Origin of the sequence: Sphaerothrix gracilis Ecp01, assembly GCF_030405905.1 — a bacterium.
Taxonomy (GTDB): Bacteria; Cyanobacteriota; Cyanobacteriia; order Phormidesmidales; family Phormidesmidaceae; genus Sphaerothrix; species Sphaerothrix gracilis.
In genome coordinates this window covers 57504-114793 of sequence record NZ_JASATW010000003.1, presented here as the reverse complement: position 1 = coordinate 114793, position 57290 = coordinate 57504, and the positions used below count along the sequence as shown (strand labels likewise).

Genomic DNA, 57290 nt, shown 5'->3' with positions numbered 1-57290 from the left:
ATGATTGCCGGAGCACTGGTGAATCAGCGGGACATTCACAAGGGCGTTTTTACCCCGGATGTGACTTTCCCAGACGTCAGCCTCAGCCCCGACGAACATGTTTTCTTTAGCAAGCTGCCTCAAGCCCTTTCTACCGAAGCGGAGATGATGACCCGCTACGACGCCAATTCTGTCCTAGACGGCGAGAACGCCTGCCTGCAGCGGATTCACGTCACCGGCGGCACTAACGGCATTTTGGTGGACAGCCTGCGCCGCTTTCAGCCGTTTACTCCCGGTTTCATCGGTCGGGCCGAGGATCAGGCTTATCTGCTCTCAACTCTGACCCAGCCGGAACGTTTGGGCTATGCCCACGCCTCGGGGCTGATTATGCGTCACGACAAGGAGGGCTTTGCTCAAGAGGCGATCGCAATGGCCAAGGTGGGCAAGCAGATTGGCGACTACCTGCGAATCTTAATGTTCTCAGCTTATGCGGAGGCGCTGCCCCTAAGCGTGGATGAAATCAAAGCAATTACTAATCCCTTTACGGGCTGCTTCATCTCTCACCTGCCAATGACGGTGGCGCTGCTGCGGTTCTCGCTGAAGGTGGCGACGCTGTTTGACCAGGGCAAGACGGCAGAAGCGGCTGAGTTTATGCGGGTGGGAATTCCTCAAATTCAGGAATGTCTAGATTTCACCCAGGGCGAACCCAGCCCACTGCAGCAAGCCTATGAGCGGGAACAGCAGGGCTGGCAGCTTTTCTATCAGGGGCTGAACGGAGTGGAGAAGGCGCTGCAGGCGGATGAAGACTGGGCGATCGCGGTGCAAAAAGCGGCGCAGCAAATCGTTAATAACTGCTGGGTAAACGCGCCGGAAGCCTGAACTTATGAGCAAGATCAAAATCCTTCTCCGCTAGTACAGCGGTTGATTCAGATTAGGGCAATACGACAGACAGCAAGCTCTGCTGATGAATCCCCTCATAATTGCTGCTTGACCCGCATGGGTTAGCGAAGCGTAACCCACCTACTGGACTGACACAGCTAAAATAGGGAGTTAAGTAGGGTGCCGTTAGCGAAGCGTAACGCACCAGATTCAATGGTTTCAGTCTGTTAGCAATTTGCACTATTTTAGGTGTGTCGCGCCACTACAAATGCATAAGGCGATCTACTTACCTATCGCAAACTTTCTCCTATCTCAATGCGGCTACCGTTAACAAAGTCCCAGCCTGACTGCGATCGCTTGCCGCTTGGTTTCACTTCAGCTAGCAGCAGCAGCCCCTCTCCAGTCGCCACGACTGGGCCGTAACCTTTGACCAAGCTGACAATTTCACCCGGCTGAGCGGCTACCAGGGAGGCTCGATCTAAGGCTTGGCTGGCGGCGGCCAAATCTGGCATCGCGGCAGACCATTGCGGGCGGTAGGGCGAATCGAGGGGGACGGTGGCGGTAATTTTGATCGGGTCGTTGCGGAACTGGCTGAGGCAGTTGGGATAGAAACCGCGCACCTGATTGTGCAAGGCGATCGCCGCTTTCGACCAGTCCAGGACGTAATCTTCTTTTTGAATCAGAGGAGCATAGGTCGCCTGCTCGTCAGCCTGCGGTTCAGGCGTCAGCATTCCCTGGTCGAGCTGAGTCAGCGTTTGAGGCAGGGCATCGGCGCTGAGAGCCGCCAGGGTTTTCGCTAAATCCAGGGCATTGTCCAACAGGCCAATCGGGACAGCCGCCTTGAGCAGCATTGGTCCTGTATCCATCCCCGCCTCCATCAGCATCGTCGTCACCCCCGTCTCGGCCTCGCCATGATAGAGGCTCCACTGAATCGGCGCGGCCCCTCGGTAGGCAGGCAGCAGGGAGCCGTGGGCGTTGATGCAGCCCAACCGGGGAATATCCAGAATTTCCTGAGACAAAATCTGGCCGTAAGCAATCACCACGAAGGCGTCGGCGGCCAAGTTGCGGAGCTGCTCAATCGTTTGCGGCGATCGCTTAATGCGAGCTGGCTGCAGGACCGGGCAGTTAGCCTGCGTGGCGATCGCTTTGACTGGCGACGGCATCACCTGCTTACCGCGTCCGCGCCGTTTGTCGGGCTGGGTGACGACAGCGGCCACTTCAAAATCAGGATGGTGCAGCAGCCTTTCTAAGCTGGGGACTGCAAACTGGGGAGTACCAAAAAATACAATACGCATGTCTAAACCAGAGCCGCTCATACAGCAGTGTCAGCCTAAACGGGCGGTAAAGCAAGGTAGTCACGGGGCCAGCGCCTCATCTGGAGTGCTGGGCTGGCGCGTTTTGAGGTTAAACCGATAGCCGTGGGGCAAAATGTGCAGCTTGACGCCAAAGACCGCCATTGCCTCATCCTTCAAAAGCTGCGAGAGATTGTTGTGGCTGGTTGCCGACTCATCTACCACCGTCACTGCCCCCTCCCCAATTACCTCTAGCTCATCCCCCTGCACAATCACCGCCGTATTTTCGTCAATCCCCAAACCCAACACGCTCGGCTCCAGCAGCAGCCCTGACAGCAGCCGCCCCAAGCGACCCCGCTGGGCAAAGTGCTGATCCACCAAAACCTGGGTCAAAAAACCCATGCCTCGGCTCATTTCCACCGCGTCTAAATAGGGATGGCTGGTAGAATCTCCATCAGCAATCATCGCCTCTGACATAATGGCCGCGCCAGCACTGGTGCCGCTAATCACCGCGCCTTCCCGGTGACGCTTGTGCAGTAGGTCTTCTAGCAGCGAGTCCTGCACCATACGAATCACCCTAGACTGGTCACCGCCGGTAAAAAAGACCCCCGTCGCATCGGCCACAATTTCTAAAAGCTGAGGCTTGTTAGCATCGTCCGGTGCCTCAGTATGGACAATATCAACAGCTGCTGCGCCGAGCCGTGTAAACACCCGGTCGTACTCGGCGCCGGCTTCGTGGGGATAAGCTGTCGCTGCGGTTAAAACGGCAATATGAGCATCCGTGCCCCCCGCCAGTCTGACAAATTCTCGCAGGATAGTGCAGTTGTCGTGCTTATCTTCTGCCCCCCCAATAATCACCAGGGGGCCTTTAGCTTCAGTCGAGGACGGCATATTATTCATGGGCAAATAAGCTTTCAGCGCGGGCAGACTTAGCCTTCATATTCAGTAGCAATCTCAATCTCGGTCGTTTCTTCATTGATCGAAATATAGAGAATATTAGGGCGGCAGCAGACCTGACAGTCTTCTACATAGGACTGGGTGCTGCCGGCACTGATGTCAATAAAAGTAACGTTGGGTTCGCCGCAGTAAGCACAATAGAACTCAGCCGTGTTTTGCATAGAGCTTTGGCATAGGGGTGTAAAAGGGACAGGCGGCCAGCGATCGCTTCTGAGCCGATAATCCCTATCTCAGGGAGGACTCTCAGATTTGGATAAACCAGCTAGCCTTTAGCTAATAAAGGCTTACAGGGGAAGGTCTGCATGAAGGTTGGCGCACAGTATTTGGGCGATCGCCGCTGTCAGTTTACCGTTTGGGCACCGTTTGCGAAAGATGTGACCGTGGTGTTTCCAGAGCAAGGCCGGGAAGCGACCTTGGAGCAAGAGGGCGAGTACTGGCACGGCATCGTAGCAGAGGTAGCCCCCGATACGCTTTATCGCTTATGCCTCGATCAGGGGGACGCCTATCCCGATCCGGCCTCTCACCACCAGCCCAAAGACGTACATGGCCCCTCAGCCGTGGTCGATCACGGTTTTGACTGGCAGTGTACTGACTGGTCCGGCTTGCCGCTGGAATCGCTGATTATCTACGAGCTACATGTGGGCACCTTCACGCCAGAAGGCACTTTTACGGCGATAATTCCGCGTCTGCCAGAGCTGGCCGAGCTGGGCATCAATGCCATTGAAATTATGCCCGTGGCCCAGTTTCCGGGCGATCGCAACTGGGGCTATGACGGCGTGTATCCCTATGCGGTACAGCACTCCTACGGCGGGCCGGCAGGGCTAAAGCAGCTGGTTGATGCCTGTCACCAGCAGGGGATGGCGGTGATTCTAGATGTGGTCTATAACCACTTCGGCCCAGAAGGCAACTACACCAGCAAATTTGGCCCTTACTTTACCGAAAAGTACCGCACCCCCTGGGGCAGTGCCATCAACTTTGATGATGCCCATAGCGAAGGCGTCCGCAATTACGTCACCGAAAATGTTCTCTACTGGCTGCGGGACTACCGCATCGACGCCCTGCGCCTAGATGCGGTTCATGCCATCTATGATTTTGGCGCTAAGCATATTCTGCAGGATCTAGCCGAGGCGGTGACTGAGTTTAGGCAGCAGCATTCGCGTCAGTGCTACCTAATTGCCGAAAGCGATCTCAACGATCCCCGCATTCTGCGGCCTCAGGCGCAGGGCGGCTACGGCGTCGATGCCCAGTGGAGCGATGATTTTCACCACGCCCTGCACACGCTGCTGACCCAGGAAAATCAGGGCTACTATCAGGACTTCGGCACCTGTGAGCAGTTTGCTAAGGTGCTGCAAAAAAGCTATGTCTACACCTGGGACTACTCTGCTTTTCGGCAGCGACGCCACGGCAACGATCCCAGCGATCGCCCCCCGCATGAGTTTGTTGTCTGCAGTCAGAACCACGACCAGATTGGCAACCGCATGTTGGGAGAGCGGCTGACCCAGATGGTGTCCTTTGGCGGGCTAAAGCTGGCCGCAGGGGCCGTGCTGCTGTCGCCCTATATTCCGATGCTGTTTATGGGAGAGGAGTATGGAGAGAAATCGCCCTTTGTCTATTTTGTCAGCCACTCTGATCCCGACCTGCTCGAAGCTATTCGGAAAGGCCGGGCTGAGGAGTTTAAAGACTTTCACGCCACGGGGGCACCGCCAGAGGCCGCTGACATTGAAACCTTCAAGTCTTGCCAGCTCAACTGGGCTGAACGGCAGCAGGGGCAACATGGCGCGCTGCTAAATTTTTATCAAGAGCTGATCCGGCTACGGCGACAGCTTCCGGCTTTGCAGACTAGCGATCGCCGTGACTTTACCGCTTTTTATCAAGAGCGCGATCGCCTGGTCGGACTGCACCGCTGGCGGGACGAACAGGGGGCATTGTGCCTGTTTAACTTTGGCAATGCCACCCTCGCGTATCAGGTAGAACAGCCAGGAGATTGGCAAAAGCGATTAGATTCTAGTGATGAGCAATGGCAAGGGCCGGGCGCGATCGCTGCCGCCAAAGTCAGCACGGGGGAAACCGTTTCTTTGCCGCCGCAGAGCCTCGTTTTATATGAAAAACTAGCCTAAACTTCTCTTCTATGCGTATTCCTACAGCGACCTATCGCCTCCAGTTTTGCCCGGACTTCACTTTCGCGGATGCGCAAGGCATTGTGCCCTATCTCAAGGAACTGGGCATTTCAGATATCTATGCCTCGCCGATTTTTAAGGCCCGCGCGGGCAGCCCCCACGGCTACGACGTGGTTGATCCGACGCGGCTCAACCCTGATCTGGGCGCAGAAACGGATTTTGAGGCCCTGATTGAGGCGCTACATGAGCAGCAGATGGGCTGGGTGCAGGACATTGTGCCTAACCACATGGCCTACGACAGCCAAAACCACTTTCTCATGGACGTGCTAGAGCACGGTTCTCAGTCAGAATATTTCCGCTACTTTGATATTGACTGGGAGCATCCCTACGAAGATATTCGCGGCAAAGTGCTGGCTCCGCTGCTGGGTGATTTTTATGGCCGCTGCCTAGAAGCCGGACAAATTCAGCTGGCTTACGAAGAGAGCGGCCTCACCGTTAACTACTATGACCTGAAGCTGCCGCTGAATATCGAGTCCTATGCTTTTTTCCTGAAGCAGGATATAGGACAGCTAGCGCGTGATTTAGGCCGTCGTCACCCCGACTTTATCAAGCTGCTGGGGCTGCTCTATATGATCAAGGGCATTGCTGCTGAAACAACCGGCCAGCAGCGCCGCGATCAGGCCCAATTTGTCAAAGAAATTCTCTGGGAACTTTACACCGACAATCCTGAAATTAAGGATTTCATCGATCGCAATATCAAAATTTTTAACGGTCAGCCCAACCATTCCGAGAGCTTTGACCGCCTAGATCAGCTTTTGGGTGAGCAGTTTTATCGCCTCTCTTTTTGGAAGGTGGGCGCTGAAGAACTTAACTATCGCCGCTTTTTCACCGTCAACGAGCTAATTTCGGTGCGGGTGGAAGACCCAGAGGTCTTTAGGAAAACCCATGACCTGATTAGTCGTCTGGTTAAGGCGGGGCAGATTGAAGGGCTGCGAGTGGATCACGTAGACGGTCTCTATGATCCTAGCCGCTACCTGCAGCGCCTGCGGGAGACGATGGGAGATACCTACCTCACCGTAGAAAAGATCTTAGAGTCAGATGAAAAGCTGCCTTCTCGCTGGCCGATTCAAGGCACTTCCGGCTACGACTTTTTGAACCAGGTTAACGGGCTATTTTGCGATCGCAATCATCAGCAAGCCTTTAGCCAAATTTACGCTCAGGTTGTCGGTCAGGTGCCCAGCTATGCCACCCTCTTCTTTGAGAAAAAGCGCCTAATCGCGGGTACTACGCTGGTGGGCGATATCAACAACTTGGCCCATCTGCTGAAGCAAATTGCCGGACAGTACCGCTATGGCCGCGACTTTACCCTGAACGGGCTGCGCAAGGCAATTCAGGAAGTCTTGGTCCAGTTTCCGATTTACTGCACTTATATCAACAGTACGATGGTGGGCGCCCGCGATCGCGCCTATATTCAGCTAGCCGTCCAGCGAGCACGCCAGAGCCTGCCCCGCTTGCTGAATGAGCTAAACCTGATTGAAAAAATTCTGCTGCTAGATGAACAGGAAACCATCTCAGAAGCCGAGCGAGCTTCCTGGCTGCACTTTGTCATGCGCTTCCAGCAGTTTTCTGGGCCGCTGATGGCCAAGGGGATTGAAGACACGCTGTTCTATGTCTACAACCGCTTTTTATCCCTCAACGAGGTAGGGGGCGATCCCAACCACTTCGGCCTGTCTCTAGAAGCCTTTCACCGGGCCAACCAGCAGCGGCTGACGAATTGGCCCCACAGCATGAATGCCACCTCTACTCACGATACTAAGCGCAGCGAAGACGTGCGATCGCGGCTTAACGTGCTTTCCGAAATTCCTCGCTTTTGGAAGCAGCAGCTCGATACCTGGCGAGAGCTAAACCGCGACAAGAAGCAAATCACTGAAGACCGCACCATCCCCGACGACAACGACGAATATTTTCTCTATCAAACCCTCATCGGCGCTTTCCCCTTTTCAGGGGAAGTTTCGCCTGAGTTCACCCAGCGGATCAAAGACTACGTTATCAAAGCTGTCCGAGAGGCCAAGGAGCACACAGCCTGGCTGCGCCCAGATAGCGAATACGAAGATGGTTTTGTTACCTTTGTAGAGAAACTGCTACAGCCAGGGTCAAACAACGAGTTTTTGCAGGTTTTTGTACCGTTTCAGCAAAAAATCGCTGCCTACGGCCTGTTCAACTCTCTATCGCAGACCCTGCTTAAAATTACGTCTCCCGGTGTGCCCGATTTTTACCAGGGCACTGATCTATGGGACTTGAGCCTAGTTGATCCTGACAATCGCCGCCCGGTTGACTACCAGGAGCGACTATCTTTCGTCCAGGAAATTAAGCGCCGCTGTCAGACCGGCATGATGAGCCTGCTGAGCGACTTAGAAGCCAGTCGTCAGGATGGACGGCAAAAGCTGTTTTTAATTATGCGGGCTTTGGCAGCCCGGCATCAGTATTTGCCTGCTTTTCAAAAGGGTGACTACATTCCCCTCAAGGTCGGCGGTACTCACGCCCGTCACGTTATTGCCTTTGCCCGCCACCATCAGGAAACTACTCTAATTGCGATCGCGCCTCGCTTTTTGACCGGGCTAATTCAGCCGAACATTCAGCCTTTAGGTCAGTCAGTTTGGCAAGATACTTACCTAGAAATTCCGGCTGAACTGCGGGCGAGTTGGCTAGACACAATCACGGATGCCAAAGTAGCAGGTGCGGCCCAGCTGCTGGTCGGGGATGTTCTGCAGCATTTTCCCGTTGCCCTGCTGGTGAGTCAGCCCGTGCCCTAATCTGCGTAGAACAGTACATCAGTCGGCTGAAGTCATAACTGATTCAGACTTCTGCAAAACACAGCCTAGGTTCAGGTTTCTCTCAGCTAACTCTGACACAGTGAGGTCGTGGAGTCATGTAGGTGTATAAACCCGGGTGACTCTGCTGCAGCCCTTCGGAGAGAAAAATGATGGAAGCTACTAAATTTGGCGGTCGCATTCCCCTAGTGCTATTGCTGCTGCGCCTCAGCGTTTTCTGGGTCATGCTCATGTGGGCGCTCGACAAATTTTTCAACCCTGCCCATGCCAGTCAAGTATTTGCTGCTTTTTATGGCCTCCAAGGGATAGGAACGGCAGTTGTTTACGGAATTGGCGTCATTCAGCTACTGATTATTATTGGGTTTCTGCTTGGAGTACAGAAAAAATGGACTTACGGAGCTGTACTGGTGATGCATGGACTTTCAACCCTGATTTCATTTCCTCGCTATCTGGATCCTTTCGCCAGTCCCAATCTGCTATTTTTCGCGGCGTGGCCCATGTTAGCAGCCTGCTTTGCCCTATTTTACCTGCGGGATCATGACAGGCTATGGACGGTAGGCCACTAGGCTAAAAGCGCCACCAGTTGCTTTTACAGTCGTGCCGGAGCTAGGGCCATAGCATTATTTTTTCCGTTCTGTACTACGGTTTTCACTTAAACTTTTCTAAAAACGACGAAACTTTGGTAAAGTTGCCGCCGTCTCAGACAAAATAGGGACAGATCGTACAGGCTGTCCCTATTTTGTTTATCAATGAGGTGCACTCATGCTCAATCCGCATCTACTCAAGCGAACCACGCTTGTGTTCCTAAGCAGTGTTTTGGTACCCGTTGTCACCCCTGAGGTCGTACAAGCAGCCAGCTTGGTTCAGCCGTTTGAGGTTTTTATTGACTCCGGCAGCCTATCAGGTCAGACCTTTGCCGGGACGGCAACCTATGACAGTGATGAGTTACTAGGCGGGGCCACTGTGGTTTCAGCGGCAGAGGGCTTAGCCGTCAAGTTTGACTTTGCGGGGATTGCTTATGACGAAACAGATGATTTGAGCTTCCCTAGCTTTCCAACCCTCAACTTCAGCCCAGGAGGAACACTGCAAGGGTTGACCTACTCCGTCAGCCAGGGCGGCGTTACTTTTGACCTGTTAGGGGAGGCGTTTCAGTACGAATTCAGCGGTTCAACAGCGCCGGGAGAGACGGCTTTTGGTCAGGGTACTGTCACCTATGGCTCAACTACCACAGCGCCCGTGCCTGAGCCTTTGACCTTGCTGGGCTCAGTTGCTGCTGTAGGACTGGGCTACGCCGCTAAGCGGAGAATGGCAGCTAGCTAAATCGGCTAAGGGTTTCCGTTCCTTTTAAACGCCTGCGTCAGTCACCTTACGGACTGCGTAGCGCGTTTTTTGTCTTATTGGGCCTTGCCCGGTGCCGCGATCGCACTTTGTGCAGTTGACATTTCTTCATAAAAACGGCACAACAGAAGTAATTCCAGCTTTCACGCAGCGATCGCTCCGCTACAGGTCTTGGCTTTGACACATGAATATAATTTTATTGGGCTTTTTAGGTAGCCTTCTCGCCGGTTTAGGCACCGGGGTGGGGGCGCTGCCGATTTTGCTGCCCATCAATCTGACAGAGCGGACTCAAGGGGTGCTGCTGGGTCTGGGCGGTGGGGTGATGCTAGCCGCGACTTCCTTTTCCCTGATTGTGCCGGGCAGCGAGTTTGCCGTTGAGCAGGGCGCTTCGCCTGCCACTGCGGCGCTGATCATGGGGGTGGGTATTCTGCTAGGCAGCGCTGTCCTTTGGTGGGCTAACAGAAATTTTCCCCACGAACACATTTTTAAGGGGCGAGAGGGGCCGCAAGTTAAGTACCTCAAGCGCGTTTGGCTGTTTGTGATTGCCATCACCCTGCACAACTTTCCCGAAGGGCTAGCGGTCGGCGTTGGATTCGGAGGGGGAGAAATTGCTAGCGCCACCACTTTGGCAGTTGGCATTGGTTTACAGAACGTGCCAGAAGGACTGGTCGTGGCCTTGGCGCTGCGAAATCTAGACTATTCTGCCTTTTACGCCCTGTCAGTCGCCACTCTGACCGGACTAGTTGAACCCGTGGGCGGGCTGCTGGGCGTGAGTATTGTCAGCATTGCGCAGCCGCTTCTACCCTGGGGCATGGCTTTTGCTGCCGGGGCAATGCTGTTTGTCATTGTGGATGAAATTATTCCTGAGGTTGATCAAAAGTCTTTAGGCCAAAGCGGCACATTCGGGCTGATTGCCGGATTTGTCGTCATGATGTTTCTAGACATTGCTTTGGGCTGATTTTTATCTCATCAGGGTTCAGCCCCGTGCAGCAAAATTTAAATTAGCTCTATTAGTCACTGTTGCCCATTACAGTCGGTCACAGCGTCAATTCCCTGTAGCTGGCAGGGAATTTTTGTTGATTATGTTTAGTACAAATGTACTAAAAACAGGTTATGATTTAGGCGTGACAGCGGTGATGGCTGCAGCCCATTTTGACCAAGGGTCTTAGGCGATCGCCTCAAATTTTGCGTAGGCATGAGGAAAGATTTGATGACTCAGCAATCAGCGACCACTGCCTCGACTCGAGGACTGCGTTATTGGCTAGCGGCTAGCACCCTGCTGGCCCTAGTGGGGGTTTTAGCCGATTTTCGTCCTCGGCTGCACCCAGCAACACAGCCCGCTGTTGATACGGAAATTTGTCAGGAAGTGATTCGCTCTGAGTCGCGGCTGTCACGCGATCGCCTCAGCCAGCTACTCTCTGTACCTGAGCGCTCTAGCCGCGCAGCCGTACAGCAGCTAATCGATGCTCCCTTTTGCACGCTGCCGCAGCTTGCCGTCAGAGCTGGCGTCATGGCGGAGCGAGAAGCCTATCCGCTCGAATTTGACCCTGGCACCTGGTTTATCGTGCTCTACGAAGAAGACGAATACGTCGGCTATGACTTTAGTTTTCGGCACTAGCGACTAGTCAAACCGATTGAACCAGGAGGAAAGTTATGGGGTCAAGAAAGCGAGCAACGGGGCTGGGCCTTTTGACGACACTCTGCGGTCTGGCAGCGCCAGCAGCTGCGCGGGCAGATTTGCTAGACTTTTCGGTTGAACCAATGCCAGCAGGCTCGCCAACAGCCTCTAGGTCGCCAGTTGCTGCCAAAACTGCACCAGCCTTGCTCTCCCAGTCGGCCAGACCCACGCCGGTTGAAGTCTCTAAACCTGCAGTCCCGCCATCCGCCATGCCCGCTGCCGCCCCAGTCGCCGCAGACACGGTGCCCCAGCCAGCCTCCTCCAGTGGCGCTGTCACCCTAAATTTCTCACCGCCGCCAGCGGCATCCCCTGTCAGCCAAGCGCCTGTCTTAGCAAGTGACCGTCAAGGCCGGTCAGGCAGCGATCGCCTGCTTTTACCTGTCCCCACTTCGCCACCTGTGCCAGAACCAGCAACTGAGGCCACCTTGCCGCCCCCGCCTGAGGCGGCTATGACCAGTACCGATGAAAGCTCAGCTTCTGAACCGCTGTTTGCCGGTGGCCCCCATTCTTTAGTGGCCAAGGCCATTGGCAGCGCTGAAGGGACGCGCACCCCAACCGGGCAGCGCACCCCCGCCTACTACGGACATGTCGATCCGGGCAACGGGGTATGGAACCTGGGCAGCTTTTCCTATCAGCACGGAGCCAGTTCGCCAGAAGAAGCAGATATGAAGCAGCTGGCGCGGCTGCAGCAGCAGGCCAAAGAACTTAAACGGCAGGCGGCTGAGCAAGCGCTGACCCTGTCGCTGGCGGAAGAACTCAACGGCCTCGACCTGGCAAATCAGGCACCTTTGGCGGCCCTCGATCGCGGCTACATTGTTTGGCTACAGCAGGCTAGAGAACTGCACCTGCCGGAAACCGAGGCGGTTCTCTGGGCTAGAACGCGCTCGTTTCTAGATCCCGACACGGGGGCTTGGAACGCTCCCGGCCTGGGGAACAACGTGCAGGACATTAGCCGCGATCAGGCTAGACGTCAGCAGGCCATTGCTAAAGCGATCGCCGCTCATTATCCGCTCAGTTCACCCCTGATTCAGCCTGAGCCTGAGCCAGCAGTCGGCCCAGCAAAATCGAACCCAAAAGCAGCTCGCTCTCTGACAGCAACAGAAGAGTCTGAACTGGTCGATCAGTTTTTGCAGCAGGATTATTTGATAGAGCCAGGACTGACTCCAGGCGACTGACGCAGATAGTCAGAGAAAGTGTCTTGAGGCGGGACAGCCCAAAAACTGCTACAGCCAGTTCACAGGCTGCGAACTTGAAACGTCACCATAGCAATTGAAGCCGCTTCTATTGCTTCATCGTTTCCCCCACGACTCTATGATTGCCATGCGCCGCCTCACTCTTTTAACCGCCCTTACCACGGCTCTTTTCGGCAGCTTTTCTGCGCCTGCCCTGGCCCAGCAGATGAACAGCCTGCCGCCCGTGCCGGTTGTGCCGAGCGCAACTAGCCGGGCTGCGGCCAGCCCGACGCACTATCAGGTGTTAATCCCTGTTAATGCCACAACTTTGCAGCAGCGAGTGCGACAGGTTGAGCCGAGCGCTTTTCAGACCACGGTTGGCGGAGAAGTCATGATTCAAGCGGGACTGTTTCAAGAGCAGCGCTGGGCAATGGCGCTGCAGCAGCGTTTAGCGGCTGCTAGCCTGACGGCTGAGGTACGGCAGCTGCCAGCAGCGGGTGGCCTTACCTACCAGGTTGTTGTGCCAGTTCGAGCCGATGTCATACAGGCCCAGGTGCGGACCATTGAGCCGGGTGCCTTCCCAACGGTGGTCAACGGCCAGACCATGATTCAGGCAGGCGTTTTCCAGGAACAGCGCTGGGCAACAGCACTGCAGCAAAAATTGGCTACCGCCAGTTTAACCAGCCAAATCGTCACAGTAGCGGCTCCCCTCGTCACTGTGCCTGTGGTCGATCGCCCCCAGACCCCCGTTGCCCAAGTAACAATCATGCTTGATCCAGGGCATGGAGGCCGCGATCCGGGCGCAGTTGGAATTGGGGGGTTACAGGAAAAGTCAGTCAATTTGGCGATCGCTGAGCGGGTACAGCAGGTATTGCAGCAGCAGGGGATGCAGGCGGTCATGACCCGAGCAGACGATCGCGAGATCGATTTGGAACCCCGCGTTGCTCAGGCCGAACGTTTAGAGGCCGATCTGTTTGTCAGCATCCATTCCAACGCCATTAGCCTCAGCCGCCCCGATATTAACGGCCTGGAAACTTACTACTACCAGACTGGACGAGGGCTAGCCGAGTCTATTCATAACAGCGTCTTGCAGCGGAGCGATATTCGCGATCGCGGCGTACGGCAGGCCCGTTTTTACGTTTTACGCAACAGCTCTATGCCCGCTGTACTGGTAGAAACAGGCTTCGTCACCGGGCGAGAAGATGCAGCTCGGTTTCGGGACGCAGCCGCCCGCAATCAGATAGCCGAGGCGATCGCCCAGGGCATCATCAGCTACGTAGAGCTAACCCGCCTAGGCCAGCCAGTTTAGTTTTCCAGTGCCTTGCCCGTTTCACCTACCGCGCCGGGTTTACGAACGGGCTTATCACGATTGGCAGCCCACTTCTCTGCCTGAGCCGTTGCAATCGGAATTGCTCTCGATTCGTCATAGCCTTCATCTAACAGGGCATTGGCGATATCAATCGCCTTGTGCCGCGTCTCAGTGGCGAGATTTTTCATAGAGGTGGGATAGTCACTGTAGGTCCAAGGCATTAATCTTCATCCACAACTGCCTCTACAGTAGCTGCTGTGTCTGCCTCAGGCGTAACTGCCCCAGGGCTGAGCTTTTGCCGTACCAGTTGCTCAACCTTTGCCGCAAGTTCTGGATCCTCTTGCATACGCTGGATGGTGTTGTCGCGGCCCTGACCGATGTTGTCCCCCTCGTAGCTATACCAGGCCCCTTTGCGCACAATAATGCCGGCGGTTTCGGCCATGTCCAGCAGACAGCCCAACCCAGAAATGCCCTGACCAAAGAGAACGTCAAATTCAGCAATGCGGAAAGGTGGCGCTACCTTGTTCTTTGCCACCTTGACCTTAGCCCGGATCCCGTACTCATCGCTGCCTTTCTTCAGGGTTTGAATGCGGCGAATATCCAGACGCACTGAGGCATAAAACTTCAGCGCATTACCGCCAGTTGTGGTTTCTGGATTGCCGTAAACAATTCCGATTTTCTGCCGGAGCTGGTTCAGGAAAATGACCGTACACTGCGACTTGCCAATATTTCCCGTAATCTTGCGCAGGGCTTGACTCATCAGTCGGGCCTGCAGGCCCATGTGGGAGTCGCCCATTTCACCCTCAATTTCAGCCCTAGGCGTCAGCGCTGCCACCGAGTCAACCACAACCAAATCGATTGCAGCAGAACGCACTAGCTGATCGACAATTTCCAAGGCCATTTCTCCCGTGTCTGGCTGAGAAACTAGCAGGTCTTCGATATTGACGCCCAAAGCTTCAGCATAGATAGGATCTAGAGCATGTTCCGCATCGACAAAAGCGGCCACGCCTCCCGTTTTCTGGACCTCAGCGATCGCATGTAGGGCTAAAGTGGTTTTGCCAGAGCTTTCCGGACCATAAATCTCAATAACTCGGCCCCTGGGCAGCCCCCCTCCCAACGCCACGTCCAGGGTAAGCGCCCCTGTGGGAATCATGGCTACCTGCATCCGGCTGGCCTCTCCCAAGCGCATAATGGAGCCTTTACCAAAGTTGCGCTCAATCTGGGTTAAGACAGTGCCCAGAGCCTTTTGCTTTTCAGAAACTTCGCTTTTCGTTGCCATTACCGCCTCAGAGCAAATTCACGTTGAAGCAGGTCTAAAAATTAGAGCCTGCATATAGAGCCAAGATTTTTATGCAATAGAGCTAGTTTAGTACCTTTGAACTAATTCAGGCATAAGCAAACCATAAAATTTTGGCCTTGACTGCAAAAAGCTGCCTGCAGCCCCTCCGAAATAGAGCGTGAACAACTACCCCTAACTCAGGACCTGTTGCGGCTACAGCCACAACAGGTAAAGCACGAGTAAAGTTTTTTCGGAGAAAAAGTAATTTATCTTAAATAATCCGTAAATAGAGATTAAGAAGGGTTTAAGAATTACTCCTTATTTCCTAAGCTCCATAAGTGTTTGCAAGCCTAAAGCGTGCTTTTTAAGACATTGTTGCGCTAAATCCTGGATTCATAGAATTTTGATGATTTATCCAGTGCAAAATGAGGTTTTTGAGAAAAACCGGGCTTTATGGTTACAGCGTTAATTCCTTCTGCACTCAGTTATCAGTTATAGGTTCCTTCAATATTTTGAGTATGGCAAAGTCTAAGAAAACTGTCTTAGTGACAGGCGGTGCAGGCTATATCGGCTCTCATACTGTTCAAAGGCTACAGCAGTCAGGCTATCAGGTTATTGTCCTTGATAATTTAATCTACGGTCACCGAGAGTTCGTTGAGGAAGTCCTGCAGGTGCCTTTAATTGTCGGGGATATTGCTGATACGGGCTTGCTGCAGGATATTTTTGCTACTTACCCGATTGAGGCCGTCATTCACTTCGCTGCCTACGCCTATGTCGGAGAATCAGTTCAAAATCCGACCAAGTACTATCGCAACAATGTAGCTGGAACGCTAGCGCTGCTAGAGGCAATGGTGAAGGCCAACGTCAATAATTTGGTCTTCTCTTCAACCTGCGCTACTTATGGCGTTCCCCAGCAGATTCCAATCCCCGAAAGCCATCCCCAAGTCCCTATCAATCCCTATGGCCGCAGCAAGCTGATGGTTGAGCAAATGCTGGCAGATTTCGGTCGCGCCTACGATTTGAAATCAGTTTGCTTTCGCTACTTCAATGCGGCTGGCGCTAGCCCTACGGGCGGACTCGGAGAAGATCACGAACCTGAAACCCATTTGATTCCCCTTGTCCTGCAGACTGCTTTAGAACGCCGCGAGGCTATTTCTATCTTCGGCACAGACTACTCAACGCCGGATGGCACCTGCATCCGCGACTATGTTCACGTTGTCGATTTGGCTGCAGCGCATGTCTTAGGGTTAGAACACTTACTGGCAGCAGGAAACAGCGAAGTTTTCAATCTCAGTAATGGCAATGGATTTTCAGTCAGACAGGTGATTGACGCGGCTGAGCGCGTCACCGGATACCCGATTCCAGTAGTAGAGAGCGATCGCCGCCCTGGGGATCCCCCAGCGCTCGTTGGCACCAGCGAGAAAGCTAAGCGTCTATTGGGGTGGGAGCCTGAGTATCCAGAACTAGAAGTCATTATTCGTCATGCCTGGGATTGGCACCAAGTCAGGCACCGGGAAGCTGCCCGCACCAACATCGCTACGGTAGCCATGAGCTAGTTGTTTTATGAGTCAAATTACTAACCCGTCATCCCAGCGGCAGGAACCTCTAGTCTCGGTTGTAATTCCGGCCCACAACGCTGCCCTGTTTATTGAAAAAACGCTGGTATCAGTTTTAGGCCAGACATACCCTAATTTTGAAGTGCTGGTTGTCGATGATGGCTCTCAAGATGCTACTGCCGCAATTGTTCTGCATTTAGCTCAGCAGGATGCCCGCATTAGGCTGATTCAGCAGCGCAATAGCGGCGTGGCAGCCGCTCGCAATACGGCAATTCGGCAGGCGCAGGGAGAGTTTATTGCGCCGATTGATGCCGATGATCTCTGGCGGCCTGAGAATTTAGCTCGTCAGGTAGAAGTGATGCAGGCGGGTGGCGAATCTGTAGGTTTGGTTTATAGCTGGTCAGTGGACATTAATGAGAATGATCTGCCGACGGGGGAGTTTCGAGCTGCTCAGATTGAAGGGCAAACCTTAGCGACTTTGACCTGTCACAACTTTATTGGCAATGCTAGTGCTTCCATGATTCGTCGCGCTTGCTTAGAAAAGCTGGGCGATTACAACACCCAGCTACACGCGCTTAAAGCCCAGGGCTGCGAAGACTGGGATCTGTATCTCAGAATTGCCGAACACTATGAGTTTCGAGTCGTACCGGAGTTCCTAGTAGGCTATCGCAAGCTCTCTCAGGGCATGTCAGGAGATTTAGGCAAAATGGCGGCTTCGCACCAAATGGTGATGCAGGATCTCCGGCAGCGATCGCCGCAAATGCCTGCTTTTCTATGCCGCCTGTCAAGCAGCAGTTTTTATATATATCTGTCACGTCAGGGCTATCAGTATGGCAACTATCGCAGCGCCCTGTTCTGGCTCAAGCAGGCGCTCAAGGCAGAATGCATTACGCCGCCATTGAGATTAGGACTCTACCCGTTAGGTTTATATAGCCTATGGGCCAGCACCCAGCCGCCCAACCCAAAGACAGCTCAGCAGTCCCCCAAAACGACTCAAAAGCTGACTACGCAGGTTCCGTTTCAGTCGGCAAAAGCTGATTGGCAATATATCAAGTCCTTCAGCCTGTCTCTAAAGCTTACCGTTGGCAGCGCTTTGCACTATTTACTAAAAACCCTCTATCACCGCAAACCCTCTACATCTACTTATGCTGTATCCAATTAAAGTTGCCGACATTGAGCTGAGCCAACCGTTACCTACCCTTGAAGGTCTAGAAGGGTATCTGGGCCTGCAGGGGCTGGTTCGACTGCATGGTGTACCTATTGGCTATGTCCAGGTACCCATTACTAACGGTTGTTGCACAGCTCACTCGCTCAGCCAGCTCATCTTGGAGCAGCATAGCGACGCCATTGTTAAACAGCTCCTAAAGCAGGGTTTAGCCGTCAACCAGCCGCTGGATGCCTTCAAACTTGAGGATTTGTGGAACATTTTGCCACTGCAGTTTGAGGGGGACTGGCCGCTGGTGACGGTAGCAGTTTGCACCCGCGATCGCCCAGAAGATATCGATCGCTGTTTGGCCGCCATTATGCAGCTAGACTATCCGCGCCTAGATCTGCTGGTCGTAGACAACGCCCCGACAAACGACGCGACCCAAGAGATCATTGCAGCTAAATATCCCCAGGTGCGCTACGTCCGCGAACCCCGACCAGGATTAGACTGGGCCCGCAACCGCGCCATTCTAGAGGCTAAAGGTGAGATTATTGCCTACACCGATGATGATGTTGTTGTCGATCCGGGCTGGGTGAAGGCTTTGGCCCAGGTTTTTGCTGAAAATTCTGACGTCATGGCAGTGACAGGTCTGGTCGTGCCCTATGAGTTGGAAACAGAAGCTCAGGTTTTATTCGAGCACTATGGCGGCTTTGGTCGTGGCTTTGAGCGCAAGTGGTATCGAGCCAAAAACGGACAGGCCGTGCCCTGGCGGCTGTTAGGGGCCGGTCAGTTTGGGACCGGAGCGAATATGGCCTACCGCCGCAGCGTTTTCGACATAATTGGCTACTTCGATCCGGCTCTGGATGTCGGTACGGCCACCAACGGCGGCGGCGACCTAGAAATGTTCTTTCGCGTCATTAAAGCAAAATACACTCTGGTCTATGAGCCTCAAGCCCTCATCCGCCATCGTCATCGCCGCCCGTACGCCAAGCTGAAAACGCAAATTAGCAATAACGGCAGTCTCTATGCCATGTGGTCGTCCATTGCGGCGACCTACGCCGATCAGCGACTCACCTGCCTTTACATTGGCATTTGGTGGATGCTGTACTGGAATATGCGCCGTTTAATCATCTCCTACCTCTATCCCGGTCAGTTCCCTAGGGATCTAATCTGGGCTGAGCTAAGAGGAGGACTGACAAGCTTGCGCACCTATCCCCAGGCCCGTCAACAGGCGGCTAAAATTCAAGCTCAGTTTGGTCCCCTCGCGGCCAGTCTCGTTCCTAAAAAATATCGGGCCGATGCCGCCGCACCCACTCCCTCAGGCAAAATCGCTATTCGCACTGTTGAGCTGAGCCAGCCGCTCCGGCCGCTAGCCGATTTGGCTGACTATGCCAAAGTTAGAGTCTTTTTAACCTGGCGGCACAAACTCCTAGATAGCTGTGATATCGACAACTGCCAGCAGACCGTCAGCACTTCTCAGCTCATTACAGCAATTGTCAACACATTAAACACCAAACTGCTAGGGCTTTTCCAAGATTTGCCTGCCACAACTTCATGGGCTCAGGCTAGGGTAGCTTTGGCGGCTCACTATCAAAACCTTGAAGGAGCAAAGCAATCACTGCCTGAGCCTGTTCCGGTTTCCATTATTTTGGCAACCTACGATCGCCCTGACGATCTGCGGAACTGCCTGCGTCATCTGCAGGCTCAGGAAACTGCCCGGCCTGTTGAAATTGTGGTGATCGATAATCACCCCGCGTCAGGACTGACAGCGCCGATAGTCGCTGAGTTTTCTGATGTGGTGCTGATCAATGAGCCGCGTCAGGGATTAGCCTATGCCCGCAATGCGGGCTTTATCGCGGCAACAGGAGAGATCCTGATTGCCACTGATGATGATGTGACCATGCCTCCTGACTGGATTGAAAGGCTCGTAGCGCCCTTCTGTCGGCCCGATGTCATGGTGGTTACGGGGCATGTACTTCCCATTCAGCTTGATACGCCCTCACAGCAGGCTTTTGAAAACTACGGCGGCTTGGGCAGAGGCTTTGAACCTTTAGAGGTAGGAGCAGACTGGTATGAGCTTTTTCCTCACAAACCCTCGCCTACCTGGAGCTTAGGGGCGACGGCAAATGCTGCTTTTCGCAGCACCCTCTTTAGCCATCCGGAAGTGGGTCTGATGGCGGAGGCGTTGGGGCCGGGAATGCCTTCTGGAGTCGGCGAAGATACCTATTTGTTCTACAAAGTGCTGAAGGCAGGCTACACCATTCTCTATCACCCAACAGCCTATGTCTGGCACAAGCATAGAACCGATCAGTCGGCACTGAAACGACAGCTATACAACTACAGCAAAGGGCACGTTGCCTACAATCTTACAACCTGGCTCCAGGATGGGGATTGGCGAGGACTGGCCCAGGTTCTGCTCGGTCTTCCCTTAGCCCACTACTACCGGATTAAGGAACGCCTGTTGGGACGCAGTGACTATCCGATCTCCCTAATCTGGCTGGAAATTCGGGGGAATCTGGCAGGCCCTTGGTCACTGTGGCAGTCTTATCGGCGCGTTAAGCGCGAGGGACGGAGTCGCCCGCCCATTAGTTCTGACCTGAGAATGCCTGCACCGCCAGTCGCCAGTCAAAGTCGGCAAGTAGAGACGTTTTTATGAGCAGAGGCTTCTTTATCTGCTCAAGCTGACCTGCAAGACTCAAGTAAATATTCGGTATGGCTCATCCTCGCTCTTTTGGTTCTAGGCAGTCTCGCCCTAGGTTACGACTGCCCTACTTGTATGACTTACTGCGATCGCTGGTCGATCGCGACATGAAGCTGATGTACAAGCGTTCAGCGCTGGGAGTCACCTGGACCCTCATCAGCCCCCTACTGCAGCTGCTGGTTTTTATCTTTGTTTTTCAGGTTATTGTCAAAATTGACATTCCCCAGTACGCGTCCTACGTTTTCACCGGACTGCTGGTTTGGAACTGGTTTCAAAATTCACTGTTTCAGGCCACGGGTATTATCATCAGCAGCCGGGCACTGATTCGACAGCCCGGTTTTCCCACCGCTATTTTGCCCATCGTTGTCGTCACAACCGGACTGGTTCATTTTGTCTTAGCCCTGCCCGTCCTAGTTGTTTTTTTGCTGATTGACGGCGTACAGTTAACGCCCTGGATTCTGGTGCTGCCTCTTTTACAGCTAGTGCAGTTTGGCCTGACAGTTACGCTTTCCTATTTCTTAGCGGCGCTCAACGTCACCTTCCGCGATACGCAGCACACCTTGGGCGTATTGCTCCAGTTCTTGTTTTATCTCACCCCTATTTTTTACGAGTTGAGCAACATTCCCGATCGCTACTGGTATGGCTATGGCCTCAATCCAATGGTGCATATTGTCACCTGTTATCGGCAGATCCTAATGTGGGGAGCACCGCCCGACTGGCTAGCTTTAGCGATCATTTCCGGCTTTATTCTGCTACTGTTGCCCATTGGCTACCGCGTCTTTAAGCGACAGAGCCTGCGATTTGTAGAGGAGATTTAAATGGATGAGGCCATCCTGGTTGAGAATTTAGGCAAGCGCTTTCACCGCTATCACGCTGAAAAGCCAGTCACCCTTATGGAAGCAGCCCTGAAAGGTTGGCGCCGTATCCGGCCTACAGATCATTTTTGGGCTTTGCGAGGCGTTACTTTCACGGTCGCGGCGGGCGAAATGCTGGGCGTCATTGGTCATAACGGGGCCGGAAAATCCACTCTATTGCAGCTTTTGGGCAAAGTAGCCTATCCGACTGAAGGCCGGATCAAAATGCGGGGGCGCGTGGGGGCGTTGCTCGATCTAGGGGCGGGTCTGCATGGCGATCTTACCGGGCGGGAAAATCTGTTCGTTTCAGCGATTGTTGCCGGACTGCGACGGCAAGAAGTAGAGCGACGATTTGAGCAGATTGTCGCTTTTGCGGAACTGGAGGGCTTCATTGATAATCCTGTGCGCACCTACAGTTCGGGGATGATGATGCGCTTAGCGTTTGCGATCGCTGTACATACAGATCCTGAGATTCTGCTAGTCGATGAGTTTTTATCTGTTGGCGATTTGGCGTTTCAGACTAAGTGCCTCAACCGCATTGACGCGATGAAGCAGCAGGGATGCGCCATTGTGCTGGTGTCGCACGATGCTAGCCAAGTAGCTCGCTTATGCGATCGCGCCCTTTGGCTCAAACACGGCACCGTCATGGCTTATGGTGAACCGACCGTCGTGGCAGGGCAATACACCAGCGAAATGCAGTCGCAAACCCAGCAGCGCACCCCCAACCGTCCAGATCAGCTTACAGCCGCAGGCACAACCCTACAGGTAAACGAAAATCGCTTTGGTTCCTTGGAAGCCGAAATCACCGATGTTCGCTGCTTGCCAGCAGCCACTTTAGTTTCAGGCGAGGCCCTCCATATCGAGATTGACTATCACAATCCACAGCAGCTAGAAAGCGCCATTTTTAGCGTGACGCTGACGCAGAACAATGGAGAAGCCTGCTTAGATACGAACACGTTAGAGAGCGGCATGACTTCGATTACCCTGCAGCAGCAGGGCACAGTCAGACTCATCTGCAATCGCTTGGATCTCAATAAGGGGCAATATTTTGTAAATGTAGGCATGTATAGACAAGACTGGTCATACGCTTATGACTATCACTGGCATGTCTATCCGCTGTTGGTCAACTCAGCCACCGCTGCTAAAGGAGTCCTGCATCCGCCCATGCGCTGGGAAATCGTCAACCGCAGCGAGAGCCTTCAAGGCACTGAGGCATTGACCCATAGATCGCCGTTGTAAGTCTCTATTCCCTGGTCTATCTCAAGTTCATCCTCTCATGTGGCAACGGCGCTTAATTTTTCCCTTAGTTCTAGGATTTTTAATTGTCTTCTATGGGGCACAGGCCGGATGGGCAGATTTAGAAGCTGGCCGCGTCGCTGCGTTAAAAATTTACGACAGTCCTGTAGGAATTACGACTCGCTATATCGGAGCCTGCGAGGGCAACATCAACTTCGATTTAGCTGATATTGCTGACCTAAACATCAACACCTATCGGATCTATGGCGGGATGTCCCGTTGGGAACCGCAAGATGATGATGGTCGCTATGGCCTGCCGACTATTGCTCAAATCAAAACCGATCCCAGCGTTATTGACTGGGACTGGTGGGATACCGTCATGACGCGGCCAGCAGGTGGGAGCGACTATGGCTGGTCTGGCAATGCTGCCGATCTATGGCAAGGTAGCGCCCGTGATCTATTCTCAGGGCTGAAGCAGGCCCATGTCCGCCCGGTGCTGACCCTGCGCAACAGCGATGCGGGCTGGAATCCAGACTGGGCTTTACAGCTCAACCCCCCTCGCACTGAGGCCGACTGGAACGAGTGGTGGGAACATGTCTTCGCCACTGTCTACTGGCTCAATGTCCGTAATGACTACCAGGTTGATGACTTTGAGATCCACAATGAGCCTGACAATCGCGAACAGGGATGGGGCGGCACTCAGCTAGATTATTTTGAGCTAGTGCGGGTTGCCCAAGAGGCTATTAGCTACGTTTACGCAACTTATCTGCCTGATCGCCCCTACCATATCCATGCGCCTATGACGACGGGGGACAGTAGCTGGCCCAATGCGGTCTTGACCAAGATTCCGCAACGTTTTGATAGCGTCAATGTGCATAGCTACGCAGCCGACATTTCACCGTATATGCAGCAGGTCCATAGCTGGATGAATACCAGCGGCTATTCGACTGCGCCGCTATGGCTGGGGGAATGGGGCACTTACACTGACGGCTATGATGATTTAGATTTTGCCCTTGGCTTGCTGCAAAATTTGATTCGGGCAGCCCAGCCCGGCGATAGTCATGTTTATGGCAGTCATTTGTTTTCGCTCTATGACTGGGGCAAAGCAGATGGGTTTGCGGGCCTGATCAACGCCGAGGGCGATCGCCGTCTTAGCTATTACGCCTTACGCATGGGGATTCGAGCGTTGCAGGGAGGGCGTCCGGTTTTACTCAGCCAATTTGAAAACGGTGCCGACTTAATGGCGATCGCAACTCAAGATTTTCAAAATTCGCTTTTTGTTTTAATTGTTAACAGCTCAGCAACAGCAAAATCAGTCAGTTTGAACAGCGCTGAGCTGATAGAAAGCGGCACTGCTAAAGTTTGGCAGATCAGTCAGCAAAAGTTAGACACAATCATTGCCGAGAAATCTTTTCAGGCTGGCAGTCTTGAAGTCTCTTTACCTAAAAAATCCGCCATGCTGCTAAAGCTGCAAAGCAAATAGCCTTCAGTAGGAGAATCGTACTTCTCCAAAACTAGGCTTAAGCAACTTTAAGAAAAGATTGTCTTGTCTTTAAGCAAAAATTAAAAGCATGCAGGATTTACTGCTGCAAACGGGCCTACAATTGTGTTGGCTAATACCCCCAAGGCCACAAAGCCTCTTTTTTTGCTTGCAAGGTTAAGAAAAGATTGTCTTTTACTTATTCAAAGGTAAATTGTGACTTGGCTCAAACGAAGCTAAGTCGTAGCAGTGTGAATTATGATCAAGGCCAAAATTTCGTCTCAGTATTTAGCAAGCGCGTTTTTCTTGATCGCGGGTATAAATGCTTTTATGTTGGGTGGCACCTGGCTATTCTCTATCTATTACCGGGACAATTTATTAGGCGACTGGAATACTGGTTCAGCCATAAAATATGTTTTAGTTCAATTTAATTTAGCGACAGAAAATGTGCTAGCTAGCTGGTATTCTTCCATGCTCCTTTTGCTAGTAGCTATTATGTCGCTTATTTGCTTTAGCGCTGATAGAAAGCGATTTGCCCATAAAAATGGCTGGCTCAATGGCGGCTGGCTCTTTTTCTCTCTCATATTTGCTTTACTATCTTTGGATGAAATTGGTTCCTTACATGAAAGAGTAGGGCAAATAGCCTCTTTTAACCCTTTTGGTGGCTATGCTTTGGGATGGGTTTACGTTTTAGCTATTCCCATTGCTACCGTCAGCAGTTGTATGCTGATTTTTAGCTGGATTCGCTTAAGAAAACACTGGCTTTCTCTAATCTTTTTATTATTGGGAATGGCTTCATTTATCAGTATTCCATTCCAAGAACATATAGAAACCGCTATGAAAATAGCAGCCGGAGAGGGCTGGCATCGGCCTATATTTTTGACGCTACTGGAAGAGGGGGCTGAACTGTTTGGTTCTTTATGCTTCTTGATCGCGACTACTCTATACGGTAGCTGGTCTGGGAAGAAAACGGACATTTTAAGCCTGTCAGATATTAAGCTAGAGCTTTCTTACTCACAGAAAAAGTCACTGGTCTATGGGATCGCGGCAATTGTTTGCGTCGGCATAGTCATGATTTTGCTGGATCTGACCATAGCGCAGGCAGAGGGAGATACAGGAATAGCTAAAAATTGGTTTCCTAGCGCTGCCGCTTTTCTATCGGCTTTGATCTGTTTTTATCGCAGCAGCAAGCAGTCAAAAATTGGCAGATATCAAAAATCTACGTATTTTTTAATGGGATTTGTGAGCCTGATTTTTTCTGCTTATTACGGCAGCGGCCTCTATCTGTACACCCTATGGAGTTCTACGTTTACTTCGCAACTTATCCTCGGATTTTCAATCGCCGTGACTACAGCAACCACAGCCATGTTCTTTCTAAGAGCCAAAATTGTTGGCTGGCAAAGCTGGGCAATCGCTCTAGCGTGGCTGACCTTGTTAGGATTGGCCTTTAGCTTTGGCAAATTCTATGCGCCGCAGTTGAGCTATCTAGCTTTCTCTAGCCTGCTGCTTTTCCTTTGCAACTACGCCCCAAACCTAAAACCTGTCCCGGTGCTTTCACCTCTAGTCAAGAGATATTGAAAGAGCGATCGCTCCAGCACTGGCGCTACAGAACAATATTTTTACGGGCGATCGCAGGCTGTTTGCCCAGCAAACCCGTCATCAAGCGTAAGGCCAACTGCTTCACCGGGCGTATATGCTGCAGTCCCCACATGCCTCGGCGTCGCAGCCACACTAGCGGCCCCCACTGATTAGAAAAAGCCCGATTGAGAAAGTCGGTAAAGCCCAAGACCACAAAGTTTTCCAGCCGCCGCCAGCGCTGGTAGCGCTTCAGCACAGTTAGTGAACCAATATCTTCACCCCGGCGATGAGCAGCCTGCAGTACCTGCGCCAGCGCCGCCGCATCGCGAATTCCCATATTGAGGCCCTGCCCGCCGACCGGATGGCAGCAGTGCGCTGCATCCCCTACCAGCGCCAACCGTGGCCTGACGTAGGCGTTGCTCTGCATTAGCTGCACCGGAAACAGCAGTGGCTCGCTAACTAATTGCAGACATCCCATCTGATCGCCATAGCGCCGTTCTAGTTCTGCCATAAATTGGTCTGGAGGCAGTGCCATCATCGCTTTTGCTTCTGCGTGGGGAGCCGTCCAGACAATCTGACAGCGCCCATCTGACAGCGGCAAAATGGCAAAGGGGCCGCTGGGCCAAAACCGTTCATAGGCTATGTTGTCGTGGGGCTGCTCTGGGGCTAAAATCGCCGTAATACAGGACTGCCAGTATTTCCAGCCGCTGGTTTTAATGCCTGCCTGCTGGCGAATTTGCGATCGCGCGCCGTTGGCGGCTACCAGCAGTCCGGCGGTTAGCTCGTAGTGCTGATCGCGATCGCTCAGTGCTAACCAAACGCCCTCCGAACGATAGTCAACTGAGGTCAGTTCGGTTGAGCAAAGCACCGTAATCTGAGGGCACTGACTTACCCGCTGCTGTAATGCCCGCATCAGCACCTGATGCTCAGCCGCATAGTAGACCGCAGGGATTTGTAAATCTGTGGGCAAAAATTCAACAGCGCGGGGATAGTTGGCATCAGAAAGGCGGACGCACTCAAAATGAGTAATGTGAGGGGCAATCTGCTCCCACAGCCCCAGTCCGGCAAAGATGCGCCCCGATAGGGGAGACATGGCATAGGCCCGGCTGCGCCCGGCTGCTTGTGCCCAGCTTTGGGCCTCAATGACAGTCACGCTCAGCCCAGAATCCTGCAGCGCGCAGGCCAGCGTCAGTCCTACAATTCCACCGCCCACGATCGCCACGTCTGCTGTCAAGGGCTGCGTAGCTGGCAGTTGAGGGGCAGCGACAGAGCTAGAGTGTGACATGACTGAATCCGACGGCATGAGAAACGAGCAATCGTAAAAGGAATCGAGTAAAAATGCTTACATTAACTTTTATTATTGTGACGCGATCGCTGAGATGCCGCAAGGCAGGTTTGATGGCGCTTACTAACATTTAGAGTCGGACTGAAGTAATGTCAGTTGCCCTTACTGGCGGCGCAATTCCTCAGCGGTTAGTAGTTGATTTCTGTCCTCACAACGGCGGTTTACCCGTCAAAACCTCATGAAACTCATCGGTATGCTTTGTAGAGTCATTGCTGCTGCTGGGCAAGCTAGCGGGGAACTTAAAACGAACTTTGAGAGCGCTATTCAACTGTGAAATTCTTGCCTTTGCTTTCAGCTTGCCTAGCGGTTCTGGTCTCTGGCTATACAGGTTCTCCAAAGGCGATCGCTTCAGAGCAGCCCACTGCCATTTTCCATGCCTTCGACCAGCCCTACCGCGAAGTTGAAAGGGCTGTCTGCCAGCTAGCCGAACAGGGCTACTCCCACATTCAAATTGCTCCCGCGCAAAAGTCTCATCCTAGCCCTAACTGGTGGGCCCGCTATCAGCCAATTGACTACAGCGTGATTGAGGGGCGCGGCTCTGAGGCAGATTTGCAGGCGCTGATTGCCACTGCCCACGGCTGTCAGGTGCAGGTGATTGCCGACGTGGTGCTGAACCATATGGCAAACCTGCCGGAGTATGCCACCCTAGGCTTTCCTCAGTTCTCCCCGGCGGATTTCAACAATCGCTGCGAAATTGATTACGGCGACGGCGATCGCACTTCAGAAACCGACTGCTGGCTGGGTGGACTGCCCGATCTCAATCAAACTCGGCCCAACGTCCAGGCACTGCAGCAAGCCTATTTACAAAAGCTTTTAGATTTAGGCATAGACGGTTTTCGCGTGGATGCGGCTAAGCACATTCCTGCCAGCACCATCAAAACGGCCTATATCGACTACATCAATCAGGCCAGTCAGGGAGAAACCTGGAATTATCTAGAAGTGATCACCGACAGCGACACCCGGCCCGAAGACTATAACTGGATCGCTGCGGTCACTGACTTTGTTCTCTACAACGCTATGAGGACGGCTTTCAGTTTTGGAGGAGATTTGCGATCGCTGCGCCTTCCTGCCGCCATAGCCGATCCCCACAGCGTCACCTTTGGCCACAACCACGACACCATCTTGGCGCTGAATGACTATGCCATCAATCCCTATGACGAACCGACCGATGCTCACTTAGCGACGGCCTATGTGCTAGCCCGCCAGTCAGGCACGCCCCTGATCTTCGGCCCGGATAATGCCAAAGTTCCTTACATTCCCTACGGCGTCAAGTTTCGGCAGATAATGCGGCAGCGAGCCGAGGCAGGTCAAAACGTAGATGAGTCCGTTTTAGCCGCGATCGACAGCTCAACAGTGCTGCTGCTCGAACGAGGAACGGAGGGCTTTTTTGTCGTCAATAAGGCGGCTGAGCAATTCGACACGCCAGTTTTAGACCTGACGCGCTCTAATCTAGAGGGCTGCTACCGGGAACTGCGCCACGACTTTAAGGTGGCGATTGAACAGCGCAGCAACGGCAAAAAATACGTGACGCGCTGGGGTAGCTGGGAGCGGGGCGGCTTGCAAATTAGCGGACGCGATGCCCTCTATTTTGTCCGCGATTCCTGGCAGCAGTGCCCCTCTGGCTCAAACTGACTTTTCTCAAAATTACTTAGCCAGCTTCACCTTAGTCGCCAGACCAACGGACTGCAAAAAGCGAATGGTGAGCCAGGTGATATCCAGTTCCCACCACTTTGTCCAGTTGCAGGCCGAGGACTGGCAGGCATGATGATTGTTGTGCCAGCCTTCGCCGTAGGTCAGCAGTGCTACCCACCAGCAGTTGGTTGAAGCTTCGTCGGTTGCGTGCGTGCGGTAGCCAAATTTGTGGCAGGCACTGTTGACCAGGCAGGTGCAGTGGAAGCCCACAAACAGCCGCACTAAAATGCCCCACACGACAAACGGCCAGCCGCCTAGGGCGTACAGCAGCACCGCTAGCCCTAACTGCAGGGTGATGTAGTGATTGTGGCAAAACTGATAAAACGGATCGTCGGCAATATCTTTAGTAATGCGGGGGACTTCGGGCTTGGTGGGCACCTCATGCATAAGCCAGTTAATATGACTCCACCAAAACCCTTCGCGTGAACTATGGGGATCGAGGGGCTGATCGGTGTGCAAGTGGTGAATGCGGTGATATCCCACCCACCCAAAGACAGCGCCCTGCCCGGCCAAGGTGCCGCAAAAGATGAAAAAATACTCCAACCACTTGGGGACCTGTAAGCTGCGGTGGCTAGCCAATCGATGAAACCCCAAAGCAATGCCTAGCCCGATTGTGACCCAGTGCAAGAAGAGAGCCACACCGACGGCAGTCCAGCTAAAGTTGCTGGGCAGCAAAGCCAACAGCGTCAGCAGGTGCAAAACGACAGTAGGAACGATGACTGACCAGCGAGGGCGGGGCGACGCAGAAATTGCAATAGTCACAGATATGTTAAAGTTCTTTACTTTTCTCGAAGCTTATCATACTCAAAGTTAAAGCAGAGTTAGCTTTCCTGGCAGCTTTACTCACATCAGAAAAGCTGATGGCTAGCAGCAACTTCAAAGAATCTTGGCTTTTTGGACACAGACCGCGATCGCTTAGCTAATAGTAGAGATAAGGGGGTGGCATTGGCAGCCAAGGCTACCTTGCTGGTTTGCTTGGGAAGATGAGTCATGATGCAGAGAATTCTAGTTGCCGTCGATAATTCAGAGCACAGTCAGTCGGTGGCCGATGAGGCGATCGCGCTAGCCAAGGCTCTAAAAGCGCAGCTTCATTTCTTCCACGTCCTGCTGCCGCTAGACGGGGGATATCCCAATCCGCTCTACATTACCAATGACGGTATGCACTCCATGCTGGCAACTGAGTCTTTTCAGAACTATGTCAACCAGTGGCAAGTGGCGAAGGAGCAGGGCGAAAACCTGCTGAACTGGTATAGCCAGTCGGCTAGAAGTGAAGGGCTAACGGTGATGTGCAGTCAGGCAGTGGGCGATCCCAGCCGCGCTATTTGCAATACGGCGCAGCAGTGGCGAGCGGATTTGATCATGATGGGACGTCGAGGCCGGAGCGGACTGAGCGAACTGCTCTTGGGCAGCGTCAGCAACTACGTCATGCACCATGCAGATTGTTCAGTGCTGACGGTGCAGGGAAAGGCAGTGGAGACGGTGGAGCAGCCGGAGATGGCGGCGGTGAGTTCGTAAGATTTGGAGACAAGGCTAAGAAGAGGGGGTAGTAGGTAGTCGCGTAAGGTTTAGTTCTTGCGATTATCTTTTCTGTTCTGGCTGCGGGCGATCGCCTCTTCTCCCCATCTGGCTCAGGGCTTAAACCCAATTCCACGGCTAAGATAGTAGCGCTTAATGAAGATGCCTAGCCTCTGCACCGTCAGGGTTTGAAGCGGGACGATCGCTTGGAAGTGCGATCGCAGTTCCGGCGTTAGCGGGTGCCAGTCGTCCCAAAGCAGCAGGGCGTCGCGGCCAGATAGATCGGTGCGAGCGGCCCAGATGTCGAACTGGTCGCGGCGATCGCTGAGGGCAAATACGTCGGGTTGGTTCAGCCCGTAGGCAAGAGCTGAGGCAGAACGGTAGTCAGTGGTGGCAAGGAAGGTGTTGGGACTGGGCGACTGGGCCTGAACGGCAGTGACGACCTGGGGCCAGCCAAACAGCATGCGGGTATCTGCATCGACAATGGCAGCCTCGCGGCTGAAGAGAGCGGAAATAGGTAAAACGCTGTAGTGAAACACAATCAGAGCGGCGAGCAGCAGGCCATAGCCTTGTCCTATCCAGAAGAGGCGACGCTGACGCAGCGGCGGCGCGATCGCGCTAGACTCTGGCTCGGATAAGAGCGCTGCAGGCATCAGGGGAAACAGCAGCGGGTAGGCCATGATGTTCCAGTAGTAGAGCGCGGTGGAAAAGAGGGCAATCAGGCTGAGGCTCACGGTGGGGACGGCAAAAATCCAAAGGGCAATCCAGCGGTAGAGCGATCGCTGGCCGGTTTTTGAGACACGGGTAACCTGAGACGGCGTGAGTACCTGCACCATCAGCCACGCGGTCACAGGCGACAGCAGCAAAATCGAAAATAGCCAGAAGCCCAGCGGTTCCAGCGGTTTGATCTGCCAGCCCGTCGCTGCTCCGGCATCGACGCTGCGAGTGGCGTAATACTGAAAAGACTGCCAGCCGTTTAATACGTTCCAAACCAGAACGGGTACGAAAGCGATCGCAGCCAGTCCTAGAGCTAGATACAAACGGCGATCGCGCAGTAGTTTTCTAAGTTTGGGATGGAAAGCGATCGCGGCTGCAATGCCAGCCAAGACAAACACCGCATTGTATTTACTCAGTCCGGCTAGTCCTAACAGCATTCCCGTGGCGTACAGGCGCCAACTTTCTCCCCGCCCGTTAGCTATGTAGCCATCAGCAAAGCGAACGAATTCATAGCCCGCCATCAGGGTAAAAGTGATCAGCAGATGGTCATGCCAGGCCAGCCCCAAAAAGACAAAGTACAAAGGGGAGGCCAGGACTAACGCTATGACCAAGCTAAAAGCGGCTTTGGCCTGCGGGCCGTAGAGATAGCGGCAGATACGATAATGGGTGAAAAAGAAGAGCAAATTGGTCAACAGGTTGGGCAAGCGTAGGACAAAGGGCGATCGCCCCAGCACGGCGGTGAACAAGCCCTGAATCCAAGCCTGTAGGGGCGGATGGTCGTAGTATGACCAGTCGAGATGCTGGCCCCAGAGCCAATAGTAGGCTTCGTCAGGATTGGGAAAAGCGCTGAGCCAAAAGATGAGCCGCAGCAGCCCAAACAGTCCCAGCAGCGGCAATATCTGCTTCAAAATCACGGACATCAACTGTGAGCCAAGCGATTTTAACCCTGCTGCGGCTTATGTCCCCCGATACTACCAATCAGGGCGTTGCCCGCAAGCCGAGCCGCTCAACGCTAATCTTCCTGGCCTAGCGCCCCAGGTGCGCCAATCAGCGTCCGCTTCGGCGAACAGGTAATGATCATGATTAGCAGCGTCAGAATGTAGGGAGCCGCATTAAACAGATAGTAATACGCATCGATCCCCACCGACTGAAAAGCCGGGCCAATCGCCTGAGCACCGCCAAACAGCAGCGCCGCCCAGAGACACTGAATCGGATTCCAGCGGGCAAAAATCACCAACGCCACCGCCATCAGGCCCTGACCGCTAGAGATTCGCTCCGTCCACACCCCCGGATAGTACAGCGACAGACAGGCTCCGCCAATGCCTGCTAAAAAGCTACCAGCGATAATGCTCAGCATTCGCACCTGAAAAATTGAGATGCCCATAGCCCTAGCCGCTTCTGGGCTATCCCCCACCGCTCGCACATAAAGTCCCCAGCGGGTAGCCCGAAAAAACCACTGCATCAAAGGGGCGATCGCTAGCCCCATCAAAAACAGAGGGCTGAGCTTCAGCGCCGACTGCACCGGCAGCGAACTGCTCCAACCGCCCACATCAAAGGTCATGAGCTGCGGTGCCTGAGGCTGAATAAAGGGTTTGCCCAAAAAGAACGCTAGACCGCTGCCAAAGATAATCATGGCAATGCCCACTGCCACATCGTTGACTCGCGGCTGCTGGGCCAGCCAGCCGTGAATCGCCCCCAGCACCATGCCAGAACATCCTGCTGCTAAGACGCCGAGCCAAGGAGCTAGCCCCGGCCCTACCATGTCCTGCGTTAGATAGGAAACGCCGTAGGCGCTCATTGCCCCCATCAACAGCGTCCCTTCCAGGCCCAAGTTGATCTTGCCGCTTTTCTCCGTCAGACACTCCCCCAAGCTGACGAATAAAAACGGGGCGCTACCTCGCAAAGTACCGGCCAAGATGCCCAGCGGTACGCCCCACCATCCCAATGCTTCAGCTGCCATCTGCCTACCTCTAAAGATTGACTTACTCCAGATTTACTGGCTACGCGCTGCCGCCCACAGGGGCTGCCGATCGCTCCTGAACCACCCGGTGCTGCTGGAAAAAGGGAATGCGGTTGTAGAGCGAATCGCTATACAAAACGCAGAGAAAGACGATGCCCTGGAAAACCAGCACCGTGGCGTCAGGCAAATTGTGCGATCGCTGCAAAATGCCGCCGCTAGCTAAAATTCCTCCCAGCAGCACCGCCACTAGAATCGTCGCCAACGGATTGTGCCGCGACACAAAGGCCACCAAAATTCCGGCATAGCCATAGTTAGAAACCAGCGACTCGTTCACTCGCTTCTGCACTGCTGCTACCTCCACCATGCCCGCCAAGCCCGCCGCCGAGCCGCCTAAAAAGCAGATTGCTAGGGTCAGCTTGCCTACGGGCAGCCCAGCAATCCGGGCCGCTCGGATATTGCCCCCTGCCGTACGAGCGGCAAAGCCAAAGGTGGTGCGCTGGATCAGCACATAGGCAATGACGCAGGCAATCAGGCCGTAGAGCAGGCCGAAGTGAATTCGCGTCGCGGGCAGGTTGCCCAGCCATAGGGCTTCTGCCAGCTCTGGCGAGGAGGGCTTGGTGACAAACTCCGGATCCCGCAGTGGCCCCTCAACTAAATGGTTCAAAATGGCGATCGCGATGTAGTTCATCAGCAAGCTGCTAATGGTTTCATTCACACCCCGGTAGTGTCGCAGCGCGCCCACGGCCATAATCCATAGCCCGCCGCCCACAATTCCGCCCAGGGCCATTCCCACCTGTACGGCAGGCGCAGGCAGCGCTGTTCCCAGGTTCAGCCCCACCAGCACCGCCGCCAAGCCGCCAATTACCAAGGCGCCCTCATTACCAATAATTACCAGCCCCAGCCGGGCTGGCAAGGCCGTACACAGCGCCGTTAGCATCAGCGGTGCTGCTCGAATCAGGGTATTTTGCCAAGCGCTCCAGCTACCAAAAGCGGCTTTGTAAATGGACTGATAGACACCAAACGGATTCGCACCGGCGATCGCACAAAAGATGCCAAAAATCACCATTGCGACCAGCAGCGCCGCGACTGGCAAACAGACAGTTTCCAAGGCCCGTCGCCAAGGTTGGTTAACTAACATAGGCTATGCAGAATTAGGCGGATAAACACTGCTGCCTGAGTAGACAGCAGTCTTGGAACTATGGCCGTCGGCTACTAGCTGCCAACTGTGCCGTCAACTCCTTCAATCAGGTAGTCCATTTTTTCCAGCTCGATATCCTGCTGCTTTAGCTCTTTTTCGGCTGGCACCACAACGCCGCCGACGTTATCCTGTAGCGGGCCGCGATAGATCACCAGTTCCCCTTTCATCAGGCTTTCCTTAGCGGTGTCGGCGTCTGTTTTAGCCTGCTCAGTCACAGCCGGGCCGTACTCAGATACCTTACAGAAGTTATCGGCCAGCCCACCCCGTAAAACATGGTCGATCTCTCCGGCCATCAGGGTTTCTCCGGCTAAAACCTGTTCACCCAGGCGGGTATAAATGCTAGACCAGTCCCATTCAGCGCCGGTCAGGTAGCCTTCAGGGGCAAGGCTAGACTGGTCAGCATGATAGCCCGTGCAGTAAATGCCCCGCTTCTCGGCGGTTTCCATCACCACCTTGGGACTGTCTACGTGGCAAGTCACTACGTCAATACCTTGATCGGCCATGCTGTTAGTAGCTTCGGCCTCTTTGACCGGCAGCGCCCAGTCTCCGGTAAAAATGACTTTGGTTGTAATGTCGGGATTGACGGACTTCGCCCCCAAGGTATAGCTGTTGATGTTGCGCAGTACCTGAGGAATCGGCTTGGCAGCGACAAAGCCCAGCTTGCCTGACTGGGACATGTGCCCGGCTATCACCCCGGCAACATATTCAGCTTCGTCAATGTAGCCAAAGTAGCTGCCGACGTTGTCTGGCATTCCCTCCTGGTACAGCCCCCCGGCATGAAAAAACTGCACTTCTGGAAACTGCTGGGCCATTTCTAGAATGTAGGGATCGAAATAGCCAAATGAGGTGGGAAACAGAACTTTAGCCCCGTCAATTTCAATCATGTTGCGCATGGTTTCTGCCACCGCCGTCGTCTCTGGCACATTGGCTTCTTCCACAATGCGAATGCCAGGCAGCTCGGCCATTGCCGCTGCCCCCTCGGCATGAGCCTGGTTATAACCAAAGTCGTCCTTAGGGCCGACATAGATGAAGCCAACAACCAGTTCTTCCCCATCGCCGCTGGCGCTCCCCCCACCGTTGCTGCAGCCTGTACCAAACTTGGCGGTGATACCAAAAGCCGTAGTTGCTAATAATCCTCGAACGACCTGACGTCGAGACAGTCGGAGCGAAGGTCTGTGTCGGTAAGTCATGCTGCACTAACTCTATAGGGACTAGTTCATAGGATTGAGAAAATCGTATCCCGAATTTGTATACTGCTTTGCTTTTTCTGCCTGCGGCTAGATTGTTTGGCAAAATTTAGCCGTTTAAGCTGAGGCGATCGCTCTGCAAAATCCCTTTTCGGCCCAAAAAAAAGCGATCGCACTAGGCGATCGCTTTAACCTGGTTCTAATAGTGCAGCAGCCCGAAGCGTTAGCCCGCTAAATACTCCCGGATATCGCGTTGCTGCTTACGCAACTTGCTCAAAGCCTCTCGCTCAATTTGGCGCACCCGTTCCCGGCTAATGCTCATCAAATCGCCAATTTTTGCCAAGGTCATGGCGTTGCCGTCCGTCAAGCCAAAACGCAAAGACAGCACTCGCTGCTGCTGCGGGGTTAAATCTGCCATCATCTTGTCAAGATCCAGCTTTAAGGAAGACTGGGTTGTATACTCCTCCGGCGTAATGCCAGTATCCTCCAGCAGCTCGCTCAGCTCGGTATCCTGGTTGTCGCCGATACGCAAATCCAGAGAGAGAGGCTGACGCGATTTATCTAAATACTCCCGTACCTGCTTAGGCGTTAAGTCCAGCTCTGCTGCTAGGTCATTGACCGACGGCGCTCGACCCAGCTTTTGGGTCATTTGCCGCTGAGCTTTCTTAATTTTGTTCAGCTTTTCGGTGATGTGAATGGGCAGGCGAATCGTGCGGCTTTTTTCCGCGATCGCCCGTGTGATGGCCTGACGAATCCACCAGTAGGCATAAGTTGAGAAACGATAGCCCTTAGTGGGATCAAACTTTTCAACCCCCCGCTGCATTCCGATCGTGCCTTCCTGAATCAAATCCAGCAAATCGATGTTGCGCTTGAGATACTTCTTCGCCACCGAAACGACCAGGCGCAAATTAGCTTCTACCATCCGGCGCTTAGCCAGATTGCCCTGCCGCACAATCTGCTGCAGCTCTGCTTTGGGCAGACTGACCGCCTCTGCCCACTCACTCAAGCTCGGCTCTCGCTCCAGGCTCTCAGCCATCTGCTCGCGCTGGCGCTCTAGCGCGCAGAGCTGCTGCACCTGCTTGCCCAAAACAATTTCTTCTTCGTGAGTCAGCATCGGCACTCGACCAATCTCTTTGAGATAGGCCCGAACAGAATCAGTTGTGGGTGTGGAAGATTTCATGAACGGCAACTAACCCAAAAAAACTATGAGGAGAAAAAACGCCGCTCAAATGCATGGACATTTGAACAGCGAATAGGAACGGTTGAATTTATTAACGCTCTTTGATTCGGACTGGAATAGCCTCAGACTGAACCTGCTCGGCTTCTTGGGCCTGCAGCCAGTAGGCAGCGGCTAGCACAGATACGGCGGTTGTAATAACAGAAATTTCTGTAAGCATCTTATGGTTAACCTTTAACAATCTATTTGTAAACTATTGTAACTATTATGAAGCTTTTTGTCTCTCTATCTCAAGATAAATATTGAAATAGTTTAGAGCTGAAAGCTTTTGTATTGACGCCATAGAGCCACTTTAATCGGAATTGCTGTGGTCACTGCGGCCAGATGAGATCAGCTTAACTGAGAACAAGTCTTTAGAATCTGTAACGAATATTAAGGCAGGCTTACCTTTCCGCGATCGCCTAGTCTGCCGCTAAGATAGGGAGCATTTATACCGGAGTAGACAGCGTGAGCGCAGCAAAGATCGGCATCATCGGTGGCAGCGGCCTTTATCAGATGGCCGCCTTACAGGATATTGAAGAAGTCCAAGTCGCAACCCCTTTCGGCCCGCCCTCAGACGCGCTCATTGTCGGTACCTTAGAAGGTGTTAGGGTAGCCTTCCTAGCCCGTCACGGTCGCCATCATCATTTGATGCCCTCAGAACTGCCGTTTCGAGCCAATATCCACGCCATGAAGCAGCTCGGTGTGGAATATTTAATCTCAGCTTCGGCGGTCGGTTCACTGCAGGCCACAGCTAAGCCCCTAGATATGGTGGTGCCCGATCAGTTTATCGATCGCACTAAAAACCGCGCCTCCACTTTTTTTGGCAGCGGCATCATTGCCCACATTGCCTTTGGTGAGCCGATCTGTCCGCAGCTTGCTCAGGTCCTAGCCGACGCCGTCACTAGCCTCGACCTCGACGGCGTAGATTTGCATCACGGCGGCACTTATGTCTGCATGGAAGGCCCAGCTTTTTCTACCAAAGCTGAATCGAATCTTTACCGCAGTTGGGGCGCGACGGTTGTGGGCATGACCAATCTGCCGGAGGCGAAGCTAGCGCGGGAAGCAGAGATAGCCTACGCAACCCTGGCAATGGTCACAGACTACGACTGCTGGCACCCCGATCACGACAGCGTTACGGTAGACATGGTGATCGGCAATCTGAAAAAAAATGCGGTCAACGGCCAGCGGGTGATTCAGGAAGTAGTAAAGCGGCTAGCCGCCAATCCGCCCGCTTCTGAGGCCCATTCAGCCCTGCAGTATGCCATCTTGACGCCCTTAGATCAGGCTCCGGCTGAGACTAAAGAAAAGCTCTATTTGCTGCTGAAAAAATATTTGTAGACAGCGCCCTGGGGGCTACTGGCGATTGACCGTCCGCGACAGCCACAGGGAGGAAACAATGCCGACAAAGTGGGCAATGCTGGTATTGGTATTGGCCTGCACAATTAGCAGATCAAACGAGGTGATAAAGCCACGCACCGCCGTTGGGCTGAGGATAACGCCGCCCTGAGTAGGCTGCTCAAAGGACTTAAAAATCAAGGCACCGACAATGGCCCCAGCGCCGAGCTGAGTCAGCAGCATCCCCGCTAGGCTCGCCATCAGCCCCACCTGAATGGCGCGGATTGCATCTTTGGGTTTGGGCCGTGCGTCTGGCCGACTCGATCGCAGCTTGCGGGCCAAGCGAGTGTAGCGAAAGGCCCAGTAAGCGCCAAAAAAGACAACGAATAGCCCTAAAGCGGCAAAAAATAGTCCCGCTCCCGTCCCTGGACTGGCCTGACTGTTTTCGCCCTGACGGAAGCTGAGTCCTGAGATGGCAAACAACAAGAGGAAGGCAGAAACGACCGAGAGCACCACCTGTGCCCAAAAGCTAATCCAGCCAACCAGGCGGAAGGCGCTGGCAATGCGTCGAACCGCTGGGGGAAGAGAATAGTCAAGTTCACCAGTCATGATGTCGTGATCCTCAAGCAGGGCTGTTGCTTGTGGCCCCTATTGTTATGCGCCTCTGATCTTAGACCGATTTGACGGATTTGACGGCACAATAGATGAAAGACTACACCCTTTGCGTCCTCATCCTGCCTTATCTATGACTTCACCGCTTGATCAGGGAAAAGATTTGCTCAACGATCTGATAACTCGCTATGGGTCGCAGGTGGATTATTTGGCAATTCGGTTGGAAGAGGCTGAGGGCACAGATATCTTGCTGCGAGGTGGCAAGGTAGAAACCCTGAGTGAGGGACTGTCTATTGGCGGGCAGGTGCGGGCTTGTTACAAAGGCGGCTGGGGCTTTGCTAGCTTCAATCAGCTTTCTGGCCTAGTAGAGCGCTTAGAAGAGGCGATCGCGGCGGCGCGGTTAGTGGGGGATGAAGAGACGCTGCTGGCTCCCATTGATCCTATTCAGGTTGTCCACCGCTTAAATCTGATCGGCTCCGATCCGCGTCAGATTCCCCTACGCCACAAAAAAGATCTCTGTAGCCACTACGCGGCGATTTTGCAGCAAATCGATGCTCAAGTCACCACCACTTCCGTCCGCTACAACGACAGCGCTCAGCGGATTCTGCTAGCCACTTCGGAAGGAACCCTGATTGAACAGAACTGGGTAGATATGGAAATGCGCTTTGCCGCTACGGCCCGCAATGGCGAAACGGTGCAGACCGGGCGAGAAACCACAGGCTCGCGCAAAGCCTATGAAGACCTAGAAAATTTAGACCAGCAGGTATTAGGAGCGGCAAAACGGGCTGTCGAAGCGCTAAAGCTCCCTCCAGTCAAAGGGAATACTTACTCAGTTGTGATCGATCCGATCCTGACGGGGCTATTTGTCCACGAGGCTTTCGGCCACCTGTCTGAAGCTGATATGGCCTATGAGAATCCCGATGTGTTAGAGGTGATGACGCTCGGACGGCGTTTCGGCCCCCCCAATCTGCAAATTTTTGACGGAGCGGCTCCAGAGGGGCACCGGGGCAGCTACGCCTTTGATGACGAGGGCACCCCGGCCACAACAACTCAGTTGATCAAAGACGGGGTACTGGTGGGTCGGCTGCACTCGCGGGAGACAGCAGGCAAGCTGGATGAAGCCCCCACAGGCAATGCTCGCTGCCTCAACTATCACTATCCGCCCCTAGTACGCATGACCAACACCTGGATTGAGCGTGGCAATACGCCGGTTCAAGACTTGTTCACCGGTATCAAAGAGGGCGTCTATGCCCGCAACTGGTTAGGCGGCATGACCAATGGAGAAATGTTTACCTTCACGGCGGGCGAAGCCTGGATGATTCGTGACGGCGCCATTGCTGAGCCGGTGCGGGACGTGACCCTCTCTGGCAATGTATTTCGGACGCTGGCAGAGATCGAGGCCATCGGTGATGACTTTTACTGGGACGAGTCCGGCGGCTGCGGCAAAGGCGGACAGGGGGGCTTGCCCGTAGGCTGCGGCGGGCCTAGTCTGCGGATTCGTAATGTGGTGGTAGGCGGTGCGGCCAGCTAGCTACTTTAAACAACGCCGACCTGAGCGCACATCGAGCTGAGCGGGCAGGTTGAACATTTGGGCCGACTGCCCTGACAGATATGCTTGCCAAACGGCACTAGCAGCCGGTTGATTTCGACCCAGTAGCGCTGTGGCAGCTTTTCTTCTAGCGCTTTCATTGTTTTTTCAGGGGTTTTGGTCTGCACATAGCCCCAGCGATTGGTGACGCGGTGGACGTGAATATCTACGCTGATGCAGGGATGGCCGAGCGCCACGCCCAGTGCTAGGTGAGTACATTTGGGGCCGACACCGTTGAAGCTGCTGAGAACTGCCGGATCGGCGGGTAGCTCGCCGTCGTAATCTGTCAAAATCTGCTGGGCGATCGCTTTAATCTGTTGTGCCTTGCGATCGGCAAAGGTGCTTTGCTGAATTAGCTGGGTGATAGCCGCAACGCTGAGCTGAGCGATCGCGGCGGGCGTTCTGGCCTGGGCAAATAACCGCTGTGCCACTGGAACGCTCACTTCATCATAGGTGCGAATAGAAATAATACAGGCGACTAGCTGTTCAAACAGGCTGTCATAGCCCTGATCGGCCAGTTCAAACATGGCAGCCTTGGGGTAGGGCTGAACTGCCTGACGCAGACGCTCAATAACTAAATCGATATCAAAAGGGGACAAAGTCGGCATGTAATCGCAATTCTGAGTTTCCGGCAGTCTTTTGTCGCAGGCGCTTGGGGTACTCGGTTTACAGATGGAGCTGAGCGAACAGGAATTCACAGACTGTTTTTTGATTGTAAACAGGTTTATCTGGCTGCAGGACTCCCGGCCTCGTCCTCAAACACCCAAAAGGCATAGGTAGCTGCTCACTGCTTACCTATGCCTTGTAAGTTGTCTGGATTGAATTAAGCTGGATTAGTTGCCGACTCTTAGAAGTACGGCATATACGCCGCAGTTGGGGGTTTGACAGTCTAACATGTCAATCTCATAGACAAATTCCCCCGGTCGGGTCACGTCAAAGTTGATGAAAGCTGTACGGCCAAAAGTGACATCGTTGGCGTTGATTTGCGGAAAGTACACGTCTAAATCAGCGGTATCGTCATCTCCCCCTACCAGCAGAATGTAGTTGCCTGTACTGGGAATATTGACGCTGATAGAACTTACCTCACCATCCTCTAGAAAGTCAGTATAGTAAGGAGCGCCGTCAAGGTTATCAAGCGAAAATCCTTCCTGCTGTAGCCGCTGACCCGCATTGTACCCAGCCTGATACATTGAAACTTCAGAAGCACTCTGAGCTAAAGTCACCGAGGCCGAACTGGTTAAAGCGATCGCTAAACCAGCCGTTACAGTGGCAGATCGACGCACAATAGCATTAGTAAACATAGTAAATTTGCTCCTTCATGTCAGGTTAAGCTACCCGGACAGCAAGAGACATTCCGGCAAAGCAGACCTATTTGAGCGCTAATTTACGTAATTTACATCTAGGTGTAGGAATGAAAAATGATGGCCCCAAGTTGTTGTTATTAACTCACACTGAAGACTTAAAATTTGATGGCTCGCGAGCGATCGCCCTCCTAACGCTGCCTCCATCCGGCTCTAATTTGGCTTTATTGATTGAGCTGCTTCGCTCAGCTAGCGATATTCAAATAGATCTTCGTCACGTAGATCGCCCTGATAGTATTCAGACTCCTCAATCGAAGCTCCAGGCACTACAGCCGTACCGCTGCTAGGCCGACTGCCCGTTGCTGAGGTTGCAGCAGGCAGCGACGAGTTATTATTGAGCGATCTTCCTGCTCTACTGCGGCTAGTCGTCGCTGCAGTGGTAGTTTCGGCCTGAGGAACATACCCGAGCAAAACGCTGGCTGGCTCTTCAAACAAGCGAACCCACTGATTAATACTAGGCTGTTGTTGCCACTGCGCCCTATTGACTCGCACCGCTAGGACTGGCATCTGCTGCCCGTTGCGTTCGGCAACGATGGTGACGCTTAAGTCTGTGACGCTATTATCAGCAAACGCTTCTGACACCATTGTTTGCGCCAGGGCTCTTGCCCGTGACTGCAGCGATCGCACCGAACTGGAAAAGTCACCGTTAATTACGGCTTGCAACGTGCGGACAACTGACAGTTCCTCGCCTGCTGGATCAGACATCAGACCGTCAGTTCTGACTTCAAAAAAGTCCTCTGGTTCTAGCCTTTGGGCCGCCGCTGGCTGCAGAGAGATAAAACCCACAGCGAATCCAAGCGGGCATAGCAGGGCAGTCAGAAAATATTTCATGATGGAAAAAGCTACAGGTTTTGGCAGACTGGAGGCGCGATGTGATGTGGAGCGCCTCCATATAACTTTGCGGTCAGTGCTTACGGAGTAATGTCAATAAAGACGGGCATTCCCCCTTCCTCTGGCGGATAAGCCGCAATCACCGAGATTTCAATTAGCCAGCCCTCTAGCACTAGTCCCTCAACCCCCAGCGTGGTGCGGGAAGGCTTCAGAGGTAGGTTATCCTCAGCCGGAGTGCCCTCAAAGAAATAGCGGGAATAGGCATCAAACCAGCCGCCCCAGTCAATCTCGCCCGTAGCCGGATCGGGGACGAGAAAGGCATTGACGTAAATAACATCTTCTTTCGTCAGTCCGGCGGCTACTAGAAGCTCGTCAATTCTCAAGAGCGTATTGAACGCCTGCGCCTCTAAACAGCTCACCTCGGCTGGCAAGGCTGTACCGCAGTACCGCGTCGGATCGCTCACTGGAAAGCTAGCATCTACAGTGGGCGGTACGGTACCGCTGCTGAAATACAAGGCGGTATCTGGTGGAGTCGCAACGCCGCTCGAAATAGACGAGAGCGGATTGCCGTAGATAGTGACGGCTGACGGCAGGGAGCTGTCTTCATCTTCAACGTCTTCGATTTCATCGATCTCATCGTCTTCTTCGTCGGCGATCGCAGGCGTTATCGCCCAGCCCAATCCCATTAGCGCAAGGCAGACGACCGCCGAAAATAGGCCGCCTTTTTGCCATGTCCAAGCAAATAGTCCAGACCGAAAAAAGCTTTGGTTAAAAGCAATCACAGATATTTACCTCAATGAATTAGCAATCGCGGTAGCCGTTAGGAACCGCATGTTTTCTTTGCAAGCTGGTCAAATCTCGGATGGACGCCGCCTGCCTTAGCGAAGCGATGCCCCTCACTGCCCTAGCGGCGGCGAGCAAATCTAGCCCCAAAAGCTTTAGCGAGCACTAAGCGAGCAGACTCAAACGCGCCTGCCTGCCAGCCAGTGAGATAGCTCAGGTGCTCACCACAAAGCCAAATGTCCCCTTCGGGCCGATTCAGTTCGCCGTAAAACTGCTCTCTAGTTTGAGTAGAGTAAGTGGCCCAGCCGCCTAGACTGTAAGGTGTTTGGTTCCAGTTGATAGTGGCCCCGCTGCCCTGCTGATAAAACCGCTTGTATTTACCAGGATGAACAACCTCTCCCTTATCTAAAGCAGTTCTAATTCGTTCGGCAGGAGACAAAGCGCCATAGTTATTGGAGGTGCTGCCAAAGTTGTAATAACCCACCAGAGCACCTGCTTTAGAAAGATAGTCGTGGGAAGGATACCAGATAGTATTGATGCCTAGCCCTTCATCCTGCCCTACGTCAGTTGAAGTAATGCCGCCTAAAATGTCTTCGTCTTCCCAAAAGCGGTTTTTATACATCAGGGCACATTTGCCCGTTTCGGCGTAGCTCACCCCGGCGATCGCGGCTAACTTGGCTGAGGAAAAGTCTGAGGGAATGCTTTCCAACACAGTCAGCGGAATCGTGCAGATACAGACATCAGCCGCAACCTGGCGGGTGCTGCCGTTCTGGCGGTAGACAATGCGGGCACCTTCGCCCCCAGAGCCTTTGCGAATTTCTTGCACGACCGCATTAAACGCAATTCTGCGGCCCACTTTGGCTTCTAGGGCTTTAGCAATCATGTCCATGCCGCCCACAGGCTCAAACATGAGCATTTGCTGGTCATAGCCATATTCAAAGGCTTCGTAACCGTCAAAATCGTAGTTGATTAGGTCGGCATATCCATAGGGCGGCAGAAACTCGCCCGCGCCCCCCACGCCCGCCCCTTCCGGCTCGGCGTCATACCCGCGGCGGCTGGAGCCAGCGTATTGAAAACTGGAATCTAAGGCCCCGTAAGTTCTCAGAAACGACTCCCAAGCCGCCTGATCTACCCCGGCGGGCGGACTAGAATCTTTGGCTAAAGCCTCAGCAATATAGCCGCGAATATCATTCTGAGCTTGGCGCGCCCGGATACGGGTGCCGTTGAGGCCGCCGCTTTTATTTTCGTTGTAATAGTACTGTTGAAAGTTGGCATTGGCAAAGACTTCAAGCTGAACCCCTAGCTCTTTGCAATAGTCAATGGTGATGTGATGCTGCGGGATTCGGGCCGGACCGGGGTTGAAATAGTCCTTTTGACCGCTGGCGCTGAGTTTGGCGGTTTGCCGAATGGTTGCCCCCTGAGACAGGCTGGAGTTATAGACGTTGACCTCTTCGTAGGTATCGCCATCTCGTATCGTCCAGCAGCGTCCGCCAGCGCGATCGCGAGCTTCCAAAATTGTGATGTTGTAGCCGCCTTTTTTCATCAGCTCATAGGCCACCGTCATTCCAGCTAAGCCAGCGCCCAAAATCACGACGCTTTTACCCTCACCTTCTTCTAAATCTTCTAGAGGCCCTTCGGGTACGTCATCTTCATCCCCTTCGCCGTCATTATCCACGGCCCTAGCCCGATTTCCCAGCAGTCCTAATAGCTTAGATGAGGCATACATAGAGCCTGCTGTCGCCGATGCACTAGCCAGAAAGTCTCTTCGCTTCACAACACTCCTCCCTGATTGAGAAATTTTGACTTAAGGAATTGAAAGCAATCCAAATCGCGCCAATATCTATCAAGATATCCGCGAAAGACAGTCACAAAAACCAGAGCTTTAGACGACTAAAGCTTTGATCAAAAATGCTTTGAATCTTATTTATAAGAGCGCACAGACTGACTAAATTTGATCAGCTAAGTATTTTCAAAAAACACTCTTTTCTGAAAAATGCGCCTTGATAAAGAGCAAATACCTCAGATTTTCAGGAGTAAAAAGGAAATTCTTCAGTAGAATACGGCGGCATTTTTTAGCATTTTGTCAAACAAAATACACTTTTCAAAGATTGTTACAATGATTCAAGCAAATTTTTAATTATGTTAAAAGGTGAGACTTAGCTACCGAAATGACTTGATTAATCATGGATATCTATAAATAGTTTTTGAAAAAATCATAAGAATGAATAGACTTAACTAAATATGTCTTGTTTCTAAATATTGAAAGCTAAATGTTTGCTCTTTAGACTTGAGCAGCGAAATTTTGTACCTTTTAATACACAAGTACGCTATCCCTTAATTGCAAGGCAAAACTACTTAAAAATTGAGAATTTTCAAGAAATTCTCAAGGTAAAAATTAGCACAGTCTTTTTCAAAGCTGTTCAGTTAATGACGCTGATTAATTCATCTAGCTAAATAACGGCTAAGAACTAATCGTGGCAGATATTAGGCCAGAACTAATACTTGGAAAAAACTTAAGATCTACCTTCGTAATTACGCCTTGACGGCAGCAAAAACGTGATTTTTTTAACCTAGATCCTGGACTACGTGCCTTTATTAGCCACAAGCGGGCAAAGCCTGCTATATGCTTGCCTTGCCCGCCTGTATAAAGTTTTCGCGTTTAGAGCAATGTTATCCAGCAGCGGATAGTGTGCCAGCCAACTCCTTTTACTGCACTAAGCTAGGCTTGATTGACTCTTCCAAAGACTCTTCTAGGAAGGGATAGTCAATATAGCCGTGTTCATCACCGCCATAAAAGGTAGAGCGATCATACTGGTTGAGCGGCGCGTCTAGCTTGAAGCGCTTAGGCAGGTCCGGGTTAGCGATAAACAGGCGTCCGTAAGCCACTAGGTCGGCAGTGCCCTCGGCTAAGACTTCGTTGCCACTGGTCTTGACATAGCCATCAGCCGCGATGATAGTGCCGTTGTAAACCTGGCGGAAGAAGCTAGAGCCAATTTCAAACTTGTCTTCACCCGGTCTGGGATCGATGATGTGCAGGTAGGCTAGATCAAAGCCGTTGAGCTGCTCGGCTAGGTAGCGATAGAGCGCCTCTGGATTAGAGTCAGACATATCATTGAAGCTGCCGCTGGGGGAGAGACGAATACCAACGCGATCGCTGCCCCAGACGCCAACAACGGCCTCTGTCACCTCCAACAGTAGCCGCGCTCGGTTTTCAATCGATCCGCCATAGCGATCGCTGCGCTGATTAGCCCCATCGCGCAAAAACTGGTCTAGCAGATAGCCATTGGCTGAGTGAATTTCTACCCCGTCAAAGCCAGCGGCTAGGGCATTTTTAGACCCTTGACGATACTGCTCTACGATGCCTGGAATCTCCTCAGTTTCTAAAGCGCGGGGCGTGACAAAGGGCTTCATGCCTTCATAGGTAGAAGCTTCGCCTTCCGGCTTGATAGCGCTGGGAGCTACCGGGAGTTCGCCATTGGGCTGTAGCGACGGATGGGAAATCCGGCCTACATGCCAGAGTTGCAGAAAAATGCGGCCACCGTGGCGGTGCACCGCCTCAGTCACCTTTTGCCAAGCAGCTACCTGCTCCTGGGAGTGGATGCCGGGCGTGTCGGGATAGCCCATGCCTTGGGGCGCTACCTGGGTAGCTTCAGAGATGATCAGGCCGGCAGAGGCCCGCTGTGAATAATAAATTTGGTGAACTGGCTGAGGGACGGTGCCGGTAGCTCGATTGCGGGTGAGGGGAGCCATGACGATGCGATTGGGCAGCGTATAGCGTCCGAGCTGAACAGGCGTGAATAGGTCAATTTGGGCAGTTGCAGTAGACATAGAAAGACTCCTAGAACTAGGCGAAACGCCTGTAGCGATCGCGTTTATTTCAATAGTTCAAAAATTATCGAACAATTGAAGCGTAACACCCTAGCTGTCATAATGGCAACATGAGGACTCTAAATCACCCCGCAAAAGAAGACATCTCTCTGTCGGCGGTTCTCTACGCCCTCAGCGACAACTATCGGCTAGAAATTGTCCGACGTTTGGCCGAGCAGGGCGAGCTAACCTGCAGCGGTTTAGCCCTATCAGCCGCCAAATCGACCCTCTCTCATCATTTCAAGGTGCTGCGAGAAGCCGGACTAATCTACAGCCGCACCGAAGGGCGAGAGTGCTATAACTCTCTGCGTCAAGCAGAACTTAATGAGCGTTTCCCAGGGCTGCTTTCGGCAGTTTTGACAGCAGCTCAGCCCTTGATCGAAGCTTAGAAACTAAGGTTCTCTTAGGTTAGGGATCGGTTTCTGCCCGGTGAGTGAAGCTAATGTCGCTTCGAGATAGAAATCGGTTCTTGGGGACCACCCTAGCGCGCAATAGCACACCAGGGTAGTTCAGCACCGTAGGATGGGCAAAGGTTATCAACCGTGCCCATCTCTGCCAAATTGCGCGGATGATGGGCATGCTGGGCTTTGCCCATCCTACCGATCTGCGCCGAACTCATGCCGGATTCGCCCGTCTGAGCCTAGAAACCAGGGTTCTCCTGGGCAAGAAAGCCAACCTCGGAGTGAAGCAAGAACCCTGGTTTCTGCAAGCCCCGATTGCATCAGCACCGTAGGATGGGCAAAGGTTATCAACCGTGCCCATCTCCATCAAATTGCGCGGATGATGGGCACGCTGGGCTTTGCCCATCCTACCGATCAATGTAGCGATCTACCGATCAACGCAGCGATCGATAGCGCACCAGGTAGCTCAGCACCTCACCCTGCTCCGGCGTCAGCAGAATGCCAGCAGGCGGAATCGTGATCAGGTCGCTCCACAGGCCCTGATCGGCGTAGTTCAGCTTATGCAAGGCATGGATAGTCGATCGCACGCCGTCCTGCGACCCCATAATCAGATGACGCAATCGCTCCCGCTCTGGCTGGGCGCGGGGGATGTGCAGGCGTACGGGTTCTGTATCTCCCAGATTGGTCAAATCTGGGAGATTGGGGTTGATATAAAACAGCATTTTGGGATTCCTCCGGAATCGGGTAAGGAAGCCCAAAAATAAGGCCGACCCAAGACATAGCAGTTCGGGACGGCCTGAGTAATAATTACTCTAGCCTCCGAGACAGCTGCAACCTGTCGAAGGGGTCAGGTGTCGGGAGATTGCTGCTAACAACTCTCGGCACCGCACGACCGAATTTTTGGGTGATAGTCAAGCTGCACGCAGACAGCTATAGCTCCAAAATCTACCCCATCTAACGCTCCAGCGCAAGTTAAGTTTGTGACACCAGTGCAGCCGGAAACACCTCTATGTTGGCGTCATTGTGGCGATCGCTATTATTTCCGTACAGCGGGCAAGCTACAAGGTAATTGTTGAAAGCAGCTGACCATCTAATGAAACCCGTTTTGCACAAAGGGAAATTGACAACGTGGAAAGATGATCGAGGCTTTGGCTTCATCAAACCAGAGGACGGCGGTAAAGAAGTCTTCTTGCATATCAGTGCTTTAACGAAAGCAGGACGCCGCCCTCAGGTAGGAGACATCACATCATTCTATACAAGCCGATAGCCCAACCTGACGGAAAGATACGGGCTACCAGCGCCGCGATTCAGGGAGTGGCTCATCGGACTTCTAAACCGAAGTCACAAGCTAAACCACAGAAGCTATCAGCGATCGCTGGCTTGGGTATTGGCTTGATAGGTGCGGTCGTATTTTTTACAGACATTTCCAATCGGCTTTCGCCAATCACATCCAATCGGCCTTCGCCAACTACAGCTATTACCAAACCAAACTGCAATATCAAAGGCAACATTTCGATCGCAAACGGCAACAAAAATTACCACCTACCTGGTATGGAAGACTATGACTCGACCCGAATTCAGGCCAAGCATGGTGAGAGATGGTTTTGTAGCGAATCGGAAGCGATCGCAGCAGGCTGGCGTAAAGCGCCTAAATAGTCATCTTTGTAGGATGGGCAAAAGGCTTGGCCTGTGCCCATCAGAAACATTTTGCGATAAATTTTGATGGGCACGCTTTGCTTTGCCCATCCTACGGGTTGAAATCTGCGTGTTAGAGGCGAGACAGAAATTCCTGCTTTTTGGCCTGAAACTCCTCCTCCGTCAAAATCCCCTGATCTCTGAGCTGTCCTAGCTTCTCTAGCGCCTGATAAATATTCGCCGCCTCATCCCCTTGCTCATTTTTCAAATCCGACACGTAGCCCTTGCCCCGCTCAAAAGCTGAGTCATAAGCTGATTTCACCTGCTCCTCCACAAAATTGCTGAGGGAGCCGCCGCCAGAGAAATGGCTGATTGCCACCTGGCCCACCGCATAGGTAGACGCCCCGGACGTGATTGCCATCGAAGCACCACCAATCATAGTGCCTATACCGGGAATCGCTTTAATAAAGCTAGCGCCCAAACGGGCCAGCGTCGTTCCCGTCAGCGCCGAAACAAAGACTTTGCCCGTACTGCGAGAATAATTAACGCCATAGACCTGGGCTAGCTGCTGCAGCATTTCTAGCTGAATCGCCGTCACCGCCGCAAAATCCACCAGCGGAATCGGAATCAGCCCGCCTCCCATCGCCCACAGGACGTGGGAGCGAATAATCGTGTCGGCTTCAGTTCGTTGGCTCATCAGTTTCCTCTGCGCGAGTCATAAAATTTATCTGATCGATGCCTACACAGCCGCAGTCCCTTAGTCCGCAAACTCTGAGCGCTCAAACCCTATCCACCCGACTTGAGGCTGTCCACCTTGCGGGTAAACAGGTCAATCAGCAGCGTGATCACCCGCTGCTTGCGCAGCTTAATGTTAGCCGTTACCGACATGCCCGACTGCAGCGGTAGCTCTTGACCGCTGGTTTCCAATACCTGCTGCTCTAGCTCAATTTCTGCCGGAAAGCGATAGAACGGGTACACCTCATCCGGCGGCAGCGCATCCGAGCCAATGTGGATTAGCTCCCCATCCACATCGCCAAACTCGCTATAGGGAAAGGCATCAATCCGCACGTCTACCACCTGACCCTGCTTGATAAAGCCGATGTCGCGGTTGGTAATAAACACCCGCGCCACCAGGCTCTCCTGCGGCACAATCTCCAAAATAGGTTCGCTGGCATTTGCCACATAGCCTGGTTCGTTCGCCTTCAGGTTGAACACCGTACCGCTCACCGGCGCTCGCAGATCCTGGTAGTCCAGCGTTTGCTGAAGCTGCTGAATCTGGCTATTAATTTCTTCTAAACGCTTGTCGTTTTCTAAAACCTGCTTGGTGAGCTGACTGTCAATTTGCGCAATTTGGGTGTCATTGGCAGCAATGCGATCGAGCAGTTCTTCGCGGGAGACAGCCGTAGCGTTGTTGAGCTGCTGTCTGGCCTGGGCGATCGCGATCGTCAATCGCTCCGCCTCTTTCTGTAAACTAGCCACCTCAGCCTGACGGTTATTTAGCTCCTGCTCCTGCTGCAGATAGGGAATTTCTGCAAATGCTCCCTCTTCTTGCAGCGCCGCCAAACGGCCCACAATGTTCTGCTGCATCTGCATGGCGTTGCGGGCATTGGCTAGCTCTACCTGGGTGCGCTCTAGCTGGCTCGTGAGCTGCTCTACTTCTAAAGCCACCGCTGAAATGCGGCTGCTGTCTTCGGCTTGCGATGCCGCCAATCGCTGACGCTGCTCTGGCGTTAAATTAGCCCCACTGCCCCCCTGAAGCTGGGTACGATAGAGCTGATTTTCTGCTAAGTAGGCGGCACGGTTGCTGGTGAGCTGAGCGATTTCAGGAGAAACCTCGAAGGCGGTAGCGGCAGCAGCGGCCCCTTGCAGTTGAGCGCGGTAATACTGATTTTCCTCCACCAGCTTTTTTTGGACTTCCTGCAGCGAGGCAACTTCAGCCTGAGACGTTTTTTGGTTGAAGCTAATCAGCAGTTCCCCCGCTTCAACTACCTCGCCTTCCTCGGCATGAATTTCAGCCACCACGCCGCCAACCGGGGCCTGCACCGGCTGCACCACTCCCTCTGGCTCCAGCTTGCCCTGGGCCGGAATGGCTACCTCCACCTTGGCAAGACAGGCCCAGCCCACCAGCGCACTGGTGACGCCCACAATTGTCCAGACCACGGCCCGCGACCAGCGCGGCGACTGACGCAAAATTACGTCGCGATCAAAGTTGCTGCCACCAGCGAGGGTACGATTGGGCGGCGGGGGGGGTGGCGCTGCCGGAATTGAGCTAACGCGGCCGTTGGTTTGGGCATTGCGAACGGGATTGGCTGGCCTCATGGCAAATTCTCTAGGTGCAGGTCAAATAGCTAGACGAATTGAATGAAAATTTATACCAGGTTGGTCTGCTGCTGATAGAGACAGTAATAGCGGCCTTGAAGTGCCATCAGCTCTGCGTGAGTCCCTTGCTCTACGGCAGCTCCCTTGTCCATTACCAAAATCTGATCGGCCTGCTGAATGGTGTTGAGGCGATGGGTGATGAAAAAGACGGTGCGTCCTTCGGCCCACTCCATTAGATTATGGCTGACCTGACGCTCAGTGTCGTAATCGAGGGCACTGGTGGCCTCATCTAAGATGAGCAGACGTGGATTTTGCAGAATGGTGCGGGCGATCGCAATGCGCTGTCTTTGCCCGCCAGAAAGGGACGAGCCGCGTTCTCCCACCCGCGTGTTGTAGCCCATGGGCAAATCCATAATGAAGTCATGGGCGCAGGCAATTTGAGCCGCTGTGATAATCGTTTCAGTCTCGGCATCGGGGTTAGTCAGGGCAATATTTTCCTGAATTGTGCCTTCAAATAGCAGGCTATCCTGGGGCACGATGCCCACCTGCCGCCGCAGGGAATACAGCTCAACTTTAGAAATGTCGTAGTTATCAATTAAGATGCGGCCTGAGTCCGGGTTATACAGACGCGGCAGCAGCTTCATCAGCGTACTTTTACCAGAACCGCTAAGGCCCACAATGCCGACAAACTGCCCCGCCTCAAATTCCAGATTGACGTTGGCAAGCTGCAGCGGCCCGGAAGAGGCGAAGCGGAACGAGATATTTTCGTAGCGTACATGGCCCGCCAGCTCTGGCATGGGAATCTGGCTGTGATTATCTTCCTCAGCCTCCTGGGGATGATCGAGGATATCGCTCAGTCGCTCCAGCGATAAGGCCGTTTCCTGAAAGTTTTGCCAAATCTGGGCCAACCGCAGCAGCGGCGCGGTGACGTAGCCGGAGATGATGCGGAAGGCAATCAGCTGTCCTAAAGTCAGTTCTCCCTGGAGTACCAGATAGGCTCCCACCCACAGCACCAGCAGGGCCGAGAGCTTGTTGAGAAAGTTGCTGGCAGATCCCGCCGTAGTCGAAGTCAGCACCGTATTAAAGCCAGCGCTGACGTAGCGGGCGTAGCGATCTTGCCACTGCCAGCGGGTCTTGAGCTCAATGTTTTGGGCTTTGACGGTTTGAATGCCGGAGAGGGCTTCGACCAGGTAGGACTGGGTCGAGGCATTGCGCTCAGCCTTGGTGCGAAGCTGCCGCCGCACGATGGGGGAGACAATCAGCGTCAGGCCAATAAACAGCGGAATGCTGGCTAAAGCCACCAGCGTCAAAATCCAGCTATAGAGCAGCATGACGATGATGTAGAGCAGCGAGAACACCGCGTCTAGCACCACCGTCAGGGCCGTCCCAGTGAGAAACTGACGAATATTTTCTAGCTCATTCACCCGGCTGGCTAGCTCACCTACCGGGCGGCGATCGAAATAGCGCAGGGGCAGCCGCAGCAGGTGGTCAATAATTTCTGACCCCAGGGCCATGTCGATGCGGTTGGTAGTATCGACAAACAGGTAGGTACGCAGACTGGTCAGCAGCGCCTCAAAGATCGCCACCACCACCAGCAAAATCCCCAGCACCTGTAGGGTATCAATGCTGTTTTGCACAATCACCCGGTCGATGATCACCTGCACCATCAGGGGATTGGCTAAGCCAAAAAGCTGCACAAAGAAAGAGGCAATAAACACCTCAATCAGGACGCCCCGATAGCGCTTCAGCGATGGCAAAAACCACTGCAGGCCGAAGCGCTTACTCGGCGTTTCAGCGGTGCGCTCTAGTAGCAGCAGCTCACCCGCCTCGCCCCAAGTTTCCTGAAACTCCAGCGGCGTGCGCCGAATCACCCCCACTTCCGGCACTCCCAGAATCAGCCGTCGCGGCGTGGCTTCATAGAGGATGGCGATGCCTTCTTGCCAGGTGATGATGGCTGGGGTCGGCAGGCGAGAGAGTTTGTCAACAGGGACTTTGGCAAGCTGGGTTTTGAGACCCATCATTTCGGCGATCGCGCCGCAGGGTGGCAAAGATAGCCGTCCGGCCCGCGTCACCTGATTGCTGATGATGCGACGAATCACGTCCCGCCGAAAGGGCAGATTGAACTGCTGGCTCAGCATTTGAAAGCAGGCCAGCGGATTGCCCACATCGCCCCGGCCTCGCACATGGGGGTAAGGCGCGATGGGATCAGGAGAAGGTTCTGCCGGCGTCTCTGGCTCTGTCTCCGCATAGGGAATGGCCTCGGCATCTAAAGCCACGCTATCGACAGGTTCAACCGCAGCGATCGCCTCGCGATCGGCCTCCGGCTGACAGTCCTCCGGCTGAAAGCCAATCAGCCGCGCCTGCCCACCCACCACCTGAGCCGAATTGCCTACCTCAGTGGCTAGCCACTCGCCAGCGGTTTGCTGATTGATGACGCCGCTGCTGATCATCCAGTCCCGATTGCTGTTGAGATTGTGCAGCCGGGCCTGCCCTGCAGGCAGGTAGCAGACAATGGCACCGCTGGCAGCCTGAATGATGAGCTGCCGCAAATCGCCGGGGTCATGGGCGGAGTCGGCCAGAACTTTGCTCAGTAGGTCAAAAGCTTCGGCGAGGTGGCACTGATAGCGGAGCTGACGGCCAAATTCGGGATACTGCTCCAGCGATCGCAAAAAAGTTTGGGCTGGCAGCGTCAAACAGGTCACTTCTGTAGAGGCGATCACCGTCTCACAGGGAATGCCCCGTACCAATCCGGCAATGCCAATCAGCTCCCCTTTGCCCAAGCGCTTTAGAGTGACGGGTTCTTGAGTACGCGGATCGTAGCCCAGCAGGCGAGCCTGACCCTCCAGCAAAACCGCTATTTGATGGGGCAGCGTCTCACGGCGCAAAATTGGCTGGCCCATGCGGTAGCGCAGCGGCTGAGCCACTCCCGATAGGCGGGTCAGTTCTGTTTCTGGCAGCTGTCTGAATCGCTGAATTCCTTTGAGGACTTCTAGGATAGACGATTGGGTATAAGTCATAAGCCAGGAGATGACAGTAGGTGCCTAGAGGAGAGTAGCTCGCTTACCTTGACTCAAAAAAGGGGAAACTATCCGGAAAATTTTTCAGAATATTCTTAAGTTTTGCCGATCTTAAGAGCCATCGAGCGACTTTGTCTCCACCAATTTTAAGCAGCTAGCAGCGGATTGAATCAGCAAAATACTGGATAAGCGGCAAGGCCGGGCAGACAGCTAAAAGCGATCGCGTTTTGCCATCTTACCGTCAAAATATCGGCCAGATCAGACCTGACTGAATCTGCCTATTTCTCACCTCAAGCCTCTCAAATTTATGCCCTTGATGCAGTTTCAACTGCTCGTGAGATCTCCGCGGCTGTCGTCAGCGGTTTTATCAAAGGGGGCAGGAGGAATTCGCCCGCTACCGCTGTGACTTAAATTTTGAACGGCGTCACGCCTAAATCCAATAAGCCCTGACTATTCGGTCGAGCTGGCCTTGCCCAGCAGGGCGTTTACCTTGCGGGTAATGATGCAGCGGATGCAGACCGGAAAGGCAACTACTACCAGCAGCGATTCTACAACGAGCTGCAGTGAACTAGGGGTCAGAGCAAAGCCCCAGACCAGAAGGGCTAAGCCAGTCAGAGTCGCAGCAATGACAAAGACCTCGTCCTTGAGCCGAATGCTGACCATGAGAAGGCTAAAACCGAGGGCCAGCAGGATTAGATAAGTCATAGGGCGATCGCCAGTAGGGGGCCAGTATTCTAAGGACTAAGCAGCCAGCGTTCTGGGCTGAAGAGACAGCTCTAGGCGCTCACCGGGGGTAGGCGTCATCACCTGGGCCACCAGAGCGCGATCGCTAAGCGCCTGCCGCAGTTCCTCCGCTCCGCCCTGGGACTGAATCACGGGCGGCAAAACCCCTTCATATTCCACCTCTCCTGCCGCCGCCGTCGGCAAAATCACCTGCGGATCTAGCAGCTCAGCCAGCTCCATCGCTCCCTGATGGCCGCGAATAATCGGGCCAGCCAGGGGCAGTTCTAGGCTGACGATGGGCGTGATGGCGACATCTACTTTGCCCACCTGTTTTAAGGACTGATGGGGATAGCCGTGTGGCTCGTAGTAAAGGCTTAGCCCGGTCGTGAGGTCTCGAATCAGGTAGCCGTTCTCGGTTAAAAACGGGCCGATGGGGGCACCGGGAACCGCCTGGATAGAAATGACTTCGTCTAAAACAAATTCTTCACCGTGATTAAGAGACGTGACCTGGGTGTATTCCAGACTTTTGGCGACTTTGGCTCCGTTAGGAGAAGCCACGAGGGGCAAAGTGCGATCGAGCCGCTTCAAAGTAGGCTGATGGGCATGATCGGCCAGCCCTTGAGACAGCAAAATCAAGTCAATCTCGGTCGGAATGTTGTAGGGCTGGGGACGCACCCCTCTGATTAGCCAGGAGAAGTTAATTGGCCCCGAAAAATTGCTGAAAACTAGATCGTCTACGAGCCAGGGATCTAGCAAAATTCGCTTGCCTGCTAGCTCAATCAGCCAAGAATTTACGTCTAACCAGGTAATAAACATAGGATGCGATCGCGGATTGCTGCTTCTTACTGTCTTCTATTGTAGAGTTCATAACGGTTTGTTAAGCCTGCTCAACTGCAGCCGCAAATGGGGGAAATTGCCTTGCGTCAACTGATCCCCGTATAATGCCTGAGTTCAAAGTTATTCATTTCACCCTAAAGCTGAGGCGAGTTTGCGCCAGCATAATTGATGCGTCGTCGAATTCCTGAACGTTACACGGTTTTAGTTGCTCGTACGGGCAGAGAGCCGCTAACCCTCAACTTTCGTCCCTTGCCAGTCTTACTGTTAGCCCTGGTGCTAACCGGAACGCCCCTAGCCTGGCTAGGCCTGACGATGGCTGGCCTAGTGCGATCTAACTTAGAGCTAGCTGAAGAAAATCAAGATCTAACCGAAACCGCCAACGAAGTTCTGATTGAGCTGGATTCTTTGGACGCCGAGGTCAGCGATTTGCGTCAGCGGGCAGGACTCTCTCAAAGATCGCGCTCTCAAAGTTCCTCTGGCGTTCCTCAAGGAGGCGTCCCTGGCAATGCCAAGGCTGAAACCCTATTTCAACTGGCCCGCAAACGGCTGCCCACGCTCGAAAAAGATCTTCAGGGGCAGGTAAGGCCCGCTCTAGAGAAAACCCTGGCCGCAGAAGCTGCCGCCGCCGCGGCTTACCCAGACGGACTGCCCCTAGAAGGCTATTTTGAGATATCGTCTGAGTTTGGCCTGCGCCGTAACCCCTTTGGGCGGCTGCGCTATGAAATGCACCAGGGCATTGACCTTAAAGGCCCCCACGGGATGCCCATCTACGCCACCGCTGATGGCACCGTCAAACGAGCCGAAAATTCTGGCGGCTATGGTAATCATGTGATTGTGGATCATGGCTATCAGTACAAAACTCTCTATGGTCATATGTCAGCCCTGGTAGTGCAGCCGGGCGATCGCATTGAGCGAGGCCAGCTGCTGGGCTATCTGGGCAGCACCGGACGTTCCTCTGGCCCGCACCTGCACTATGAAATTCGCCGCGATGAAAAACCGATCAATCCCCGCTACTATTTACCGCTGGGCGATCGCGCTCAAAACGCACGTTGAGGACTTAACCATGTTTGGACGAGGTCAGAGCGGGACGGCAAACTTTACCTACGTTGGCCCAGGCAGCCATTTTCAAGGCGACTTGAGGGTAGATGGCAATCTCCGGCTAGACGGGGCAGTTTATGGCGGAGTCTTTGTCAACGGCGATGTAGAAGTGGCTGCCGACGGAGCCGTAGAAGGCCCTGAACTCAACGGTCACAACATTGTGATTCACGGGGCGGTCAAGGCGCGAATTATTGCCTCTGGCAAGCTTTCTCTCAGCCGCAGTGCCCGGGTTGAGGGGGACATCACGGCTACGGCTTTAGATATGGAGGCCGGCGCTTTTTACGTGGGCCACATTGCCACGACCCAGCCGCAGACGCTGACGGGCGCATCGCCGACTTTAAGTTTATCTGGCACACAAGCGGCCCCGCCGAATGGGTTAGGATCAGAACGCTCTTTCTAGTCAATCAGCATGGGCAATACCTTCGGCCACCTGTTTCGCATTACCACCTTTGGAGAGTCTCACGGCGGCGGCGTAGGCGTTGTGATTGATGGCTGTCCGCCCCGAATTGAAATTTCGGCGGCTGATATTCAGCAGGAATTAGACAGACGGCGCCCCGGTCAGAGCAAAATTACCACGCCGCGCAAAGAAACTGACACCTGCGAAATTGTTTCTGGCGTTTTTGAAGGCAAAACCCTGGGCACGCCGATTACGGTTCTGGTGCGCAAC

The 57290-nt window shown here is 53.5% G+C and carries 53 protein-coding genes (2 of these 53 cut by a window edge); 27 read left to right on the top strand and 26 right to left on the bottom strand.

From position 1 onward, the window contains the following. Window positions 1–858, top strand: the final stretch of a protein-coding gene (locus QJQ48_RS04045; protein ID WP_346289916.1) for a hypothetical protein. It extends 1188 nt beyond the left edge of the window; only the last 858 of its 2046 coding nucleotides appear in the window; its start codon lies beyond the left edge, outside the window; the stop codon is at window positions 856–858. A 290-nt stretch (window positions 859–1148) separates the two neighbouring features. On the opposite strand, the gene fmt is transcribed toward QJQ48_RS04045, so the two are convergent. The 3 genes from fmt to QJQ48_RS04030 are packed head-to-tail and all read right to left on the bottom strand — an operon-like array spanning window position 1149 to window position 3268. Then, a complete protein-coding gene (gene fmt / locus QJQ48_RS04040; RefSeq protein WP_346289915.1) occupies window positions 1149–2153 on the bottom strand; it encodes a methionyl-tRNA formyltransferase in 1005 nt (334 codons plus the stop codon). 60 nt (window positions 2154–2213) lie between these two features. Further along, the gene (locus tag QJQ48_RS04035) at window positions 2214–3041 is read right to left on the bottom strand and encodes a cyanophycinase (protein ID WP_346289914.1); all 828 of its coding nucleotides are present in this window, start codon (window positions 3039–3041) and stop codon (window positions 2214–2216) included. Window positions 3042–3079: 38 nt separating this feature from the next. Next, complete coding sequence (locus QJQ48_RS04030; protein WP_346289913.1) at window positions 3080–3268, bottom strand: CPXCG motif-containing cysteine-rich protein; 189 nt, start codon at window positions 3266–3268, stop codon at window positions 3080–3082. Between the two features lie 141 nt (window positions 3269–3409). Between QJQ48_RS04030 and treZ the strand changes: the two genes are divergently transcribed. From treZ to QJQ48_RS03990, 8 genes are all read left to right on the top strand, one after another. Further along, the gene (treZ, locus tag QJQ48_RS04025) at window positions 3410–5224 is read left to right on the top strand and encodes a malto-oligosyltrehalose trehalohydrolase (RefSeq protein WP_346289912.1); all 1815 of its coding nucleotides are present in this window, start codon (window positions 3410–3412) and stop codon (window positions 5222–5224) included. 11 nt (window positions 5225–5235) lie between these two features. Further along, window positions 5236–8037 (top strand): malto-oligosyltrehalose synthase, encoded by a 2802-nt coding sequence (treY, locus tag QJQ48_RS04020; protein ID WP_346289911.1) that lies wholly within the window; start codon window positions 5236–5238, stop codon window positions 8035–8037. 170 nt (window positions 8038–8207) lie between these two features. Next, entirely contained in the window at window positions 8208–8621 is a 414-nt protein-coding gene (locus QJQ48_RS04015) for a hypothetical protein (protein ID WP_346289910.1), read from the top strand. A gap of 196 nt (window positions 8622–8817) precedes the next feature. Continuing rightward, window positions 8818–9375 carry a PEP-CTERM sorting domain-containing protein gene (locus QJQ48_RS04010; RefSeq protein WP_346289909.1) on the top strand — a complete coding sequence of 186 codons (558 nt, stop codon included), beginning with the start codon at window positions 8818–8820 and terminating at the stop codon, window positions 9373–9375. Between the two features lie 202 nt (window positions 9376–9577). Then, the gene (locus tag QJQ48_RS04005; RefSeq protein ID WP_346289908.1) at window positions 9578–10351 is read left to right on the top strand and encodes a ZIP family metal transporter; all 774 of its coding nucleotides are present in this window, start codon (window positions 9578–9580) and stop codon (window positions 10349–10351) included. A 252-nt stretch (window positions 10352–10603) separates the two neighbouring features. Continuing rightward, on the top strand, window positions 10604–11011 hold the full coding sequence (locus QJQ48_RS04000; RefSeq protein ID WP_346289907.1) for a hypothetical protein: 408 nt from the start codon (window positions 10604–10606) through the stop codon (window positions 11009–11011). Between the two features lie 35 nt (window positions 11012–11046). Continuing rightward, window positions 11047–12246 carry a hypothetical protein gene (locus QJQ48_RS03995; RefSeq protein WP_346289906.1) on the top strand — a complete coding sequence of 400 codons (1200 nt, stop codon included), beginning with the start codon at window positions 11047–11049 and terminating at the stop codon, window positions 12244–12246. Between the two features lie 136 nt (window positions 12247–12382). Beyond that, window positions 12383–13552 (top strand): N-acetylmuramoyl-L-alanine amidase family protein, encoded by a 1170-nt coding sequence (locus QJQ48_RS03990; protein ID WP_346289905.1) that lies wholly within the window; start codon window positions 12383–12385, stop codon window positions 13550–13552. Here QJQ48_RS03990 and QJQ48_RS03985 read toward each other — a convergent pair. Together QJQ48_RS03985 and recA are read right to left on the bottom strand one after the other, a co-directional pair. Then, complete coding sequence (locus tag QJQ48_RS03985; RefSeq protein ID WP_346289904.1) at window positions 13549–13773, bottom strand: DUF2188 domain-containing protein; 225 nt, start codon at window positions 13771–13773, stop codon at window positions 13549–13551. The two genes, QJQ48_RS03990 and QJQ48_RS03985, sit on opposite strands and share 4 nt — an antisense overlap. Beyond that, a complete protein-coding gene (gene recA, locus QJQ48_RS03980; RefSeq protein ID WP_346289903.1) occupies window positions 13773–14831 on the bottom strand; it encodes a recombinase RecA in 1059 nt (352 codons plus the stop codon). The genes QJQ48_RS03985 and recA overlap by 1 nt, the downstream gene beginning before the upstream one ends. 518 nt (window positions 14832–15349) lie before the next feature. Between recA and galE the strand changes: the two genes are divergently transcribed. The 7 genes from galE to QJQ48_RS03945 all read left to right on the top strand — a co-directional run bounded on the left by galE (window position 15350) and on the right by QJQ48_RS03945 (window position 25383). Continuing rightward, window positions 15350–16387, top strand: coding sequence for a UDP-glucose 4-epimerase GalE (galE, locus tag QJQ48_RS03975; protein ID WP_346289902.1), 1038 nt, complete (start codon window positions 15350–15352; stop codon window positions 16385–16387). 7 nt (window positions 16388–16394) lie between these two features. Then, window positions 16395–17549: a glycosyltransferase family 2 protein gene (locus QJQ48_RS03970; RefSeq protein ID WP_346289901.1), complete on the top strand. Its 1155-nt coding sequence runs from the start codon at window positions 16395–16397 to the stop codon at window positions 17547–17549. Continuing rightward, window positions 17533–20190, top strand: a complete 2658-nt coding sequence (locus QJQ48_RS03965; protein ID WP_346289900.1) for a glycosyltransferase — start codon at window positions 17533–17535, stop codon at window positions 20188–20190. The genes QJQ48_RS03970 and QJQ48_RS03965 overlap by 17 nt, the downstream gene beginning before the upstream one ends. Window positions 20191–20246: 56 nt before the next feature. Continuing rightward, window positions 20247–21053: an ABC transporter permease gene (locus QJQ48_RS03960; RefSeq protein ID WP_346289899.1), complete on the top strand. Its 807-nt coding sequence runs from the start codon at window positions 20247–20249 to the stop codon at window positions 21051–21053. Next, on the top strand, window positions 21054–22328 hold the full coding sequence (locus QJQ48_RS03955) for an ABC transporter ATP-binding protein (protein WP_346289898.1): 1275 nt from the start codon (window positions 21054–21056) through the stop codon (window positions 22326–22328). A gap of 37 nt (window positions 22329–22365) precedes the next feature. After that, entirely contained in the window at window positions 22366–23808 is a 1443-nt protein-coding gene (locus QJQ48_RS03950; RefSeq protein ID WP_346289897.1) for a hypothetical protein, read from the top strand. Window positions 23809–24063: 255 nt separating this feature from the next. Continuing rightward, window positions 24064–25383 (top strand): hypothetical protein, encoded by a 1320-nt coding sequence (locus QJQ48_RS03945; protein ID WP_346289896.1) that lies wholly within the window; start codon window positions 24064–24066, stop codon window positions 25381–25383. Window positions 25384–25408: 25 nt separating this feature from the next. On the opposite strand, the gene QJQ48_RS03940 is transcribed toward QJQ48_RS03945, so the two are convergent. Beyond that, entirely contained in the window at window positions 25409–26668 is a 1260-nt protein-coding gene (locus QJQ48_RS03940; RefSeq protein WP_346289895.1) for an FAD-dependent hydroxylase, read from the bottom strand. 339 nt (window positions 26669–27007) lie between these two features. Between QJQ48_RS03940 and QJQ48_RS03935 the strand changes: the two genes are divergently transcribed. Beyond that, window positions 27008–28360, top strand: coding sequence for an alpha-amylase family protein (locus QJQ48_RS03935; protein ID WP_346289894.1), 1353 nt, complete (start codon window positions 27008–27010; stop codon window positions 28358–28360). A gap of 12 nt (window positions 28361–28372) precedes the next feature. On the opposite strand, the gene QJQ48_RS03930 is transcribed toward QJQ48_RS03935, so the two are convergent. Next, window positions 28373–29182, bottom strand: coding sequence for an acyl-CoA desaturase (locus QJQ48_RS03930; protein WP_346289893.1), 810 nt, complete (start codon window positions 29180–29182; stop codon window positions 28373–28375). Between the two features lie 228 nt (window positions 29183–29410). Between QJQ48_RS03930 and QJQ48_RS03925 the strand changes: the two genes are divergently transcribed. Then, entirely contained in the window at window positions 29411–29935 is a 525-nt protein-coding gene (locus tag QJQ48_RS03925; protein ID WP_346289892.1) for a universal stress protein, read from the top strand. A 113-nt stretch (window positions 29936–30048) separates the two neighbouring features. Here QJQ48_RS03925 and QJQ48_RS03920 read toward each other — a convergent pair whose 3' ends face one another. From QJQ48_RS03920 to QJQ48_RS03895, 6 genes are all read right to left on the bottom strand, one after another. Continuing rightward, window positions 30049–31572 (bottom strand): ArnT family glycosyltransferase, encoded by a 1524-nt coding sequence (locus QJQ48_RS03920; protein ID WP_346289891.1) that lies wholly within the window; start codon window positions 31570–31572, stop codon window positions 30049–30051. Between the two features lie 92 nt (window positions 31573–31664). Then, window positions 31665–32612 (bottom strand): ABC transporter permease, encoded by a 948-nt coding sequence (locus tag QJQ48_RS03915; RefSeq protein ID WP_346289890.1) that lies wholly within the window; start codon window positions 32610–32612, stop codon window positions 31665–31667. Window positions 32613–32652: 40 nt separating this feature from the next. After that, entirely contained in the window at window positions 32653–33750 is a 1098-nt protein-coding gene (locus tag QJQ48_RS03910) for an ABC transporter permease (protein WP_346289889.1), read from the bottom strand. Between the two features lie 74 nt (window positions 33751–33824). Further along, complete coding sequence (locus QJQ48_RS03905) at window positions 33825–35000, bottom strand: BMP family ABC transporter substrate-binding protein (protein ID WP_346289888.1); 1176 nt, start codon at window positions 34998–35000, stop codon at window positions 33825–33827. Window positions 35001–35220: 220 nt separating this feature from the next. Further along, window positions 35221–36177 (bottom strand): RNA polymerase sigma factor, RpoD/SigA family, encoded by a 957-nt coding sequence (locus QJQ48_RS03900; RefSeq protein ID WP_346289887.1) that lies wholly within the window; start codon window positions 36175–36177, stop codon window positions 35221–35223. Between the two features lie 91 nt (window positions 36178–36268). After that, a complete protein-coding gene (locus QJQ48_RS03895) occupies window positions 36269–36394 on the bottom strand; it encodes a hypothetical protein (protein ID WP_346289886.1) in 126 nt (41 codons plus the stop codon). 287 nt (window positions 36395–36681) lie between these two features. Between QJQ48_RS03895 and QJQ48_RS03890 the strand changes: the two genes are divergently transcribed. Continuing rightward, window positions 36682–37554, top strand: a complete 873-nt coding sequence (locus QJQ48_RS03890; protein WP_346289885.1) for an S-methyl-5'-thioadenosine phosphorylase — start codon at window positions 36682–36684, stop codon at window positions 37552–37554. A 15-nt stretch (window positions 37555–37569) separates the two neighbouring features. Here the strand turns inward: QJQ48_RS03890 and QJQ48_RS03885 are convergent, their stop codons facing one another. Beyond that, complete coding sequence (locus QJQ48_RS03885; RefSeq protein ID WP_346289884.1) at window positions 37570–38160, bottom strand: DUF3611 family protein; 591 nt, start codon at window positions 38158–38160, stop codon at window positions 37570–37572. Window positions 38161–38296: 136 nt separating this feature from the next. Between QJQ48_RS03885 and QJQ48_RS03880 the strand changes: the two genes are divergently transcribed. Then, on the top strand, window positions 38297–39694 hold the full coding sequence (locus tag QJQ48_RS03880; RefSeq protein WP_346289883.1) for a TldD/PmbA family protein: 1398 nt from the start codon (window positions 38297–38299) through the stop codon (window positions 39692–39694). A 5-nt stretch (window positions 39695–39699) separates the two neighbouring features. On the opposite strand, the gene QJQ48_RS03875 is transcribed toward QJQ48_RS03880, so the two are convergent. From QJQ48_RS03875 to QJQ48_RS03850, 6 genes are all read right to left on the bottom strand, one after another. Next, window positions 39700–40359 carry an endonuclease III domain-containing protein gene (locus tag QJQ48_RS03875; RefSeq protein ID WP_346289882.1) on the bottom strand — a complete coding sequence of 220 codons (660 nt, stop codon included), beginning with the start codon at window positions 40357–40359 and terminating at the stop codon, window positions 39700–39702. Between the two features lie 225 nt (window positions 40360–40584). Further along, window positions 40585–41052, bottom strand: coding sequence for a hypothetical protein (locus tag QJQ48_RS03870; RefSeq protein ID WP_346289881.1), 468 nt, complete (start codon window positions 41050–41052; stop codon window positions 40585–40587). A 249-nt stretch (window positions 41053–41301) separates the two neighbouring features. Next, entirely contained in the window at window positions 41302–41898 is a 597-nt protein-coding gene (locus tag QJQ48_RS03865; protein WP_346289880.1) for a hypothetical protein, read from the bottom strand. Between the two features lie 125 nt (window positions 41899–42023). Then, a complete protein-coding gene (locus tag QJQ48_RS03860; protein ID WP_346289879.1) occupies window positions 42024–42725 on the bottom strand; it encodes a Rid family hydrolase in 702 nt (233 codons plus the stop codon). A 122-nt stretch (window positions 42726–42847) separates the two neighbouring features. Next, the gene (locus QJQ48_RS03855; RefSeq protein WP_346289878.1) at window positions 42848–44452 is read right to left on the bottom strand and encodes a flavin monoamine oxidase family protein; all 1605 of its coding nucleotides are present in this window, start codon (window positions 44450–44452) and stop codon (window positions 42848–42850) included. Between the two features lie 980 nt (window positions 44453–45432). Then, a complete protein-coding gene (locus tag QJQ48_RS03850; protein WP_346289877.1) occupies window positions 45433–46554 on the bottom strand; it encodes an alkene reductase in 1122 nt (373 codons plus the stop codon). A gap of 110 nt (window positions 46555–46664) precedes the next feature. On the opposite strand from QJQ48_RS03850, the gene QJQ48_RS03845 reads away from it, so the two are divergent. Further along, a complete protein-coding gene (locus tag QJQ48_RS03845) occupies window positions 46665–46982 on the top strand; it encodes an ArsR/SmtB family transcription factor (RefSeq protein WP_346289876.1) in 318 nt (105 codons plus the stop codon). Between the two features lie 179 nt (window positions 46983–47161). Beyond that, window positions 47162–47326 carry a hypothetical protein gene (locus QJQ48_RS03840; protein ID WP_346289875.1) on the top strand — a complete coding sequence of 55 codons (165 nt, stop codon included), beginning with the start codon at window positions 47162–47164 and terminating at the stop codon, window positions 47324–47326. Between the two features lie 102 nt (window positions 47327–47428). On the opposite strand, the gene QJQ48_RS03835 is transcribed toward QJQ48_RS03840, so the two are convergent. Next, window positions 47429–47716: a hypothetical protein gene (locus tag QJQ48_RS03835; protein ID WP_346289874.1), complete on the bottom strand. Its 288-nt coding sequence runs from the start codon at window positions 47714–47716 to the stop codon at window positions 47429–47431. 371 nt (window positions 47717–48087) lie between these two features. On the opposite strand from QJQ48_RS03835, the gene QJQ48_RS03830 reads away from it, so the two are divergent. Then, window positions 48088–48261 (top strand): cold shock domain-containing protein, encoded by a 174-nt coding sequence (locus QJQ48_RS03830; RefSeq protein WP_346290111.1) that lies wholly within the window; start codon window positions 48088–48090, stop codon window positions 48259–48261. Between the two features lie 47 nt (window positions 48262–48308). Then, window positions 48309–48650, top strand: coding sequence for a sunset domain-containing protein (locus QJQ48_RS03825; RefSeq protein ID WP_346289873.1), 342 nt, complete (start codon window positions 48309–48311; stop codon window positions 48648–48650). A 112-nt stretch (window positions 48651–48762) separates the two neighbouring features. Here the strand turns inward: QJQ48_RS03825 and QJQ48_RS03820 are convergent, their stop codons facing one another. From QJQ48_RS03820 to QJQ48_RS03800, 5 genes are all read right to left on the bottom strand, one after another. Then, the gene (locus QJQ48_RS03820) at window positions 48763–49326 is read right to left on the bottom strand and encodes a DUF697 domain-containing protein (RefSeq protein ID WP_346289872.1); all 564 of its coding nucleotides are present in this window, start codon (window positions 49324–49326) and stop codon (window positions 48763–48765) included. An 89-nt stretch (window positions 49327–49415) separates the two neighbouring features. Further along, window positions 49416–50948 carry a beta-barrel domain-containing protein gene (locus QJQ48_RS03815; protein ID WP_346289871.1) on the bottom strand — a complete coding sequence of 511 codons (1533 nt, stop codon included), beginning with the start codon at window positions 50946–50948 and terminating at the stop codon, window positions 49416–49418. Window positions 50949–50998: 50 nt separating this feature from the next. Beyond that, window positions 50999–53965, bottom strand: coding sequence for a peptidase domain-containing ABC transporter (locus tag QJQ48_RS03810; RefSeq protein WP_346289870.1), 2967 nt, complete (start codon window positions 53963–53965; stop codon window positions 50999–51001). A 450-nt stretch (window positions 53966–54415) separates the two neighbouring features. After that, window positions 54416–54670 carry a hypothetical protein gene (locus tag QJQ48_RS03805; RefSeq protein ID WP_346289869.1) on the bottom strand — a complete coding sequence of 85 codons (255 nt, stop codon included), beginning with the start codon at window positions 54668–54670 and terminating at the stop codon, window positions 54416–54418. A gap of 36 nt (window positions 54671–54706) precedes the next feature. Next, on the bottom strand, window positions 54707–55504 hold the full coding sequence (locus QJQ48_RS03800) for an MBL fold metallo-hydrolase (protein WP_346289868.1): 798 nt from the start codon (window positions 55502–55504) through the stop codon (window positions 54707–54709). 189 nt (window positions 55505–55693) lie between these two features. On the opposite strand from QJQ48_RS03800, the gene QJQ48_RS03795 reads away from it, so the two are divergent. The 3 genes in view from QJQ48_RS03795 to aroC are tightly spaced (at most 9 nt apart) and all read left to right on the top strand, a layout consistent with a single transcriptional unit that may run on beyond the window. Continuing rightward, complete coding sequence (locus QJQ48_RS03795) at window positions 55694–56578, top strand: M23 family metallopeptidase (RefSeq protein ID WP_346289867.1); 885 nt, start codon at window positions 55694–55696, stop codon at window positions 56576–56578. Then, window positions 56514–57023 (top strand): bactofilin family protein, encoded by a 510-nt coding sequence (locus tag QJQ48_RS03790; RefSeq protein ID WP_346289866.1) that lies wholly within the window; start codon window positions 56514–56516, stop codon window positions 57021–57023. Before QJQ48_RS03795 ends, QJQ48_RS03790 begins: the two co-directional genes overlap by 65 nt. A gap of 9 nt (window positions 57024–57032) precedes the next feature. Further along, window positions 57033–57290 carry the start of a chorismate synthase gene (gene aroC / locus QJQ48_RS03785; protein ID WP_346289865.1) on the top strand. The gene runs 837 nt beyond the window's last position, so only the first 258 of its 1095 coding nucleotides appear in the window; its start codon is at window positions 57033–57035; its stop codon lies off the right edge, out of view.

Coding starts and splice junctions, on each gene's coding strand:
- fmt (WP_346289915.1), bottom strand. CDS start 2,153: ATGCGTATTGTATTTTTTGGTACTCCCCAGTTTGCAGTCCCCAGCTTA.
- QJQ48_RS04035 (WP_346289914.1), bottom strand. CDS start 3,041: ATGCCGTCCTCGACTGAAGCTAAAGGCCCCCTGGTGATTATTGGGGGG.
- QJQ48_RS04030 (WP_346289913.1), bottom strand. CDS start 3,268: ATGCAAAACACGGCTGAGTTCTATTGTGCTTACTGCGGCGAACCCAAC.
- treZ (WP_346289912.1), top strand. CDS start 3,410: ATGAAGGTTGGCGCACAGTATTTGGGCGATCGCCGCTGTCAGTTTACC.
- treY (WP_346289911.1), top strand. CDS start 5,236: ATGCGTATTCCTACAGCGACCTATCGCCTCCAGTTTTGCCCGGACTTC.
- QJQ48_RS04015 (WP_346289910.1), top strand. CDS start 8,208: ATGGAAGCTACTAAATTTGGCGGTCGCATTCCCCTAGTGCTATTGCTG.
- QJQ48_RS04010 (WP_346289909.1), top strand. CDS start 8,818: ATGCTCAATCCGCATCTACTCAAGCGAACCACGCTTGTGTTCCTAAGC.
- QJQ48_RS04005 (WP_346289908.1), top strand. CDS start 9,578: ATGAATATAATTTTATTGGGCTTTTTAGGTAGCCTTCTCGCCGGTTTA.
- QJQ48_RS04000 (WP_346289907.1), top strand. CDS start 10,604: ATGACTCAGCAATCAGCGACCACTGCCTCGACTCGAGGACTGCGTTAT.
- QJQ48_RS03995 (WP_346289906.1), top strand. CDS start 11,047: ATGGGGTCAAGAAAGCGAGCAACGGGGCTGGGCCTTTTGACGACACTC.
- QJQ48_RS03990 (WP_346289905.1), top strand. CDS start 12,383: ATGATTGCCATGCGCCGCCTCACTCTTTTAACCGCCCTTACCACGGCT.
- QJQ48_RS03985 (WP_346289904.1), bottom strand. CDS start 13,773: ATGCCTTGGACCTACAGTGACTATCCCACCTCTATGAAAAATCTCGCC.
- recA (WP_346289903.1), bottom strand. CDS start 14,831: ATGGCAACGAAAAGCGAAGTTTCTGAAAAGCAAAAGGCTCTGGGCACT.
- galE (WP_346289902.1), top strand. CDS start 15,350: ATGGCAAAGTCTAAGAAAACTGTCTTAGTGACAGGCGGTGCAGGCTAT.
- QJQ48_RS03970 (WP_346289901.1), top strand. CDS start 16,395: ATGAGTCAAATTACTAACCCGTCATCCCAGCGGCAGGAACCTCTAGTC.
- QJQ48_RS03965 (WP_346289900.1), top strand. CDS start 17,533: ATGCTGTATCCAATTAAAGTTGCCGACATTGAGCTGAGCCAACCGTTA.
- QJQ48_RS03960 (WP_346289899.1), top strand. CDS start 20,247: ATGGCTCATCCTCGCTCTTTTGGTTCTAGGCAGTCTCGCCCTAGGTTA.
- QJQ48_RS03955 (WP_346289898.1), top strand. CDS start 21,054: ATGGATGAGGCCATCCTGGTTGAGAATTTAGGCAAGCGCTTTCACCGC.
- QJQ48_RS03950 (WP_346289897.1), top strand. CDS start 22,366: ATGTGGCAACGGCGCTTAATTTTTCCCTTAGTTCTAGGATTTTTAATT.
- QJQ48_RS03945 (WP_346289896.1), top strand. CDS start 24,064: ATGATCAAGGCCAAAATTTCGTCTCAGTATTTAGCAAGCGCGTTTTTC.
- QJQ48_RS03940 (WP_346289895.1), bottom strand. CDS start 26,668: ATGTCACACTCTAGCTCTGTCGCTGCCCCTCAACTGCCAGCTACGCAG.
- QJQ48_RS03925 (WP_346289892.1), top strand. CDS start 29,411: ATGATGCAGAGAATTCTAGTTGCCGTCGATAATTCAGAGCACAGTCAG.
- QJQ48_RS03920 (WP_346289891.1), bottom strand. CDS start 31,572: ATGTCCGTGATTTTGAAGCAGATATTGCCGCTGCTGGGACTGTTTGGG.
- QJQ48_RS03915 (WP_346289890.1), bottom strand. CDS start 32,612: ATGGCAGCTGAAGCATTGGGATGGTGGGGCGTACCGCTGGGCATCTTG.
- QJQ48_RS03910 (WP_346289889.1), bottom strand. CDS start 33,750: ATGTTAGTTAACCAACCTTGGCGACGGGCCTTGGAAACTGTCTGTTTG.
- QJQ48_RS03905 (WP_346289888.1), bottom strand. CDS start 35,000: ATGACTTACCGACACAGACCTTCGCTCCGACTGTCTCGACGTCAGGTC.
- QJQ48_RS03900 (WP_346289887.1), bottom strand. CDS start 36,177: ATGAAATCTTCCACACCCACAACTGATTCTGTTCGGGCCTATCTCAAA.
- QJQ48_RS03895 (WP_346289886.1), bottom strand. CDS start 36,394: ATGCTTACAGAAATTTCTGTTATTACAACCGCCGTATCTGTGCTAGCC.
- QJQ48_RS03885 (WP_346289884.1), bottom strand. CDS start 38,160: ATGACTGGTGAACTTGACTATTCTCTTCCCCCAGCGGTTCGACGCATT.
- QJQ48_RS03880 (WP_346289883.1), top strand. CDS start 38,297: ATGACTTCACCGCTTGATCAGGGAAAAGATTTGCTCAACGATCTGATA.
- QJQ48_RS03875 (WP_346289882.1), bottom strand. CDS start 40,359: ATGCCGACTTTGTCCCCTTTTGATATCGATTTAGTTATTGAGCGTCTG.
- QJQ48_RS03870 (WP_346289881.1), bottom strand. CDS start 41,052: ATGTTTACTAATGCTATTGTGCGTCGATCTGCCACTGTAACGGCTGGT.
- QJQ48_RS03855 (WP_346289878.1), bottom strand. CDS start 44,452: ATGTATGCCTCATCTAAGCTATTAGGACTGCTGGGAAATCGGGCTAGG.
- QJQ48_RS03850 (WP_346289877.1), bottom strand. CDS start 46,554: ATGTCTACTGCAACTGCCCAAATTGACCTATTCACGCCTGTTCAGCTC.
- QJQ48_RS03845 (WP_346289876.1), top strand. CDS start 46,665: ATGAGGACTCTAAATCACCCCGCAAAAGAAGACATCTCTCTGTCGGCG.
- QJQ48_RS03840 (WP_346289875.1), top strand. CDS start 47,162: ATGATGGGCATGCTGGGCTTTGCCCATCCTACCGATCTGCGCCGAACT.
- QJQ48_RS03835 (WP_346289874.1), bottom strand. CDS start 47,716: ATGCTGTTTTATATCAACCCCAATCTCCCAGATTTGACCAATCTGGGA.
- QJQ48_RS03830 (WP_346290111.1), top strand. CDS start 48,088: ATGAAACCCGTTTTGCACAAAGGGAAATTGACAACGTGGAAAGATGAT.
- QJQ48_RS03820 (WP_346289872.1), bottom strand. CDS start 49,326: ATGAGCCAACGAACTGAAGCCGACACGATTATTCGCTCCCACGTCCTG.
- QJQ48_RS03815 (WP_346289871.1), bottom strand. CDS start 50,948: ATGAGGCCAGCCAATCCCGTTCGCAATGCCCAAACCAACGGCCGCGTT.
- QJQ48_RS03810 (WP_346289870.1), bottom strand. CDS start 53,965: ATGACTTATACCCAATCGTCTATCCTAGAAGTCCTCAAAGGAATTCAG.
- QJQ48_RS03805 (WP_346289869.1), bottom strand. CDS start 54,670: ATGACTTATCTAATCCTGCTGGCCCTCGGTTTTAGCCTTCTCATGGTC.
- QJQ48_RS03800 (WP_346289868.1), bottom strand. CDS start 55,504: ATGTTTATTACCTGGTTAGACGTAAATTCTTGGCTGATTGAGCTAGCA.
- QJQ48_RS03795 (WP_346289867.1), top strand. CDS start 55,694: ATGCGTCGTCGAATTCCTGAACGTTACACGGTTTTAGTTGCTCGTACG.
- QJQ48_RS03790 (WP_346289866.1), top strand. CDS start 56,514: ATGAAAAACCGATCAATCCCCGCTACTATTTACCGCTGGGCGATCGCG.